Origin of the sequence: Brevundimonas sp., assembly GCF_046293315.1 — a bacterium.
In the GTDB taxonomy this organism is placed as follows: domain Bacteria; phylum Pseudomonadota; class Alphaproteobacteria; order Caulobacterales; family Caulobacteraceae; genus Brevundimonas.
The window spans coordinates 53,266-107,187 of sequence record NZ_JBKBPF010000008.1 but is presented as its reverse complement, the minus strand read 5'-3'; the positions used below and the strand labels follow the sequence as shown (position 1 = coordinate 107,187).

General features: G+C 68.1%; 55 protein-coding genes and 1 tRNA gene (2 of these 56 cut by a window edge). 22 read left to right on the top strand and 34 right to left on the bottom strand.

Features of this window, described 5'->3' with window-relative positions; translation table 11 throughout:
- The 3 genes in view from hisG to ppa are tightly spaced (at most 38 nt apart) and all read right to left on the bottom strand, a layout consistent with a single transcriptional unit that may run on beyond the window.
- A protein-coding gene (hisG, locus tag ACK4SE_RS09245; protein WP_409691541.1) for an ATP phosphoribosyltransferase crosses the window boundary here: on the bottom strand, nucleotides 1-815 show its 5' portion. It extends 67 nt beyond the left edge of the window; only the first 815 of its 882 coding nucleotides appear in the window; its start codon is at nucleotides 813-815; its stop codon lies off the left edge, out of view.
- 11 nt (nucleotides 816-826) lie between these two features.
- Complete coding sequence (locus tag ACK4SE_RS09240; RefSeq protein WP_409691538.1) at nucleotides 827-1,138, bottom strand: YerC/YecD family TrpR-related protein; 312 nt, start codon at nucleotides 1,136-1,138, stop codon at nucleotides 827-829.
- Between the two features lie 38 nt (nucleotides 1,139-1,176).
- Entirely contained in the window at nucleotides 1,177-1,710 is a 534-nt protein-coding gene (ppa, locus tag ACK4SE_RS09235; RefSeq protein WP_409691535.1) for an inorganic diphosphatase, read from the bottom strand.
- Between the two features lie 140 nt (nucleotides 1,711-1,850).
- Between ppa and ACK4SE_RS09230 the strand changes: the two genes are divergently transcribed.
- A complete protein-coding gene (locus ACK4SE_RS09230) occupies nucleotides 1,851-2,552 on the top strand; it encodes a DUF599 domain-containing protein (protein ID WP_409691532.1) in 702 nt (233 codons plus the stop codon).
- Nucleotides 2,553-2,769: 217 nt separating this feature from the next.
- Here the strand turns inward: ACK4SE_RS09230 and ACK4SE_RS09225 are convergent, their stop codons facing one another.
- Complete coding sequence (locus tag ACK4SE_RS09225) at nucleotides 2,770-3,645, bottom strand: N-formylglutamate amidohydrolase (RefSeq protein ID WP_409691529.1); 876 nt, start codon at nucleotides 3,643-3,645, stop codon at nucleotides 2,770-2,772.
- Between the two features lie 107 nt (nucleotides 3,646-3,752).
- Here ACK4SE_RS09225 and cpdR point away from each other — a divergent pair, with 107 nt between their 5' ends.
- The 4 genes from cpdR (at nucleotide 3,753) to ACK4SE_RS09205 (ending at nucleotide 7,714) form a co-directional block, all read left to right on the top strand.
- On the top strand, nucleotides 3,753-4,109 hold the full coding sequence (cpdR, locus tag ACK4SE_RS09220; protein ID WP_409691526.1) for a cell cycle two-component system response regulator CpdR: 357 nt from the start codon (nucleotides 3,753-3,755) through the stop codon (nucleotides 4,107-4,109).
- Between the two features lie 325 nt (nucleotides 4,110-4,434).
- Nucleotides 4,435-5,334 (top strand): manganese catalase family protein, encoded by a 900-nt coding sequence (locus ACK4SE_RS09215; RefSeq protein WP_409691523.1) that lies wholly within the window; start codon nucleotides 4,435-4,437, stop codon nucleotides 5,332-5,334.
- A 60-nt stretch (nucleotides 5,335-5,394) separates the two neighbouring features.
- Nucleotides 5,395-6,552: an alpha/beta fold hydrolase gene (locus tag ACK4SE_RS09210; protein ID WP_409691520.1), complete on the top strand. Its 1,158-nt coding sequence runs from the start codon at nucleotides 5,395-5,397 to the stop codon at nucleotides 6,550-6,552.
- Nucleotides 6,553-6,700: 148 nt separating this feature from the next.
- Nucleotides 6,701-7,714, top strand: a complete 1,014-nt coding sequence (locus ACK4SE_RS09205) for a sensor histidine kinase (protein ID WP_409691517.1) — start codon at nucleotides 6,701-6,703, stop codon at nucleotides 7,712-7,714.
- Between the two features lie 157 nt (nucleotides 7,715-7,871).
- Here ACK4SE_RS09205 and ACK4SE_RS09200 read toward each other — a convergent pair whose 3' ends face one another.
- The 5 genes from ACK4SE_RS09200 to ACK4SE_RS09180 all read right to left on the bottom strand — a co-directional run bounded on the left by ACK4SE_RS09200 (nucleotide 7,872) and on the right by ACK4SE_RS09180 (nucleotide 11,540).
- The gene (locus ACK4SE_RS09200; RefSeq protein WP_409691514.1) at nucleotides 7,872-7,994 is read right to left on the bottom strand and encodes a hypothetical protein; all 123 of its coding nucleotides are present in this window, start codon (nucleotides 7,992-7,994) and stop codon (nucleotides 7,872-7,874) included.
- Nucleotides 7,995-8,070: 76 nt separating this feature from the next.
- Nucleotides 8,071-8,667 (bottom strand): NAD(P)H-dependent oxidoreductase, encoded by a 597-nt coding sequence (locus ACK4SE_RS09195; RefSeq protein ID WP_409691512.1) that lies wholly within the window; start codon nucleotides 8,665-8,667, stop codon nucleotides 8,071-8,073.
- A gap of 70 nt (nucleotides 8,668-8,737) precedes the next feature.
- Nucleotides 8,738-9,346, bottom strand: a complete 609-nt coding sequence (gene fixJ / locus ACK4SE_RS09190; protein WP_409691509.1) for a response regulator FixJ — start codon at nucleotides 9,344-9,346, stop codon at nucleotides 8,738-8,740.
- On the bottom strand, nucleotides 9,343-10,800 hold the full coding sequence (locus ACK4SE_RS09185) for a PAS domain S-box protein (protein WP_409691506.1): 1,458 nt from the start codon (nucleotides 10,798-10,800) through the stop codon (nucleotides 9,343-9,345). The genes fixJ and ACK4SE_RS09185 overlap by 4 nt, the downstream gene beginning before the upstream one ends.
- 104 nt (nucleotides 10,801-10,904) lie before the next feature.
- The gene (locus ACK4SE_RS09180; RefSeq protein WP_409691503.1) at nucleotides 10,905-11,540 is read right to left on the bottom strand and encodes a helix-turn-helix domain-containing protein; all 636 of its coding nucleotides are present in this window, start codon (nucleotides 11,538-11,540) and stop codon (nucleotides 10,905-10,907) included.
- A 243-nt stretch (nucleotides 11,541-11,783) separates the two neighbouring features.
- Between ACK4SE_RS09180 and ACK4SE_RS09175 the strand changes: the two genes are divergently transcribed.
- From ACK4SE_RS09175 to ACK4SE_RS09165, 3 genes are read left to right on the top strand one after another with little or no spacing between them, the layout of a single operon-like run.
- The gene (locus tag ACK4SE_RS09175) at nucleotides 11,784-12,158 is read left to right on the top strand and encodes a c-type cytochrome (protein ID WP_409691500.1); all 375 of its coding nucleotides are present in this window, start codon (nucleotides 11,784-11,786) and stop codon (nucleotides 12,156-12,158) included.
- Nucleotides 12,142-13,098 (top strand): universal stress protein, encoded by a 957-nt coding sequence (locus ACK4SE_RS09170; protein WP_409691497.1) that lies wholly within the window; start codon nucleotides 12,142-12,144, stop codon nucleotides 13,096-13,098. Before ACK4SE_RS09175 ends, ACK4SE_RS09170 begins: the two co-directional genes overlap by 17 nt.
- Nucleotides 13,098-13,730 (top strand): hypothetical protein, encoded by a 633-nt coding sequence (locus ACK4SE_RS09165; protein WP_409691494.1) that lies wholly within the window; start codon nucleotides 13,098-13,100, stop codon nucleotides 13,728-13,730. The genes ACK4SE_RS09170 and ACK4SE_RS09165 overlap by 1 nt, the downstream gene beginning before the upstream one ends.
- 66 nt (nucleotides 13,731-13,796) lie before the next feature.
- On the opposite strand, the gene ACK4SE_RS09160 is transcribed toward ACK4SE_RS09165, so the two are convergent.
- The 5 genes from ACK4SE_RS09160 to ACK4SE_RS09140 all read right to left on the bottom strand — a co-directional run bounded on the left by ACK4SE_RS09160 (nucleotide 13,797) and on the right by ACK4SE_RS09140 (nucleotide 18,948).
- The gene (locus tag ACK4SE_RS09160; RefSeq protein ID WP_409691491.1) at nucleotides 13,797-14,453 is read right to left on the bottom strand and encodes an OmpW/AlkL family protein; all 657 of its coding nucleotides are present in this window, start codon (nucleotides 14,451-14,453) and stop codon (nucleotides 13,797-13,799) included.
- A 118-nt stretch (nucleotides 14,454-14,571) separates the two neighbouring features.
- Complete coding sequence (gene hemN, locus ACK4SE_RS09155) at nucleotides 14,572-15,966, bottom strand: oxygen-independent coproporphyrinogen III oxidase (protein ID WP_409691488.1); 1,395 nt, start codon at nucleotides 15,964-15,966, stop codon at nucleotides 14,572-14,574.
- Between the two features lie 57 nt (nucleotides 15,967-16,023).
- Nucleotides 16,024-16,170, bottom strand: a complete 147-nt coding sequence (gene cydX / locus ACK4SE_RS09150) for a cytochrome bd-I oxidase subunit CydX (RefSeq protein WP_409691485.1) — start codon at nucleotides 16,168-16,170, stop codon at nucleotides 16,024-16,026.
- Nucleotides 16,171-16,189: 19 nt separating this feature from the next.
- Nucleotides 16,190-17,338, bottom strand: coding sequence for a cytochrome d ubiquinol oxidase subunit II (cydB, locus tag ACK4SE_RS09145; RefSeq protein ID WP_409691482.1), 1,149 nt, complete (start codon nucleotides 17,336-17,338; stop codon nucleotides 16,190-16,192).
- Between the two features lie 26 nt (nucleotides 17,339-17,364).
- Nucleotides 17,365-18,948: a cytochrome ubiquinol oxidase subunit I gene (locus ACK4SE_RS09140; protein WP_409691695.1), complete on the bottom strand. Its 1,584-nt coding sequence runs from the start codon at nucleotides 18,946-18,948 to the stop codon at nucleotides 17,365-17,367.
- Between the two features lie 149 nt (nucleotides 18,949-19,097).
- On the opposite strand from ACK4SE_RS09140, the gene cydD reads away from it, so the two are divergent.
- From cydD to ACK4SE_RS09125, 3 genes are all read left to right on the top strand, one after another.
- Complete coding sequence (gene cydD, locus ACK4SE_RS09135; RefSeq protein ID WP_409691479.1) at nucleotides 19,098-20,702, top strand: thiol reductant ABC exporter subunit CydD; 1,605 nt, start codon at nucleotides 19,098-19,100, stop codon at nucleotides 20,700-20,702.
- Nucleotides 20,699-22,363, top strand: a complete 1,665-nt coding sequence (locus ACK4SE_RS09130) for an amino acid ABC transporter ATP-binding/permease protein (protein ID WP_409691476.1) — start codon at nucleotides 20,699-20,701, stop codon at nucleotides 22,361-22,363. Before cydD ends, ACK4SE_RS09130 begins: the two co-directional genes overlap by 4 nt.
- 74 nt (nucleotides 22,364-22,437) lie before the next feature.
- Nucleotides 22,438-22,512, top strand: a tRNA-Val gene (locus ACK4SE_RS09125).
- On the opposite strand, the gene ACK4SE_RS09120 is transcribed toward ACK4SE_RS09125, so the two are convergent.
- The 3 genes from ACK4SE_RS09120 to ACK4SE_RS09110 form a co-directional block, all read right to left on the bottom strand.
- A complete protein-coding gene (locus ACK4SE_RS09120) occupies nucleotides 22,483-22,665 on the bottom strand; it encodes a hypothetical protein (protein ID WP_409691473.1) in 183 nt (60 codons plus the stop codon). The genes ACK4SE_RS09125 and ACK4SE_RS09120 overlap by 30 nt on opposite strands.
- A 168-nt stretch (nucleotides 22,666-22,833) precedes the next feature.
- Complete coding sequence (locus tag ACK4SE_RS09115) at nucleotides 22,834-23,499, bottom strand: trimeric intracellular cation channel family protein (RefSeq protein WP_409691470.1); 666 nt, start codon at nucleotides 23,497-23,499, stop codon at nucleotides 22,834-22,836.
- Nucleotides 23,499-24,149, bottom strand: coding sequence for a DNA-3-methyladenine glycosylase family protein (locus ACK4SE_RS09110; protein WP_409691466.1), 651 nt, complete (start codon nucleotides 24,147-24,149; stop codon nucleotides 23,499-23,501). The genes ACK4SE_RS09115 and ACK4SE_RS09110 overlap by 1 nt, the downstream gene beginning before the upstream one ends.
- 86 nt (nucleotides 24,150-24,235) lie before the next feature.
- Between ACK4SE_RS09110 and gluQRS the strand changes: the two genes are divergently transcribed.
- Entirely contained in the window at nucleotides 24,236-25,084 is an 849-nt protein-coding gene (gluQRS, locus tag ACK4SE_RS09105; RefSeq protein WP_409691692.1) for a tRNA glutamyl-Q(34) synthetase GluQRS, read from the top strand.
- A 217-nt stretch (nucleotides 25,085-25,301) separates the two neighbouring features.
- Nucleotides 25,302-26,267, top strand: a complete 966-nt coding sequence (locus ACK4SE_RS09100) for a DMT family transporter (protein WP_409691463.1) — start codon at nucleotides 25,302-25,304, stop codon at nucleotides 26,265-26,267.
- Here ACK4SE_RS09100 and ACK4SE_RS09095 read toward each other — a convergent pair.
- The 3 genes from ACK4SE_RS09095 to ACK4SE_RS09085 all read right to left on the bottom strand — a co-directional run bounded on the left by ACK4SE_RS09095 (nucleotide 26,264) and on the right by ACK4SE_RS09085 (nucleotide 28,573).
- Nucleotides 26,264-26,467 carry a cold-shock protein gene (locus ACK4SE_RS09095; RefSeq protein ID WP_021697934.1) on the bottom strand — a complete coding sequence of 68 codons (204 nt, stop codon included), beginning with the start codon at nucleotides 26,465-26,467 and terminating at the stop codon, nucleotides 26,264-26,266. The genes ACK4SE_RS09100 and ACK4SE_RS09095 overlap by 4 nt on opposite strands.
- Before the next feature lie 187 nt (nucleotides 26,468-26,654).
- On the bottom strand, nucleotides 26,655-27,416 hold the full coding sequence (locus ACK4SE_RS09090; protein ID WP_409691459.1) for an extensin family protein: 762 nt from the start codon (nucleotides 27,414-27,416) through the stop codon (nucleotides 26,655-26,657).
- Nucleotides 27,417-27,472: 56 nt separating this feature from the next.
- A complete protein-coding gene (locus ACK4SE_RS09085; protein ID WP_409691456.1) occupies nucleotides 27,473-28,573 on the bottom strand; it encodes a serine hydrolase domain-containing protein in 1,101 nt (366 codons plus the stop codon).
- Between the two features lie 100 nt (nucleotides 28,574-28,673).
- Between ACK4SE_RS09085 and ppk2 the strand changes: the two genes are divergently transcribed.
- A complete protein-coding gene (ppk2, locus tag ACK4SE_RS09080; RefSeq protein ID WP_409691453.1) occupies nucleotides 28,674-29,423 on the top strand; it encodes a polyphosphate kinase 2 in 750 nt (249 codons plus the stop codon).
- Between the two features lie 15 nt (nucleotides 29,424-29,438).
- On the opposite strand, the gene ACK4SE_RS09075 is transcribed toward ppk2, so the two are convergent.
- Entirely contained in the window at nucleotides 29,439-31,673 is a 2,235-nt protein-coding gene (locus ACK4SE_RS09075; protein WP_409691451.1) for a TonB-dependent receptor family protein, read from the bottom strand.
- A gap of 171 nt (nucleotides 31,674-31,844) precedes the next feature.
- Between ACK4SE_RS09075 and ubiA the strand changes: the two genes are divergently transcribed.
- Together ubiA and ACK4SE_RS09065 are read left to right on the top strand one after the other, a co-directional pair.
- Complete coding sequence (gene ubiA, locus ACK4SE_RS09070) at nucleotides 31,845-32,774, top strand: 4-hydroxybenzoate octaprenyltransferase (RefSeq protein ID WP_409691448.1); 930 nt, start codon at nucleotides 31,845-31,847, stop codon at nucleotides 32,772-32,774.
- 32 nt (nucleotides 32,775-32,806) lie between these two features.
- On the top strand, nucleotides 32,807-33,649 hold the full coding sequence (locus tag ACK4SE_RS09065; RefSeq protein WP_409691445.1) for a PdaC/SigV domain-containing protein: 843 nt from the start codon (nucleotides 32,807-32,809) through the stop codon (nucleotides 33,647-33,649).
- A gap of 51 nt (nucleotides 33,650-33,700) precedes the next feature.
- Here ACK4SE_RS09065 and ACK4SE_RS09060 read toward each other — a convergent pair whose 3' ends face one another.
- Nucleotides 33,701-34,975 carry an EAL domain-containing protein gene (locus ACK4SE_RS09060; protein ID WP_409691443.1) on the bottom strand — a complete coding sequence of 425 codons (1,275 nt, stop codon included), beginning with the start codon at nucleotides 34,973-34,975 and terminating at the stop codon, nucleotides 33,701-33,703.
- Between the two features lie 97 nt (nucleotides 34,976-35,072).
- On the opposite strand from ACK4SE_RS09060, the gene ACK4SE_RS09055 reads away from it, so the two are divergent.
- Both ACK4SE_RS09055 and ACK4SE_RS09050 read left to right on the top strand, forming a co-directional pair.
- A complete protein-coding gene (locus tag ACK4SE_RS09055) occupies nucleotides 35,073-35,843 on the top strand; it encodes an SDR family NAD(P)-dependent oxidoreductase (protein WP_409691441.1) in 771 nt (256 codons plus the stop codon).
- Entirely contained in the window at nucleotides 35,833-36,819 is a 987-nt protein-coding gene (locus tag ACK4SE_RS09050; RefSeq protein ID WP_409691438.1) for a lysophospholipid acyltransferase family protein, read from the top strand. The genes ACK4SE_RS09055 and ACK4SE_RS09050 overlap by 11 nt, the downstream gene beginning before the upstream one ends.
- Here the strand turns inward: ACK4SE_RS09050 and ACK4SE_RS09045 are convergent.
- The 4 genes from ACK4SE_RS09045 to ACK4SE_RS09030 form a co-directional block, all read right to left on the bottom strand.
- The gene (locus ACK4SE_RS09045; protein WP_409691435.1) at nucleotides 36,762-37,271 is read right to left on the bottom strand and encodes a response regulator; all 510 of its coding nucleotides are present in this window, start codon (nucleotides 37,269-37,271) and stop codon (nucleotides 36,762-36,764) included. The genes ACK4SE_RS09050 and ACK4SE_RS09045 overlap by 58 nt on opposite strands.
- A gap of 128 nt (nucleotides 37,272-37,399) precedes the next feature.
- Nucleotides 37,400-38,242, bottom strand: a complete 843-nt coding sequence (locus ACK4SE_RS09040) for a M23 family metallopeptidase (protein WP_409691432.1) — start codon at nucleotides 38,240-38,242, stop codon at nucleotides 37,400-37,402.
- Nucleotides 38,239-38,445: a DUF2093 domain-containing protein gene (locus ACK4SE_RS09035; protein WP_409691430.1), complete on the bottom strand. Its 207-nt coding sequence runs from the start codon at nucleotides 38,443-38,445 to the stop codon at nucleotides 38,239-38,241. The genes ACK4SE_RS09040 and ACK4SE_RS09035 overlap by 4 nt, the downstream gene beginning before the upstream one ends.
- A gap of 31 nt (nucleotides 38,446-38,476) precedes the next feature.
- Complete coding sequence (locus tag ACK4SE_RS09030) at nucleotides 38,477-39,454, bottom strand: NAD-dependent epimerase/dehydratase family protein (RefSeq protein ID WP_409691428.1); 978 nt, start codon at nucleotides 39,452-39,454, stop codon at nucleotides 38,477-38,479.
- A 118-nt stretch (nucleotides 39,455-39,572) separates the two neighbouring features.
- On the opposite strand from ACK4SE_RS09030, the gene ACK4SE_RS09025 reads away from it, so the two are divergent.
- Nucleotides 39,573-40,802 carry an NAD-dependent epimerase/dehydratase family protein gene (locus tag ACK4SE_RS09025; RefSeq protein ID WP_409691425.1) on the top strand — a complete coding sequence of 410 codons (1,230 nt, stop codon included), beginning with the start codon at nucleotides 39,573-39,575 and terminating at the stop codon, nucleotides 40,800-40,802.
- A 6-nt stretch (nucleotides 40,803-40,808) separates the two neighbouring features.
- Nucleotides 40,809-41,672: an SDR family oxidoreductase gene (locus tag ACK4SE_RS09020; protein ID WP_409691422.1), complete on the top strand. Its 864-nt coding sequence runs from the start codon at nucleotides 40,809-40,811 to the stop codon at nucleotides 41,670-41,672.
- A 40-nt stretch (nucleotides 41,673-41,712) separates the two neighbouring features.
- On the opposite strand, the gene ACK4SE_RS09015 is transcribed toward ACK4SE_RS09020, so the two are convergent.
- Both ACK4SE_RS09015 and ACK4SE_RS09010 read right to left on the bottom strand, forming a co-directional pair.
- A complete protein-coding gene (locus ACK4SE_RS09015) occupies nucleotides 41,713-42,312 on the bottom strand; it encodes an EipA family protein (protein ID WP_409691420.1) in 600 nt (199 codons plus the stop codon).
- A gap of 123 nt (nucleotides 42,313-42,435) precedes the next feature.
- Nucleotides 42,436-43,101: a TetR/AcrR family transcriptional regulator gene (locus tag ACK4SE_RS09010; RefSeq protein ID WP_409691418.1), complete on the bottom strand. Its 666-nt coding sequence runs from the start codon at nucleotides 43,099-43,101 to the stop codon at nucleotides 42,436-42,438.
- A 284-nt stretch (nucleotides 43,102-43,385) separates the two neighbouring features.
- Here ACK4SE_RS09010 and ACK4SE_RS09005 point away from each other — a divergent pair, with 284 nt between their 5' ends.
- Nucleotides 43,386-43,910, top strand: a complete 525-nt coding sequence (locus tag ACK4SE_RS09005; RefSeq protein WP_409691415.1) for a PH domain-containing protein — start codon at nucleotides 43,386-43,388, stop codon at nucleotides 43,908-43,910.
- 3 nt (nucleotides 43,911-43,913) lie between these two features.
- Here the strand turns inward: ACK4SE_RS09005 and ACK4SE_RS09000 are convergent, their stop codons facing one another.
- Nucleotides 43,914-45,737: a cation:proton antiporter gene (locus ACK4SE_RS09000; protein ID WP_409691412.1), complete on the bottom strand. Its 1,824-nt coding sequence runs from the start codon at nucleotides 45,735-45,737 to the stop codon at nucleotides 43,914-43,916.
- 159 nt (nucleotides 45,738-45,896) lie between these two features.
- Here ACK4SE_RS09000 and ACK4SE_RS08995 point away from each other — a divergent pair, with 159 nt between their 5' ends.
- Entirely contained in the window at nucleotides 45,897-48,017 is a 2,121-nt protein-coding gene (locus tag ACK4SE_RS08995) for a M13 family metallopeptidase (RefSeq protein ID WP_409691409.1), read from the top strand.
- Nucleotides 48,018-48,514: 497 nt separating this feature from the next.
- On the opposite strand, the gene hisS is transcribed toward ACK4SE_RS08995, so the two are convergent.
- The 5 genes from hisS to ACK4SE_RS08970 all read right to left on the bottom strand — a co-directional run.
- Nucleotides 48,515-50,005 carry a histidine--tRNA ligase gene (gene hisS, locus ACK4SE_RS08990; protein WP_409691407.1) on the bottom strand — a complete coding sequence of 497 codons (1,491 nt, stop codon included), beginning with the start codon at nucleotides 50,003-50,005 and terminating at the stop codon, nucleotides 48,515-48,517.
- Between the two features lie 189 nt (nucleotides 50,006-50,194).
- Nucleotides 50,195-51,433 carry a DUF418 domain-containing protein gene (locus tag ACK4SE_RS08985; RefSeq protein WP_409691405.1) on the bottom strand — a complete coding sequence of 413 codons (1,239 nt, stop codon included), beginning with the start codon at nucleotides 51,431-51,433 and terminating at the stop codon, nucleotides 50,195-50,197.
- Between the two features lie 102 nt (nucleotides 51,434-51,535).
- Nucleotides 51,536-52,087 (bottom strand): phthalate transporter, encoded by a 552-nt coding sequence (locus ACK4SE_RS08980; RefSeq protein ID WP_409691402.1) that lies wholly within the window; start codon nucleotides 52,085-52,087, stop codon nucleotides 51,536-51,538.
- Nucleotides 52,088-52,113: 26 nt separating this feature from the next.
- Nucleotides 52,114-52,992 carry a 3-hydroxybutyryl-CoA dehydrogenase gene (locus ACK4SE_RS08975; RefSeq protein ID WP_409691400.1) on the bottom strand — a complete coding sequence of 293 codons (879 nt, stop codon included), beginning with the start codon at nucleotides 52,990-52,992 and terminating at the stop codon, nucleotides 52,114-52,116.
- A 281-nt stretch (nucleotides 52,993-53,273) separates the two neighbouring features.
- Nucleotides 53,274-53,922 carry the 3' portion of an electron transfer flavoprotein subunit alpha/FixB family protein gene (locus tag ACK4SE_RS08970; RefSeq protein ID WP_409691397.1) on the bottom strand. Its footprint extends 284 nt past the window's final position, so only the last 649 of its 933 coding nucleotides appear in the window; its start codon lies off the right edge, out of view — the gene reads right to left on this strand; it ends in the stop codon at nucleotides 53,274-53,276.

Sequence of the window (53,922 nt, the reverse complement as noted above, 5' to 3'; positions counted from 1 at the left end):
GTCTCCCAGAACACGGACTCCTGACATACGGCGTGGACGGCCACGGCGTCGTCGCGGCCCGCCAGCGGAGTGACGGTGGGCGAGCCGGCGCCCGGCAGGATGGCGGTGATCTCGGCCAGGGCCGAGCGCGGCGCGTTCAGCATGACGTATTTGGCGCCCTGCGACGCCACCACGCCCGAGACCCGCTCGACGATGCTCTCCAGCAGGCCCGCCAGTTCCGGCTCAGGCGCCTGGGGCGAGCGGATCAGGACGGCTTCGGACTTCAGCACGCTCTCGCGGGCCAGAAGGCCGTTGGCCTCCAGCGTCGCGCCGGTGGACACCAGATCGCAGATGGCGTGGGCCAGCTTGAGTCGCGGCGCCACCTCGACGGCCCCGCGCATGGTGATGATGTCAGCGGTGACGCCCTGCTCGGCCAGAAAGCGGCGCAGGATGTTGGGATAGGAGGTGGCGACCCGCTTGCCCTGCAGCGAAGCGGGCCCCGCGTAGTCCAGCGCCGGCGGCACGGCCAGCTTCAGCTCGCAGCGGCCGAAGCCCAGCGACATGACGATCTCCGCATTGGGGCCGCCGTTCTTCTGCTCCTCGAGCACATTCAACCCCACCACGCCCAAGTCGCAGACTCCGTCCGCCACGAAGGTGGGGATGTCGTCGTCGCGCACGCGCAGCAGATCAATGGGGTGGTTCTCCACCCGGTACAGCAGGTCGTTCGCGCCCTTCATGACGCGCAGACCCGCGTCACGGATCAGCTCGAGAGAACGATCGGCCAGACGGCCGGATTTCTGGACCGCGATGCGCAGTCGCCCGGATGCAGTACTCATGTGACTTTACCTTAGTGTCGGGGGCGCTTGATGCGATCGAGCACCAGCCGGTAGCCCTGATGGGGCATTTCCCTGAGGAAGCGCGCCACCCGCACCACTGTGGTGGGGCTGGCGTGGGCCTGTTCGGCGATCTCGCGATAGGACTTGCCGCCCGCGTCAAGCAGGCGCGCAACCTCCCACCGTTCGGCGAAGGCGCGGATTTCGGAGGGCGTGCAAAGGTCCGCGAGGAAGGCGTCCACCTCCTCGCGCGTGCGCAGGCTCAGGATCGCGTCGAAAAGCGCGGTCCGGGCGTCATTGGTCGTGGGCACGTCCTGATAGGCCATGCCGTTTCACTACGGTGTTACAGTGGAACGCGCAAGGCCTATTTCTTGGCGTTGTGCGCTTCCATGCCCTGGCGGATCAGCTCGGCGGCTTCCGACGCATCGGCCCAGCGGTGGACCGTGACCGTCTTGCCCTTCTCCAGATCCTTGTAGCGGGTGAAGAAGTGCTCGATCTGCTCGATCAGGATGGAGGGCAGCTGGCGATAGCTGGCCACGTCCGAATAGAACGGGTTCAGCTTGTCCACGGGCACGGCCAGGATCTTCTCGTCGCCGCCGGCCTCGTCGGTCATCATCAGGGCGCCGATCGGCCGCGCGCGAATGACGCAGCCGGGCACCACCGGGGTCGGATTGATCACCAGCACGTCGCAGGGATCACCGTCGTCCGACAGGGTGTGGGGCACGAAACCATAGTTGCCGGGATAATACATGGCGGTGTGCAGGAAGCGGTCGACGAACAGGGCGCCGGAGGCCTTGTCCATCTCGTACTTCACCGGGAGGCCGCCCTGCGGAATCTCGATGACGACGTTGATGTCCCAGGGCGGGTTGGGTCCGACGGGAACGGCGTCCAGCTTCATGACGGTCTCTTTCGTGCGGTTCAGGCGAAACTCGGGGAGGGCGGCGTGATAAGCCCGGCCCGTCCCCGCCGCAAGCGCCCTTGCGTAATAAGGGGATTGCATCGCAGCATGGGATGCGTTCACGGGCAAAGGATCCGGCCATGACATACTGGGACTGGGGGGCGCTGGCGCTCTTCTTCGTCTGCTGGCTGGGCTACGGCCCGCTGCTGCACCTGCTGGCCGGCAAGGGCGGGGTGCTGAACGACGACATGCTGACCGTCCGCCAGGGCTGGATGAACCAGATGGCGGTGCGCGAATTGCGCCTGGTGGACAGCCAACTGATGGGCCATTCCATCAACTCCGCCTCCTTCTTCGCTTCGGCCAATCTGCTTTTGATCGCGGCGGTGGCGGGGGTGCTGTTCGGCGGCGAGGCGGCCCTGAGGGGCGTCGCGGCTGTCGGCGCGGATATAGGCGGAGCAGAAGCGGCCTCTCTGGAGATACTGGAGGGCAAACTCGGCCTGATCACCCTGTGCCTGGCCCGGGGGCTGCTGGATTTCATCTGGTCGATCCGGCAGATGAACTACACCCTGGCCCTGATCGGCGCGACGCCGGAGGGCGAGACGACCATGGACCGCACTGCCTACGCCAGGGCCGCCGGATCGCTTCTGAATCCCGCCATGGTCGCCTTCAACAGCGGGGTGCGGGCCTATTACTTCGCCCTCGCCGCGACGGCGTGGCTGTTCGGCCCGTTCTGGCTTGCGCTCGGCGTGATGGTTGCGTTCAGCCTCCTGCTCTGGCGTCAGAAGGGCTCGCCCGCCGCCCGCGCCATCAGGACGGCTCGCCGCATGCTTGGTGAGCAGTGATCTCGCACCCGCGAAATAGGGGATGCTTGATCCCCATGCCGTGAAAACGGTTTCTGTTACGGCATGTGATCGCAAGTGCGAAATGCACGCTTGACGGATTGTGCATCGCAACGTAGCTTGATTTTCGACGCTTTCGAGCGTCTTGCCCTTCCTGGGCGTTTCCTCCCTATAGACTTTCAAACCGCGCCCTCGGGCGCGGTTTTTTTTGCCTGAAATCCTATTCGGCCGCCTGGGTGTGGGACCGCAGCCCCGACCAGTCGTGCGCGGCCAATGCGGCAGTCACCCGTCGGATGACATTCTGCGTCATGGCGAAGTGCGGTCCAGGGGTCAGGGCGTCCTCATCCAGGTACAGCCCCCGGTTCAATTCCACCTGCACGGCGTGAAAGCCCTCGTCGGGCCGCCCCCAAACCTGGGTGGACCAGCCGCCAGCATAGGGGCGGTTCAGGGCCACGCGCCAGCCCGCGCGCTCGAACTGCGCGCGCAACAGCCGCGTCACCTCGGCCGAGCAGGACGAGCCGTGCCGGTCGCCCAGCACCACGTCCGGCCCCCGCACCCCCGCCGGGCGCCCCACCGCCCGCGACGGCATGGAGTGCCAGTCCACCAGAACGGCGTAGCCGAACCGGTCGCGCGCCCTGTACATCAGACGCTCCAGCGCATCGTGATAGGGCCGGTGCGCCGCGGCCAGCCGCGCCAGGGCGTCATCATGGGTCAGGGCGTGATCGCGGATCGTCTGGCCGTCGCCGGTCAGGCGCGGAATTACGCCGAACCCCGCGGCTACGCGAGGAGACGTAACGCCGCCGCCCTCGACCACCTGGGGGTCCAGTTCTTCAGGATCGCGGTTCAGATCCACATAGGCCCGACCCAGCCGCGCGGCGATCAAGGGAACGCCCAGGTCCGGATTGGGGGCGACCAGCCGGTTCACCAGAGCGTCCTCGGCGCTGCGCAACGACAGTTCCGCCAGTTCGGCCCGCGCCCCCAGATCGTCCGGATACACGTCCCCCGAATGGGGTGAGGCGAACACCAGCGGGGACACGATCGGCCGCGGCGCCTCCAGCGCGTCAGCAGGCTCAAGAGTGAACACAGGCGTCGTCATGGCCAAGCCATAACCCATTTCACGCGCCTGTGGATGATCCGCCCGCCTTCATCGGCGGTTTACCGTCCCCGGCCTACCTTGAGCCCAGTCACAACGGGGCGGCATCCATGGCGCGAATCCTTCTTGCGGAAGACGACGGCTCCCTGCGCGGGTTCCTGACCCGCGCCCTTGAGCGAGCGGGGCACGAAGTCACCGCGTGCGAGAATGGCGACGACGCCGTGGACGCGCTGGAAGACGGTCCCTGGGACCTGCTGCTCACCGATATCGTGATGCCGGGCGCCGACGGCATCGAGGTCGCGCGAATCGCCGCCGCTCGCCAGCCGGGCTTGCGCATCATGTTCATCACCGGCTTCGCCGCCGTCGCCCTGACTGCGGCCCAGTCCACGCCGCAGGCCAAGGTGCTGTCCAAGCCTGTTCATCTGCGCGACCTGGTCGCTGAGGTTGAGCGCATGGTTGCGGCCTGAAGCGTGCTCCGTCGTGAGCGCCCCGGTCGCTCACGAGAATCTCACTGGACGTCCAGACCCCATTTCCCGCCATGCGCCTCTAACACGGTCGCATGACGAAGCGCATGGCGCTCTCTGGCGGCCTCGTGGACGAAAACCCGGCCGTGCCTGGGCCCTGCAGCGCTTTGAAAATCCTAGACGAATACTAAAGCGAAGCTGAAAAAAGACGTCCTGTGAAAAGAAATCGCTTCGTCCGAATTCGGACTCACAAGCTTTGCGGCTGGAACAAATTTTTTGACCGCCAAGTTTTCGAGGCAATCATTGAAGTTTTTATGAGAGCCTCATCATGTTCATTCACAACAAAAGACTTATGTATACGGTCAGGGTTGCGGAGCCCAATCCGGGTCTCGCCACGCTTATGCTTGAGCAATTCGGGGGGCCGCAGGGCGAGTTGGCCGCCGCCATGCGCTATTTTACCCAGGCGCTGGGCGAGGAAGACGCGGGCCGCAAGGACATGTTGCTGGACATCGCCACCGAGGAGTTGAGTCACCTGGAGGTCATCGGCTCCATCGTCGCCATGCTGAACCGCGGCGTCAAAGGCGAGCTGGCCGAGGGCGCGATGGAGGAGGCTGACCTCTACATGTCGTTGAACGCCGGCGGCGAGAGCCACACCACCTCCATCCTCTACGGCGGAGCCCCGGCGCTGGTGAACTCGGCCGGCGTGCCGTGGACGGCCGCCTATGTGGACTCCATCGGCGACCCTGCTTGCGATCTTCGGTCCAATATCGCCGCCGAATCCCGCGCCAAGATCGTCTATGAGCGGTTGATCAATGTGACCGACGATGCCGGCATCAAGGACGCCCTCACGTTCCTGATGACGCGCGAGGTCGCCCACCAGAAGTCGTTCGAGAAGGCGCTCTACGCCATCGAGCCCAACTTCCCGCCCGGCAAGATCCCCGGCCACCCGGACTTCGCCGACAAGTACTACAGCCTGTCGCAGGGCGAAGGCGAGGCGCGCGGGCCCTGGAATGAAGGCGAACAGTGGGAGTTTGTCGACGAGCGCGAAGAACAGTCCGCCGTCGATGGCGGCGACGGAACGGCGGCCGTCGGCCTGTCGGCCAAGGAGACCAAGGCCGTCGACGCCTTCGCCACACGCACGGCTTCGAATCCGGACTCCAATCCTGTCACGGGCGCGGATCTCGGCGCCGGCCCCGGAGCCGGCAAGACCACCAAACTCGAGTCCTGATCCACTTCTCTTCCCTCCGACAAGAAAGGCGGCGCGGTGACCGCGCCGCCGAAGGACGTCATGGTTCCGATTATCCTGCTGCTGTTTCTCTTCAACGTCCTGTCGTTGGTCATTCTGGGGGCGTCGGGCTGGCTGGGCTGGTCCTGGTATCAGGGTGAACTGATCGCCGACCCAGACGGGACAGTCACGCGCGTGCGGGAAGACTGGCGGCTGTGGACCGCCCTGGCGCTGCTGGCATGGTCATTCCTGGGTCGCCGGGCGCTGCTGCCCTTGCTGGCGCGCAAGGACCATGTGGCCAGCATGCCGGTGCGGATCGCCGGCGCCCGTGTGCAGGGCGTGGACGGGGCCGAGCTCTATGTGGAGACCCTGGGCCCCGCCGGGGCGCCGACGGTGATCCTGACCCACGGCTGGGGCATGGACAGCACCATCTGGAACTACGCCAAGTCGGACTTGAGCCGGCGGTTCCGGGTCGTCACCTGGGACCTCCCCGGCCTTGGCGAGTCGAAGGCCGGCAAGCCGAATGGCGTCAGCCTGACCGCCTTTGCGGCGAACCTCCGGGCCCTCATCAAGGACACCGGCGGACCGGTCGTGCTGGTCGGACACAGCATCGGCGGCATGACCATCCAGACACTGGCCCGCGACTATCCCGAGATGCTGGGCCGCGAAGTGGTCGGGCTGGTGCTGATCAACACCACTCACATCAATCCTCTGCGAACGATCATCTTGAGCCCCTTTTTCCAGGCGATCCGACTGCCCGTCCTCACCCCGCTGATGATGGCGGCCATCGTGCTTCAGCCTCTCGTCTGGCTCAGCGCCTGGCAGAGCTACCTGAGCGGCATGGCTCATGTGGCCAATCGCTTCGGTTTCGGCCGCTTCGTCACCCGCAGCCAGCTGGACCACACGACCCTGCTGATGACCCGCAACCCGCCCGGGGTACAGGCGCGCGGAAACCTGGCCATGTTCGGGTGGGACGCCACGGCCGCCCTGCCGACCATTCCGGTCCCGGTTCTGGTGATCGGCGGGGACATGGACATCGTGACCAGGCTGGAGGCCAGCCGGACCATCGCGGGGGCCATTCCGCACGCCCACCTGCAGGTCGTCGAAGGCGTCAACCACATGGGCTTTCTGGAGCGAGCCGACGTCTACAACATGGCGGTGGCGAGCTTCATTGACGGTATCCGGGTCCGCGTATCCCCCTACGGACAGGCCGTGGGGTAGGCGCCCTTCAGGCGAGCTTCCCGGTGGCGGGCCGCCAGCCGGCCCCGCCGTTAGAGCCCGAACGCCGCTGCGCGCATGCATTATTATTGCGGGCGCGGACCCTCGATGCGCGTTCACCGTTTGACCTGTGCATCGAAGGAACGACCCCATGTCCCTCAACGACGTCGCGCTCGCACGGCTCATCATCGAGAATGTCCGGAGCCATGGCATTATCGGCCTGGCGCCCGACGGCCACATTACGGCCTGGGCCGCAGGCGCCGAAGCGATCACGGGCTACAGCCGCGAGGACGCGCTGGGCATGAACATCGCCGACCTCTTCACGCCCGCAGATCAGGCGGCCGGCATGCCACAGGCTGAAGTCCAGACCGCCCTGCGGGAGGGCCGCGCCGAGGACAGCCGGTGGCACCAGCGCAAGGACGGCAGCCTGTTCTGGGGCAACGGCGTCACTGTGGACCTGGGCGCCGGCGGGCTGCTGGCGAAAATCTTTCGCGACGAGACCCCCGCCAAGCACGCGGAGGAGCAGCGCGTGCTGTTGCTGAACGAACTGAACCACCGCGTGAAAAACACCCTGGCGACCGTTCAGTCGATCGCCGAACAGGGACTGCGGGCGGCCGGAGTCGAAAAGTCAGTCCGCGAGGGGCTGTCCAACCGCCTCATCGCCCTGTCCCAGGCCCACAATGTGCTGGTCACCGAAAACTGGGCCGGGGCCGATCTCAGGACGCTGATCTGCGAGGTGCTGGCGCCCTACGAGCGGGATCCATCGCCGATCCGGATGGAGGGCCCGCCTGTGCGCCTGCATCCCTCGCAGGCGGTAAGCGTATCCCTGGCCTGTCATGAACTGGCGACGAATGCAGCGAAGTACGGCGCGCTCAGCACGCCGGACGGCCGGGTCGCGGTTGACTGGAATCTGGCTCACAACGGCGAGGGACAGCGTTTTCTGACGCTGTTGTGGAGGGAAAGCGGCGGTCCGGCCGTTGTCCCTCCGACGCGTGAAGGGTTTGGCGCCCGGCTGATCCGTCAGACGTTCGCGGCAGAACACGGCGGGCGGGCCCACATTCAGTTTCCACCTGAAGGGGCTCACTGCAGCCTTCTGCTGGCCCTTATGGATGAGGAGCCGGCCGAGCCCGGACAGCCGGCTGACCCGGCCCCCGTACCCGCCTGAGGGCCTGCACTCAGTTCGGCTTGAACACCACCTTGGTGCATTCGTTGGATTGTCGTGGAAGTTCTTGTAGCCGTCGGCCGCCTGCTCCAGCGGTAACCGGTGACTGATCAGTTCAGTGGTCTCCCGCAGCACGTGCTGGCGGTCCGTGCCTGCGTCTTCACCTGTTTCCGGCGTCGCGCGAACTGCGGTTGGACCAGATGGCGACGCCGCCGACCGACACGATGAAGGCGGAGAAGGCGGCGATCACGGCGCTCACGACAATGAGGGATGACAGGGGCATGCTGATCTCCTTTTTTTCCATTCTGTTTGGGTGGAGCCGCTGCGTCCTTGATCCGGATCAAGGATTTGGGCTGCTTTCACACGCCCAGGCGGCCGAGCCGGGTCATTTCGTCCAGCCAGACACGCCGCTTTTCAGCAGACGCTCCCTCGACCATGCCGAACACTGTGTTTCTGACCGGCCCGATGCCCACAAATTGCAGGACATTACGCCTGAAAATCCGGAGGCTGTGTGCGCTGAACCAGCTGAAGTAAAGCCAGCCCGGCATGCCCATGGTGACGACCAGGCGTGCGGATCGGCCCTTGAGCTGTCCACCTGTGGCCTTCCGCTTCGGATCGAAGGCGAACCCGGGGCGAAACACCTGTTCAATGAAGGCTTTCAGGACCGCAGGCACATCGCCGAGCCACAGGGGATAGATCACCACCACATGTTGGGCCCACAGCAGGTCCTGCTGACAGGCCTCGACGATCTGCGGCGCAGGGCCCTCCCAGGCGGCGCGGCTGTTCAGCAGCGGAATGTCCAGGTCGCCCAGGATCAGGGTGCGCAGGGTGTGGCCGGCCTCACGCGCACCTTCGCGGTACGCCTCCGCCAGGCCGTGGCAAAGGCGCTGCGGCGAAGGGTCGGGATGACCTTCGATGATGAGGATGCGCCGGGGCGGCTTGCGGTGCGTGTCCATGCGACATGATCGTCGCTCGCCTGGCAATCGGCCTTGATCCAGATCAACGGAGAATCGTCACCCGCACGGGTCAGTAGCCTGCCCCCAGGGCCAGCCGCATCAGGTCCGACAGGGTTCGGACGCCGGCCTTTGTCATGAGATTGGCCCGGTAGACCTCGACTGTGCGCGCGCTGATCTCCAGGTCGCGGGCGATCTCCTTGTTGGACTTGCCAGCCGCCACGCCCGCGAGCACGTCGCGCTCCCGGGGGCTGAGACGGCCTAGCCATTCCGGCGCATCGCCTGCAGCGGCGGCGGCGGGCGTCGCGGCCGATGTCGAAACCGCCAGGGCGGCCTCGACGAGGCGCAGGAACACCCTGTCGTCGAAGGGCTTCTCCAAGAAATCCCAGGCGCCTGCCTTCATCGCCTCGACCGCCATCGCCACGTCCGCGTGGCCCGTGATGATGATGACCGGATGGGGCAGCTCAAGGGACCTGATGCGTCGAAGCAGGTCGAGCCCCGACAGACCCGGCATGCGCACGTCCGTGACGATGCAGCCGGGCTCCAGATCCCGTTTCCGATCCAGCAGGGTCCGGGCATCCGGATACGTCCGGTGCGCATGGCCGCCGACGTCGAGCAGAAAGGACAGCGACTCGCGCATGGCCTCGTCGTCGTCCACGATATGAACCAGACGGTCGGTCATCCGGTGTCCTCTCCTGCCAGGGGAACAGTGAAGGCGAATACGGTCCCGCCGCCGTCGTTCGGTTCACACCAGATAGAACCGCCGTGAGCCTCCACAATGGTCCGGCAGATCGAAAGCCCGACGCCCATGCCGTCCGCCTTGGTGGTGACAAAGGGCTGGAACAGCCGGGCCTGAACCTCGGGCGCGAGACCTTTTCCGGTATCGCTGACCCAGATCCGGGCCAGGCCCTTGTCGTGGGCAGCAACGCCGATGACGAGGTCACGCCGGGGCTCGCCCGCCATCGCTTCCACGGCGTTGCGGATGAGATTCAGCGCCACCTGCTGGATCTGGATGGAGTCGGCCAGCACCGGTCCTGCGGCCCGATCGAACTGATAGGAGACCCGCAGATCCAGCGGTCGCGCGCCGATCAGGCCCAGGGCGCTGGCCTCCTCCATGATCTTGACTGCATCTTGCGGCGTCCGCTCCGTGCCGCCCTTGGCGACGAACTCCCTCAGGCGGCTGATCACGTCGCCGGCCCGTAGCGCCTGGTCTCCCGCCTTCCTGAGCGCGTCCCGTACCCGCTCCAGGTCGGGATCGGACTGCTCCAGCAGGGTGGCGGAGCCCTTCATGTAGTTGTTGATGGCGGCCAGGGGCTGGTTGAGTTCGTGCGCCAGGGACGACGCCATCTCGCCCATGATGCTGAGACGCGACACGTGCACCAGCTCGGCCTGCAACTCCTGCAGCCGGCGCTCCTGCTCGCGCCGATCGGTCAGGTCGCGCACAAAGCCGGTGAAGAAGCGGTCGCCGTCGAACTTCGCCTCGCCGACCGCCAGCTCCATTGGGAAGGTGGACCCGTCCCGCCGCTGCGCTACGACGATGCGGCCGATGCCGATGATGCGCCGTTCGCCGGTGGTCCGGTAGCGTTCCATGAAGCCGTCGTGATCCTCGCGGTAGGGCGAGGGCATCAGCACCTTGACGTTGCGGCCCTCCACCTCCGCGGCTCGCCACCCGAACAGGCGCTCGGCGGTCGCGCTGAACGACTGGATCATGCCCTTTTCGTCGATGACGATCATCGCCTCGGGCACGGTATCAAGGATGGACTGAAGCTGGGCCTGCCGCGCGGCGGCCTGTCGACGGCGCGCGAGGTTCATATGCCCCATCTGCGCAACGACGGGCCCGATGATCAGGAACAACACCGCATCAAGGGTGTTGGCGAGATTGGTCCAGAGCGCCTCGCCCAGAAACAGGATCGACAGGATCAGGCAAAGGCCTGTGGCCGCCAGGGCCGGCGTGCGTCCGCCGAGCGCGGCCGACAGCAGCACCACCGGCAGGTAGAGCAGAAAGAAGCTGCGATCGCTGAAGGTCTCATCCAGGCCAAAGCGCAGCGTGAGCACGACGGCGACGCCCGCGATTACCGCCAGGACGCCGCGAATGAGGTCGTCCCTCTTGACCACCGTCAGATTGCTCAGCCGCATGCCCACCGCCGCAAGGAAGAGGCCTCGGGCACTATCACGCGGGGCCCGAACGCCGCCAATTCTTTCCGGCGCGGTGTCGCCGGACCCGGTGGCAGAACGCACCGTCAGGCGTCGGCCCACGCCCGCAGCCGTTCTGGCCGCAGCAGGCGATAGCGGCGCGCGCCGAAGAACTCGACCATACCCTCGGCCTGAAGCTGGGACAGCATGCGCGAGACTGTCTCGATGGTCAGGCCCAGATAGTCGGCCATGTCCTGCCGGCCCATGGCCAGTTCGCCCTGACCCATGCGGCGGCTCAACGACAGCAGGAATACGCCGACCCGCTCCAGCGCCGTATGGCGCCCCAGCAGCATCAGGTGCTCGCGCGACCGCTCCAGCTCCTGGGTGGTGGCCTCCCACAAGGCGGCCTGGATGCGGGCGTCTCCGACCCGCCCGGGCAGGGCGGCCCCGGGCTTGAAGACCAGCACTTCGCAGGTAGTCAGCGCCTCGGCCGCGAACCGGTGCGTCGGTCCGCACTCCAGCCCGAACATGTCGTCGCTGAAATAGAAGTCACCGATCTGGCGGCGGCCGTCGCTCATGATCCGCGTCGTGCGCACCGCGCCCGAGATGACCCGGTACAGCAGATCCGCCTTCTCATCCTGGGCGTAGATGTCCTCGCCCCGCGCGAACACCATCCGGACGCCGAGTCCGTCCAGGGGCTCGTGATGGCGGGGCGCCTGAACAGCGGAATGCAGAAGGGTCATGGGCTTGCTCCTTGAACCCAAGCTAGGCGGGCGGGACAGAGCCGGAAATTCGGGAGCGTCCCCTAAGGGATTCTACGGAGGCCGCCGCACCCTTGATCTGGATCAAGGCGGCGCGCCGCCGGGCGCGATACCTTGCGCCACAAGACTCGATCCCGGCGACGCGTGCAGATTCCCTGCTACGCCCAGCGCGGGCCTCAGGCGCCTTCGCAGCCCAGGCTGTCCCGCGCCTCAAGGAGTGACGCCATGCGTAATCTGTTCATCGCCGGCCTGGCCCTGTCAGCCGCCGCCTGCGCGCCCTCTCCAGAAATCGGCGCGACCGGAGACGCCCGCCTCGATTCCACCGGCATGGAAGCCGCCGCCGCCGAACGCGCGGAGTTGATCGTGCGCTCGACCTGTTCAGGCTGCCATGCGGTGGGACTGACCGGTTCCAGTCCCCTGCCGTCCGCGCCGACGTTCCGCGAGATCGCGGCCAGGCGTGATCTCTTCCTCCTTGAAGAGGACTTCGGCCGCGGCCTGGTGACCTCCCATCCCGACATGCCGCCCTACCGGTACCGGGCCAGCGAGATCGACGACCTGATGGCCTACTTCCGCAGGCTGGAGCGTGAGGGCCGGCTGTAACTCCACAACATCTTCAGCCGGTCACCCGGCCTGCTGCTCACTCACTGACCTGCACCCATCGCTCAGCCGAGGCCCCATGGCGTACAAAGATATTCTGCTGCCGCTCTTCACCTACCCGACGCCGATCCCCGAGTCGGCCATGCGCAATGCGGCGGCTATAGCCATGCGGCTGGGCTGCGGGCCGGACGGCGGCGAACTCGCCGCCATGGTCTTCAAGGTCCAGATGCAACCCGCGCGAAACCGTCTGGCGAATTTCCTGGCCCAGACCGATGACCTGATCCGCGAAGAAAACCGTCGATGCGCCGCCGTGGCCGAAAAGACCGCCGCCGCATGGTCCGGGATTGCCGCCGGGTATGGGCTGAAGAGCCGGACCTTCATCCGCGACGTGGACATGTTCGGCGAAGCCGAAGCGCTCTCCCGTGCCGCGCGGACCTCCGACATCTGTATGGTCTCGATAGGCCCCGAGCAGGAAATCGACAAGGCGGCGGCGGAATCGATGCTGTTTTCGTCAGGTCGACCGCTCCTGATTTTCCCCGAGGCGGCTCCGCTTCGGGACAGCGGAACATTCGAGCGCATCGTCGTGGCCTGGGACGCAAGCCGCTCTGCGGCGCGCGCGCTCGGTGACGCCCTGCCCCTGCTCATCGGCGCCCGCGATGTCCGTATTCTGACGGTGATCGGTGAAAAGCCCTCGGCCAGATCCGGCCAGGGCGATGAGGTCATCCGGCATCTGGCGCTGCACGGCGTACAGGCGACGGTCGATGAGGTCGAGGCCGCCGGGCGGCCCATCGGCCAGGTTCTGGAAGCCCATATGGAGCAGCAGGACGCTGACCTGCTGGTGATGGGCGGCTTCGGCCATTCGCGGGTGCGCGACTTCCTGCTCGGCGGCGCGACCGGCGCGCTCCTGAAGGATCCCAGATTTCCGGTCCTGCTCGCACACTGATGACCCGCTGGCTGAGTCCGCGCCGGAACGGGAGTTCGGCGGCTCTGGCCGGACTCGGCGCGGCCTATGTGGTCGTTCTCGTCATCGGCCTGGTGACGGCGCCCTCAGGCGCGCCCATCACCGATCCGTGGTTCACCCTGATGGAAGGGCTGATCCTGCTGATCGCGCCCCTGATGGTGGCGATGATGGCCGCCATCCACGCGCGGGCGGCGTCCGAGGCGAGGATCGGCGCGCTTCTCGCGGTCGCCTTCATGACCGTGGCGGCGGCGCTGACCGCCACGGTTCATTTCTCGATTCTCACCCTCAGCCGCACGCCACCCTTCACGGACGCGGCGTGGTCCGGAGTCTTCGCGTTCGAGTGGCCATCGCTGGTCTACGCCGTCGACATCCTGGCGTGGGACGGCTTCTTCCCCCTGGCCCTGTTCTGCGCGGCCCCGGCCGTTCGCAGCAAGCGGATCCGCCGTCTGCTGCTGCTGGCGGCGGCCCTCGCCCTGATCGGGCTGCTGGGCCCTGTCCTCCGGCGCATGGACATCCGCAACATCGGCATCCTTGGATACGCCGTAGTCTTTCCGCTCGCCGCAGCCCTGTACGCCTTCCGCACCCCGCGGACACCGGCGCCGGGCGGCGGCTGAAGCGCGCTGCAGAATCAGAAGCGGCCCCGCATCGGGGGCCGCTCCGTTCCGTCGTTCGGCGTCGTGCTAGAACCGGCGCGACACACCCAGCGAGACCACCCAGGGGTCGAGGCTGACGTCGCTGGTCAGGGCGCCGTCGTTGATCTCGGCGCCCGTGTCGAACCAGATCTTTTTCACATCCACATTCAGGCTCCACGGCCCCTGCAGCCCGATGTCGGCCCCGGCTTGCAGCGCCAGGCCGAAGCCGTCGTCCAGGTCCACCGAGTACCCGTTGAGGTCCTCTCCTTCAAAGAAGACCATGTAGTTCACGCCCGCGCCCACATAGGGGCTGAACCGTCCCTCGGTCAGCGGACGGTACTGCAGCGTCACCACCGGCGGCAGCACCCAGGTCTCATGTACCGCCACATCCGTCGCCGGTCCCCGGGCGCGGATTTCGTGCCTGGTGGCGCCAAGGATGGCCTCAACGGCGAAGTGATCGGTCAGGAAGTAGGTGAAGCCCAGCGTCGGCATGGTGCTGTCGCCCACGTCCACGACGAGGCCGCTGTCGGCGCCGGCAGCGGTCAGGATCGCGTCGTCCGCGCCCGACGACACATTGCTGACCCGCGCCGAGATCAGCCAGTCGCCCGCGCGCGGCGCCCGCCAGGCGTCGTAGCTCTGGGCCATAGCCGGCGCAGCGCAGGCCGCCGCGGCCAGGGCGGTGAGGATAAGGGTTTTGGCTTTCATGATGTCATCCCCGACGCCCGGTCGCCTCATGCGGCCTCTTCGGCGTCTTGCCGGAAGGATGATCTCAGGCGGGAATCCGCGCCTTGATTTAGCGCAAGTCCTTGCTGGGAAAGACGTTTCAGATCACCCGCGCATGTCGCCCGACGGGGCGGGCATGGGCGTCGAACACCGCGCAGACGGCGCGCACGAAAGGCCGCCCCAAGGGCGTCACCGTGACCCGCGTCCCTTCGATCCTTATCAGGCCATCCGCCGCGAAGGGCTCCAGACGGCGCCAGACGTCGCGCAGGCCGTGGGGGTCCAGGCCGTGCAGTCGGGTGCACGCTTCCACGTCAACCGTGAAGTCGCACATCAGCCGTTCGATCAGCGCGCCGATGAGGATGTCCTGATCGCTCAGGCCGACGCCGCGTGCCACGGGAAGCTGTCCGTTCTGCACTGCCTGGCGCCACGCGCGCTCCTGGACGATGTTCTGTGCGAACCCCTGCGGCGCACGGCTGATCGCCGAGGCGCCCAGGCCGATCAATGTCGGGGCCGTGTCGGTCGTATAACCCTGGAAATTGCGGCGCAGCCGTCCCGCCTTCTGGGCCGCCGCCAGAGAGTCGTGCGGCAGGGCGAAATGGTCGAGTCCGATGGCCGTCCAGCCCTTGGCCTGAAGGTATCGTGTCGCCGTCTGGCTCTGGAGGAACCGGGCGTGGGCGTCCGGCAGGTCCTCGGTGCGGATCAGCTTCTGATGGGGCTTCATCCAGGGCACGTGGGCATAACCGAACAGCGCGATGCGGTCGGGCTTCAGATCGGTGATCTGGCCCAGGGTGGTCACCACATTGACCTCGGTCTGCAGCGGCAGGCCGTACATCAGGTCCAGGTTCAGCGAGGTCACTCCTTGCGCCCGCAGCCCTTCGACCGCGCGGCGGATGGACTCGAACGACTCCGGCCGGTTGACCGCCGCCTGCACGCGGGGCGAGAGATCCTGAACGCCCAGGCTGGCGCGACTCAGGCCGATCCGGCCGGCGGCCCGCACCCAATCGTCGGTGAGAACCTCGGGATCCAGCTCGGCGGCGATGTCGTAGCAGTCGGACAGGTCGAACCGGGCGGCCAGACCGGCCATGAGCCGTTCCAGCTCCTCCGGCGGCAGCATGTTGGGCGTGCCGCCGCCCAGATGGATCGACCCCACCCGGACGCGCCGCCCGATGTGGGCCAGCACCAGATCCGCTTCGTCCAGCAGCAGGTCCACATAGCTGCTCATCACCGCCACGCGGTTCATCGCCCGGGTGTTGCAGCCGCAGTACCAGCACAGGCGCTTGCAGAACGGGATGTGCAGATACAGCGAGACCGGCGCGTCCACCGGCGTCGTCGCCAGCCACTGGCCCCATCGCGTCCCGTCCACGTCCGCCGTGAACTGGGCGGCGGTGGGATAGGAGGTGTAGCGCGGCGCGTGGGCGTCATAGCGCGCGATAAGATCACGCACGGTCTCCGCAGGCAGGGCCGCGGTTGGGTCAGACAGGCTGGGGGTGAGCATGGAGCGCTTCAAAAAAAGTCGCGGCGCCCCGGATTGAAGCGCCGCGACAGTGGAGGGTCAGTGACCGGGTTCGGCGTCTTCGGGATCGGGCGTCGAGAGCCCGGCGTCCCCTTCGTCGAACAGGCGGAACTCGTGCCACAGGCCGTTCAGGACGCCGAAGGCGACCGCCAGGCCGAGGCCCAGAATCCAGGCGAAATACCACATGGGATGAGAGCTCCTCGGCTCAGTAGAGGTCAGGGTTGGTCTTCAGCGCGCCGGTGGAGCTGCGGCCCCACAGCACCCGGTAGACCCAGGTCGTGTAGATCAGGATCAGCGGCAGGAAGATGATCGTGCACACCAGCATGATGAACAGGGTCAGGTGGCTGGAGGAGGCGTTCCACACGGTCAGGCTGGAGGCCGGATCGATGGAACTGGGCAGGATGAAGGGGAACATCGAAAGACCGACGGTGGCGATGATCCCGACCGTCGAGACGGACGAGCCGCCGAAGGCCAGCACATCCGACCGTCGCCACATCCCGACCAGGGCCGCCAGGGCGCCGGCGAAGCCCAGGAACGGGGCCGCCAGCATCCAGGTGTAGGTCTGATAATTGGTCAACCAGGCCCCCGGAACCGCCTCGGTCAGGGCGCGCAGCGGGTTGGACGGGCCTTGGACGTCCAGTCCCCCGGTCACCGCATAGCCGACGCCGCCGTACGCCACATAGAAGCCGCCGGCCGCGAAAAGGATCAGCGACAGGATGGCGGCGATAGTGCCGTAAGTTCTGGCCCGGTCCAGCACCGGTCCCCGTTCGGCCTTTACGCTCAGCCAGGCGGCGCCGTGCACCACCAGCATGGCGACCGAGAGCAGTCCGGCCAGCAGGCTGAAGGGGGTGAACAGGCCCAGCAGGGTGCCGTCATAGAAGATGCGCAGTTCACTGGTCAGGCGGAACGGCGCGCCCAGCAGCACATTGCCCACCGCCACGCCGAACACCAGGGCAGGCACGAAGCCGCTGATGAACAGGCTCCAGTCCCAGAACGCCCGCCACCGGGGCGAGGTCCGCTTGGACCGGTACTTGAACGCCACGGGTCGCAGGATCAGGGCGGACAACACCAGAAACATGGCCAGGTAGAAGCCCGAGAAGCTGACCGCATAGACGAGGGGCCAGGCGGCGAAGATCGCCCCGCCCCCCAGGATGAACCACACCTGGTTGCCTTCCCACGTCGCCCCCACGGTGTTGATCACCATGCGGCGCTCTTCGTCCGTCCTGGCCACAAAGGGCAGCAGCGAGCCCACGCCCAGGTCGAACCCGTCGGTGAGGGCGAAGGCGATCAGCAGCACCCCCAGTATGCCCCACCACAAGACGCGTAGTGTCGCGAAATCGATCGGCAGATCCATGATCGGATATCCTTTGAAAGACGAGGTCAGGCCACGGTGGGCGCGGGGTCCCGCGCGGCGTCGGCGGGCTGGGGGTCAGGGTCCCCGAACAGGCTGAGTTCGTGGAAAGGCCCCTTCTTGATGGTGTGCAGGATCAGTCCGACCTCGACCACGGCCAGGGCGCCGTAGAACAGCGTGAAGCCGACGATGGTGGTCCACAGCTGCGGAACAGTCAGGCTGGAGGCGCCGAGGAAGGTGGGCAGAACCCCCTCGACCGCCCATGGCTGGCGACCGACTTCCGCGACAACCCATCCCAGTTCGGCGGCGACCCACGGCAGGGGCATGGCCAGCAGGGCTGTCCACAGGAACCAGCGTGTGTCGTGTTTGCGCAGGGTGCACAGGATGAAGGCGGTGGCGAACAGGGCGATCATCAGGAAGCCGATCCCCGCCATGATCCGGAACGTCCAGAACATCAGCGGCACATTGGGCACGGTGTCCCAGGCGGTGATCATGATCTGCGCCGGCGTGGCGTCGCGGGGGTCTTCCACATGCCGCCGCAGCATCAGGCCATAGCCCAGGTCGTTGCGGTGCACCTCGAAGTCCGCGCGGGCCCGCACATCGGTGGTGTCGGCCTTGATCCGCTCCAGGGCGTCATAGGCCAGCACCCCCCGTTCGATGCGGTCCTCGGCGACGGCGACCAGTTCGAAAATGCCGTCGACGGTTCCGTCCAGGCTGCGCGTGGCGATGAGCCCCAGGGCCCATGGAATCTGGATCTCGTAGCGGGTCTCCCGGGCGGCCATGTCGGGCATGCCGACGATGCTCAGCCCGGCGGGGGCTTCGTGGGTGCGCCACATGCCCTCGATGGCCGCGAGTTTCATCTTCTGGTTGTCGGTCAGGGCGTAGCCGCTCTCATCGCCCAGCACGACCACCGACAGGGACGCCGCCAGACCGAAGGCCGCCGCCACGGTCATGGACCGCTTGGCGAAGCCCACGTGGCGTCGGCGCAGCAGGTAGAAGGCCGACACGGCGAGCACGAAGGCCGCGGCGATCACATAGCCGGCGGAGACCGTGTGGACGAACTTGGCCTGGGCCACGGGATTGAACAGCACGGCCATGAAGTCCGTCACCTCCATCCGCATGGTGTCCGGGTTGAAGGTCGAACCCACCGGGTTCTGCATCCAGCCGTTGGCGATCAGGATCCACAGGGCGGACAGGTTGGTGCCCAGCGCCACCAGGAAGGTGACGAACAGGTGCGTCACCGGCTTCAGCTTGTCCCAGCCGAAGAACATGAGGCCCACGAATGTGGCTTCGAGGAAGAAGGCCATGAGCCCCTCGATCGCCAGCGGCGCCCCGAATATGTCGCCGACGTAGTGGCTGTAATAGCTCCAGTTCATGCCGAACTGGAACTCCATGGTGATCCCGGTGGCGACGCCGAGCGCGAAGTTGATGCCGAACAGAACGCCCCAGAACCGGGTGATGGTCCGCCAGATCGGCCGGCGGGTCATCACATAGATCGACTCCATGATGACCAGCATGAACGAGAGCCCCAAAGTCAGGGGCACAAAGAGGAAGTGGTAGAGGGCTGTCAGCGCAAACTGCAGCCGGGAGAGGTCGACGACCGCTAGGTCGATCATGGCTGAACTCCTGGAATCGGCCCCGACGACCGATGTCTCACGGCCCTTAGCCGGGACCGGCCGCCTCCGACTTTGATCCTGATCAAAGTGTGCAAGAGCCGCAGTCCCTAGAGCCATCCGATGAGCTTCCGGGACGACATCTGATCATGACCATGACCGTAGAGCGCGACATCGCGCCCGCCGCCTGGCTGAAGGCCACGGCGCGACCCTGGAAGCGAAAGGTGGCGGCCACGACGCTGCTGACTGTCGCCGACGTGGCGCCGGCCATCGGCTTCGCGGGCGGTCTGGCCATGACCGTCGCCCGCTTCGCTGATGGCTTATCCGCGGCGGCGCCCTGGCTCGCCCTGGCGGTGGTCAGCCTGATCATGCGCGGGCTGGTCAGCCAGGCCATGCTGGCCATGGGCGCGACGGTGGCCCGGGACGTGAAGGCCGATGTGCGCGCCCGTCTACTGGCCGATCTCTTCAGGCGGGGCCGTCGTTCGGCCGATCGTCTGGCCGCGCCGGTCGAGGGCGTGGCGGCGCTGGACGGCTACTACGCCCGCTTTCTGCCGCTGCGCATCGCCGCCGGGGTTTCGCCACTGATCATCATCGCCACGGCCGCCCTGGCCAGCCCGGTCACGGCGGGCCTGCTGGTCTTCACCCTGTTTCCCTTCGTCGTCGGCATGGCCCTGGCCGGATCCGCTGCCGCCTCTGAAAGCCGCCGCCAATTCTCGGCGCTGGAGCGGCTGTCCGGACTGTTCATCGACCGCATCCGCGCCCTGCCAGCCGTCCTGGCGTTCGGCGCCGAGGCGCGCGTCAGCCAGGAGATCGCAGACGCCTCCCGCGAGCTCGAGACTCGCTCGGCCCGGGTGATGCGGGTGGCCTTCCTGTCCTCGGCGGTGCTGGAGTTCTTCTCCGCACTGTCGGTGGCGCTGGTGGCCGTCTATTGCGGCTTCAACCTGCTGGGCCTGCTGCCGTTTCCCGTGCCCGAAGCCCTGACCCTGGCGCAGGCGTTCTTCGTCCTCGCCCTGGCCCCGGAGGTCTATCATCCGCTGCGCCGGCTCGCCGCAGCTTACCATGACCGTCAGGCCGCCGAGGCCGCGGTCCCTTCGCTGGTGGTCGAGGCGGCTGTGCCGGAGCGTCAGGTCGAGCTGCCGATGACCGCGCCCGCTGTCCGTTTCAACGCGGTGCGGATCGCCTATGGTCCCGGCGCGCCGGTGATCGACCGCTTCACCCTGGATGTGCGGCCCGGCCAGATCGTGGCCCTGACCGGCGCCAGCGGGGTGGGCAAGTCCAGCCTTCTGCACCTGCTGCTCGGCCTCGCGCCGCTGTCCGGCGGCCAGGTGGAGGTCGGCGGCGCCCCCCTCGGCGAGGCGGGCCATTTCGCCGGCCAGATCGCCTGGGCGGGCCAGAACCCCGTCATCATTCCCGGAACTTTGGCGGACAACATCCGGGTCGCCGACCAGACCGCCTCGCTGGAACAGGTGTCCGAAGCCGCCCGCGCGGCGGGGCTGGAGCTATCGCTGGATCGTATCCTGGATGAACGGGGCGGCGGTCTGTCCGGCGGCGAACGCCGCAGGCTCGGCATGGCCCGCGCCATGCTCAAGCGCGCGCCCCTCATGCTGCTGGATGAACCCACGGCCAACCTCGATTCTGCGAGCGAGACCGCGATGCTGGATGTGATCCGCAAGGCCGCCAGGGGCCGCACCACCGTGATCGCCACCCACTCCACCGCCGTGGCGGCCATGGCCGACCGCGTGGTGCGGCTGTGAGCCGGGCCATCGAGGGCGCGCGCATCCGCGCCATGAGCGGCGGGCAGCGCCGGCTTGAGCGCGGCCGGCTCAGGCTGGCGGCCGCCGGCGGCGCCGGCGTTTCTGTGGCGGCGGTCTGTCTGCTGGGTCTGTCCGGCTGGTTCATCACCGGCGCGGCTTTGGCGGGCGTGGCCGGCCTGCTGGCCGCCCAGACCTTCAACTATCTGATGCCCAGCGCGATCATCCGCCTGCTGGCCATCATCCGCACCGGCGCGCGCTATGTGGAACGCGTGGCCGGGCATGAAGCCGCCCTGCGGGCGCTGTCCCGTCTGCGGCCCCAGCTGTTCAGCGCGCTGGCCGCCGCCCCGCCGGAACGGGCGCTCGGCCTGTCCTCCGGCGAGGCGTCCGCGCGCCTGATCCAGGACGTGGATGCGATCCAGACCCTGTTCGTGCGTCTCTCGACGCCGTGGGCGCTTGGCGCCGGGGCCATGTCCGCGATCATCCTGACCAGTATGGCGACACTCACAGCCGGGCTGCTGCTGGCCCTGACCCTGGGCGTTGGCGCGCTGGGGTCGGTAATTCTGGCGCGGCGGCTGGCGGATCCGGCCGGGCGCGAGCTGCAGGTCGCCGTCGGCGCGCTCAAGGACCACATCGGTGCGCTGGAGGCCGCCGCGCCCGAGATGAAGGCCTACGGGCTGCAGGACTGGGCCGCTGACAGCATCGCCTCGATCGCCGCCCGGCACGACGCGATCCAGACCCGCCTGACCCTGGCGGCGGGGTGGATCGCGCTGTGGCAGTCTGGTGTGACCGCTCTGGCGGTGGTGCTGGTGGCGCCCGCCACCGTCGGCGCCTCCCTGCCCATGACCGCCCTGGCGGTGCTGGCGGCGGTTATGGGCGTGGAGGCCGCCTCCGGGCTCGCCGGAGCGCTCCATCAGAACGGCGCCGCCACCAAGGCCATGACCCGTCTTGAAGACCTGACAACCGAGCCGTCCGCTGACCTGCGCGCCGCGGCCACCTCCCACGGCCTGAGATTGGCGGCCCGCAACATCGACCTGTCGCCGGGCACGCGGCTGGCCTTCACCGGCCCCTCGGGCGCGGGCAAGACCAGCCTGATCGAGCGGCTGGCCGGTCTGCGTCCCGCCCGGCCCGGCGAGTGGCTCGTCGGCGAAACCGACGCCGCGCAGATTCGTCCGGAGGGGCGCCGCGCGCTGTTCGCCTACGCCGCCCAGGACGTGCGTCTGATCGACGGCACGGTGCGCCAGAACCTGCTGCTGGCCGGCCCGGCCGATGACGCCGCCCTGTGGCGCGCTCTGGAGGACGCGGCGTTGACGGATCGTATCCAGACCGACCCGCGCGGCCTCGATGCTCCTGTCGGGGCGGGCGGCGAATTCCTTTCCGGCGGCGAACGCCGCAGGCTCGGGCTGGCCCGAGCCTATCTCCGGGACACGCCGTGGCTGCTGCTGGACGAGCCCACGGAAGGTCTCGACGCCGCCACCCAGGCCCGCGTGCTGGACGCGCTGGAGCACAGGCTGGTCCGCACGGGGCAGGGCCTCCTCCTCGTCAGTCACCATCCCGCGCCGGTCCGCCTTTGTCCTTTGACCGTCGACGTCGGCGCGCAACGCCGCCCGTGCCCTGCGACTGACGCGCGATCCCTGCTGCCGGCCGAGACGCAGCGGTTTTGAGGCTTGCAGTCGGCCTCGGTCACAGGTTATAGACCGCGCCTTCCCGCCCGGGGGCTCGCCCTCAGGCTTACGGCGGACGCGTAGCTCAGCGGGAGAGCACCTCGTTGACATCGAGGGGGTCACAGGTTCAATCCCTGTCGCGTCCACCATTTTCCCCATGACATCGTCATTGCCGATGAACCGTCCTCAAGCGGTCCGGGGATTTGCGGGACGATTGCGCCGCCGCTGAACCATGATGGCCGGTCGAGCGTTTCCCCGCCTATGGCTGAAGAAAATCCGATCACCCGGCGATCCTTGGTCATCGCCGCAATCGTCGGGCTGGCTCTCTTTGTCGGCCTCTTCTCCGGGTATCAGTTGGGAGCCGACGCCGCGCGTCGCGACAACGCGGCCGGGGCGACTTCGTCTTCCGCAACGCCATGACGCCTGGCCGAGCTGCAACATTCGCGGACAGTTGCTTCCGCGACGCCGCCTCAGGGCCTTAGCGACGCCTGCGGAAACGCGGGCAGACTCCAACCCCAACGCAGGGCCCCGGCGCGCAGGGCGAAGCCGAGCGTTGTGGCGATGGCGGCGGCGGGCCAGTTCCCGACCTCCAGCGCCTTGAGCGCCACATAGGCGGTAGCTGCGGCGATGGCGGCCGAGACCACGATCTCGCGACGCAACAGCACCGAAGGTTGCCCTGCCAGAAGGTCGCGCACCACCCCGCCGAAACAGGCGGTGAGAGCGCCCATGACGATGCAGATCAGGGGCGTGGCGCCCCACGCCTCGGCCTTGGCGGCGCCGATCACGCCATAGGCCGCCAGCCCGAACGCATCCAGCCAAAGCAACAGGCGGAACCGCCAGGGCCGCGCGCCCAGAAGCCACACCGCCACGCTGGCGGCGATGCACATGGCGATGTAGCGCCAGTCCACCACCCAGAAGACCGGCGCTCCGATCAGCAGGTCGCGGAGGGTCCCGCCGCCCACTCCGGTGACGGCGGCGAAGAAGGTCATGGTCACCAGATCATGCCGGTCGCGCGCGGCCGCCAGCGCGCCGGTGGCGGCGAACACGGCCACGCCGATCAGGTCCAGCGCCGCCAGGGGCGCGATCTCGGCGATGGGCAGGTCGGGCGGGGTCAGGCCCAGGATCGAGCGGGTCATCAGGAGGTCTCATCCAGCACGATCTCGCCGCGCTTGACCCCGCCGTACCACGCCCAGAGCAGATGCGCCGCCACGCCGCGGTGGGGCCGCCAGATTTCGGCGCGCACATAGGCGGCCTTCTCGTTGGGCCGGTCCTCAGCCATGTCGGCCCAGCGCATGGCTTCCTGCAGCGCTACGTCGCCGCCGGGAAACACGTCCAGCCGCCCTTCGCAGAACATCAGATAGGTCTCCGCCGTCCACTTGCCGACGCCCTTGATGGCCGTCAGGGCGGCGATCGCCTCGTCGTCGCCCAGGGTCTGCATGTGCTCCAGATCGATGCGGCCGTCGGCCTGGGCGCGGGCGATCTCCTGACCGTATTTCGCCTTCTGGCCCGACAGGCCGAACGCGCGCAGGGACTCGATGTCCCGGGCCAGCACCGCTTCCGGCGTGATCTCGCCCAGCCCTTCGCCCACGCGCCTCCAGATGGAGGCGGCGGCGGCCACCGACACCTGTTGCTCGACGATCATGCGGAACAGTCCCTCGAATCCGCCGGGCCGCAGACGCCATTCGAACGTTGGCGTCGTCCGGTGCGCCCGCGCCAGCGCCGGGTCGGCGTCGGCCAGGGCGGCGCGCGCGGTGGCGACGGCTTCAGGCTCAGGGGCGCGGATCATGTGCGTCACTATGCCAGTCCTGTCCTCCGGGGGAAGCCGCCGTGTTTGACCGGGTCCGCAAACCGCGAGTCGGCTATGGTCGGCCCATGAGCTTCGTCACCCGCTTCGCCCCATCGCCCACTGGCCTGCTGCACCGGGGCCACGCCTTTTCGGCCCTGACCGCGCATCGCGCCGCGCGAGAAGCGGGCGGGCGGTTCATCCTGCGCATCGAGGACATCGACCAGACCCGGTGCCGACCAGACTACGAGGCCGCACTTCTTGAGGACCTGGCCTGGCTAGGGCTGGACTGGGAGACGCCGGTGCGGCGCCAGTCCGATCATCTGGCCGACTATGCCGCCGTCATCGACGACATGAACGCGCGCGGGCTGCTGTACCGCTGCTTCCGCACCCGGCGCGAGATCATGGAGGGGATTGGGCAGGCCCCCCACGGCCCTGCCGACCCGGTGCGCCCTGGGCCCCACGCGCCGGACCAAGAGGCTCGGTTGCTAGACGAGGGACGGGCATTCGCCTGGCGTCTGTCGCTGGACCGGGCGCGCGAGGCGCTGGGCGAAGGGTGGGACGACCTCGCGTTCGTTGAGGAGGGCGCCGGCCCGGACGGCGAGACTGGCGTCATCCACGCCCGGCCCGAGACGGCGGGCGACGTGGTGCTGGCGCGCAAGGATGCCGGCGTGGCCTATCATCTGGCGGCGACCCACGACGACGCGCTTCAGGGCGTCACCCATGTAATCCGGGGCCATGACCTGTTCGAGGCGGCCCATATCCAGCGCCTGATCCAGGCCCTGATGGGCTGGCCCGCGCCGGTCTATCGCCACCACCGCCTGCTGACCGGACCGGACGGCAAGCGCTACGCCAAGCGCGACCGGTCCCGGACACTGGCCGAGCTGCGCGCCGCCGGGATGACGGTGGAGCAGTTGAGGGGGGAGTTGGGCGTCTAGTTTTTCCTTTTCCCCTTGAGGGAGAAGGTGGCCCGCGAAGCGGGTCGGATGAGGGGTATGGTCCCGCGTCCCGGTGTGCGGATCATTGCTGAACCGCTTCCCCCCTCACCCTGCGCGCGAAGAACGGATGCTGGCGCATCCGTGCGCGCAGCCCTCTCCCAAAAGGGGAGAGGGAATCGCTCTCCTCAATCCTCGGGCGCGGCGCTATGAGCCATCCATGATCTCGCCCCGGCTCTCGGCCCTTCTCCCGCTCATCGTCCTGATCTGCTCGGCCGTGGTGCTCAGTCTGGCCCCGATTCTGGTGCGCCTGACCGAGACGGGGCCGGCGGCGGCGGGGTTATGGCGGTTCATCTTCGCCCTGCCGTTGCTGTTGCTGCTGTCCCACCGGCCGGGCGGCGAGGGGGTGGGGCGGCCCTCGAAATGGATGGCGCTGGCGGGGCTGTTCTTCTTTCTGGACCTGTCGTTCTGGCACTACGGGATCGTGATGACGTCTGTGGCCAACGCCACGGTGTTGTGCAATCTCACCCCCGTCGTCGTCACCCTGTTCGCCTGGCTCGTCCTGAAGCAGCGGCCCCGCGCGGTCTTCGTGCTGGCCCTCGTCTTCGCCATGACCGGCGCCTTCGCCATGGCGGCGGGTGCCGACGGCGGGCAGGGAACCGATCCCCTGCTGGGCGACCTGCTCTCCCTGTCGGTGGCGCTCTGGTACGCGGGCTATTTCCTGGCGGTGAAGGCGGCCCGGTCCACTGCGGGGGCGGTGCGGGTCATGCTGTGGAGCACCGCCATCCCCATTCCCCTGATGCTAGCCGCCTGTCTGGTGCTGGGCGAGTCCATCATTCCCGCCACCCTCGCCGGATGGGCCGCCTGCGTGGGCCTGGGCGTCATGCATGTGGCGGGGCAGGGCGGGGTCGCCTGGGCCCTGGGCCGGGTCTCGGCGGGCATGACCGCCGTGGTCATCCTGATCCAGCCGGTAGTGGCCGCCATCCTGGGATGGCTGATCTTCGGCGAGACCATGACCGCGATCCAGATGGCCGGCGGAGCCCTGGTGCTGTCGGCGGTGCTGTTGGCCCAGTGGTCGGGGCGGGGCCGTCCGCCCGCCGCCCTGGAACGGCAAACGGGCGCGGAACCCTTGGATTCCGCGCCCGTCATGTCTTCAAATCCGGGGCCTTCCGGCCGGAAGGATTAGAGAAGCTTGAGGTTCACCGCGGCGGTCTTGCCGCGCTGCTCCTCCAGTTCGTACTCGATGCGGGCGTTTTCATCGAGACCCTGCAACCCCGCCTTCTGCACGGCGGTGACGTGAACGAACACGTCGTTGCCCCCGTTCTCAGGTTGAATGAAGCCGAAGCCCTTCGTGGGGTTGAACCACTTGACCGTGCCGGTCGCCATGTTGCGCACTCCGTAATGGCGCTTCTTCCAGTCATACGCCCCGACGGAGCGTACGGCGGTCCAATCATTCAGAACCCGCTCGACAGAGACGGACGACCGCAGGCGGAAATCCGCGCGCAGTCTCGGACCACGCCAACTTTCTCACCCGTCTGTCCAAAACGGTCAACCGGGAAACGACTCGGGGATTTCAGCTGCAAAGGCCCCGCGGGGCGCCGTCGAAATGCAGGTGGTCCTCGTGGGCGGCGTTGTACTCCGGCCCCAGCACGGTCGAGAACACCTGGCAGGCGCCCCGGCTGAGCCGGCGCAGGAACACCGACCCCTCGCGCCCGGCCGGACCGTCGCCGTCCCAGTCCGCCGCCAGGCTGACCCGCCGGCCGTCCTCCAGCGTCACCCCCGCGACGTCCAGGGCATTGGCCCTCGCATGCTCGCTGGGCCGGTCGTTGACCTGCTCCGACCCGTAGATGCGGCGGCAGGAATAGGACCCGTAGTTGTCCACCCTCGCGACCTCGGACCCGAAGGTCTCGCGCGCGGCGGGCTGCAGCACCTGCCGGTCCCAGATCACATAGCGCATGGCCAGAGGGCACTGCATGACCAGCCCGCCGGGCGCCAGCGGCGTCACGTCCCCGCCGGTGATGCGCACCGCCCCGCGCACAATACAGAAGCCGCCGTCGTCGCGATCCTCGGCCCGCTCGACCTCAACGCCCGCCTGTCGCAACATCGCCATACAGGCATCGGTGACGGCGGTGACCTCCTCGGCCGCCGATGTGCGGGCCAGTTCGAAGTCCGACACCTTGGCCGCCGTGGCCCGGCCGATGGGGGCTTCAAGATCCAGCGGCTTCCACGGCAGATCCTGGGGCGGGGCGAAGGCGTTCAGGAGGAAAAACCCCGCCATCACGCCCAGGGCCAACTCCCACAGCAGATTCCAGAAGTCGGCCAGATCGCGATCCATCACCCCTGTCTAGCCCAAGGGCGTGACGAGGCCAAAACGGTTCGCGCACGGCGGGTTCAGCTTTCCGGGCGGATCAGCCGGGCGGCCAGCCCCTGTGTCGCGGCTCCGCCCCGGCCGTGGTCGTTGGAGGCGGCGACTGCGGCCAGACCCCGCGCGGGCGCGATGATCGTCGTGACGTGCCACAGGGTGTTGGAGCCTTCGTGGGCCAGCATCGGTCCGCCGGTCAGGGGGCTGTTCGCCGCCACGGCCCAGCCCAGGGCGTAGTCCGCGCCCTCTGGCGGCGTAGTCAGGCGTGAGATTGTCTCCGGCGTCACGAATCCGCCGCCGTCGGTCAGGAACAGCACCAGGAACCGGCTATAGTCCGCCAGCGTCATATGGGCCGTGCCTGCGGGGCCCAGGAACGGCGGATTGTCCGCCCCGGCCTGATCCGGCGCCACCGGCACGGGCGCGCCCAGATTCATGTGGCCGCGCGGCTGATCGCCAACGGGCGGCCCGAATCCCCCGCTGGTGATCCCCAGAGGCTGGAACAGCCGATCCTGCATGGCCTCTTCCCAGGTGGTCCCGGTCAGTCGCTCGATGGCGGCTCCCGCCAGCACATAGTTCAGATTGCCATAGGCGAAGGCGCCCGGTTCGCCCGTGGGCGGCCGGGTCAGGGCGCGGCGGACCAGGTCGGTGCGTTGCTCGTCCAGCGGACGCGGGTCGCTCATCCCGGCCACGCGGGTCGGCATGTCCAGCACCGCCGCGTCCAGCAGGCCAGCCCGGTGAGCCATCAGGTCCTCGAGCGTGGTCTCCGCCCAGGCCGCATCCACCGCCAGATCCGGGAACAGCGCAGGCAGGGTCGCGCTCCAGCGGGCCGACCCGTCCTCCACCAGCCGTCCGTACAGCATGGCCGTCATGGCCTTGGTGTTGGAGCCCAGGTGCCACAGGTCGTCGCTGGTGACCGCGTCCTCGCCCCCGGCGATCCGCACCCCCGCCGCCCCTCTCCAGATCAGGCCCTCGCGGCCGATGACGGCCCCCGCCAGGGCCGGCGCGCCCGATCGCTCCAGCGCCTGCGCCAGCGCCGCGTCGCGCGGCGAGGGCGTGGCCCGCACAGTCCCGGCGGTTCCGGCTGCCGTCAGGGCGGCGGCGCTCAGCATCAGGCTGCGGCGGTCGAGCATGGCTTGTTCTCCTGGTGTGAGAACAGTCTAGCCCCGTCGCTAACCCTGTCACCTTGTGCGCCGCGCTTGCGCCGCCGGGCCGCCGGCCGCACTGTGGGGGATGACAAAAAAAGATGGTTACAAGGCGACCCTGAAGCGGCTCCAGATCGAGATGGTCCAGACCCAGGCCTGGCTGATGGCCGAGGGCCGCCGGGTGCTGGTGGTGCTGGAGGGGCGCGACACCGCCGGCAAGGACGGCGCCATCCGCCGCATGACCGCCCACATGGCCCCGCGGAACACCCGCGTCGTGGCCCTGCCCAAGCCCACCGAGCGCCAGACCACCCAGTGGTACTTCCAGCGCTACACCCCCCATTTCCCGGCGGCGGGCGAGTTTCTCGTGTTCAACCGCTCCTGGTACAATCGCGGCGGCGTGGAGCCGGTGATGGGCTTCTGTACTCCGGCCCAGCACGCCGCCTTCCTCCAGGATGCGCCCGAGTTCGAGGACATGCTGACCCGCGACGGCATCGCCCTGATCAAGTTGTGGCTGGACATCAGCCGCGAGGAGCAGGCCGACCGGCTCGAGTCGCGCCGCGAGGACCCGCTCAAGAAGTTCAAGGTTTCGGCCCTGGACGGTGTGGCCCAGGCCCGCTGGGACGACTACTCCACTGCGCGGGACCAGATGCTGTGGGCCACCCACACCGGCCATGCCCCCTGGACCATCGTGGGCACCGACCGCAAGGAGGACGCCAGGATCGGCATCATGAGGCACGTCCTGTCCCGGCTGGAACGGCCGGATCGGGAGACCCCGATCGTCCCCGACCCCGACATCGTCTTCCCCTTCCACGAAGCCCAGGGCCGCCTGGCGCCCTGAGGACTCCGCTCCGGATCAGAAGCTCAGGCGCAGGCCGCCCATGGCCATGCGCGGCGCGCCCGGCCGGGCGCCGGCGGGCGAGAAGGCCACGTTATAGACCTCGTCGGTCAGGTTCTGGACGCTGGCGAACAGGGCGACATTGTCCGTCATTTCGAACGATCCGGCCACGTCCATAAGGGTCCGCGCATCGATGCGGTCCTCGGCGGCGATGGCGCCCGATCCGGCCACGGCGCGGGCCTCGCTGACCCGGTTCAGCCGGACGTCGGCGCGCCAGCGGTCGAACCGGACCCCGGCGTTCAGGGTCAGCTGATGCTGCGGCAGGTACGGCGCCTCGTCCCCCGCCTGCACATTGCCCCAGGGCTCGTAGCTGGACGAGAAGCTGGTGCGGAACTCGGTGTCGGTGAAGGTGTAGACCAGCGACACCGGCAGGCCGAAGCTGGCGCCCACGGCCGGGCCCAGATCATAGGCCGCCGTGGCCTCCACGCCGCGCGCCACGAACGCCCCGCCCGAGAACTGGTCGCCGATGACGCAGCCGCCGCCTGTGGAGGCCGTGCAGGCGCCCAGCAGATTGTCGTAGTCGTTGACGTAGGCGATGACCTCAAGGTCCAGACCGCCGGACCGATGCCGCACCCCAGCCTCATAGTTCCACGAGGTCTCCGGATCGACCGACGAGCCCGGGCCGGGATTGGAGAAGCCACGGTGCGCCCCCGCCACCAGCCGCAGGGAAGGGGTCAGGTCATAGGTCACGCCCACGCCCGGAATCCACACGTCGACACTGGACTCGATCACGGACAGGGGCGCGCCGCGCGGCCCGCCCGTCAGGGCGTAGTTGGTGCGGGTCAGGTCGATGGTCTCATAGCGCACGCCGGGGGTCAGGGTCAGGGCCCCCGTCCGGATCACGTCCCGCACGAAGAAGGCCCAGGCCTCGGCCTCGCCGACCCGGTTGTCCTGCGCGCCGTCCACGCCCCGGGTGGTCAGAACCATGGTCCCGTCGTCCATGCGGTAGAGGTCGTCCCGCTGGAACCGGTCCTCGGAGTCCCGGTGATAACGGGCCGAAACCTCCAGCTGGTGGGACAGGGCGCCGGTGTCGAAGCGCGCGGTCAGGACCGTCTGGACGCCCTCTGACTCATAGGCGCGGTTGTTGTTGCGCACCCGCAGGGCCCCATCGGCGCTGGTGAAGCCGTCCGCCCCGACCAGCACAGCCATCTGGTCCGCATAGGCGGCAGGGTCGGCCAGCACCGTTCCTATCCCGACCCAGCCGTTTCCGGCCGAGTTGCGCACGTCGTTCAGCTTGTACCAGGCGCGGGTGGTGTCGGTGCGATAGGCGATGGTGGTCAGGTCCAGGGCGCTGGACAGGGCGATGCGGTGGGTCAGCTGCCAGGTGTCGTGGGCCACGTCCATGCGGTCGACCTGGCTGCCGTTGTAGCGCCGGAACGGATCGTCGCCGAAGTCCGCCAGGGTCAGGCCCAGATAGGTCTCGTGCGAGGTCTCGTCATAGGTCTGGTGCTTCAGCTCCAGCGACTGGGGCAGGGCTGCGCCAGGCCTCGTGCGCACGGCCAGCTTGAACACCAGGTCGTCGATGCCGAAGCCGGTGGGGCCGCCGTTATCCAGCGTCTTGAAGCCGTCGTTCTCCTCGCGCAGGCCCTCGATCAGGCCGCCGATCTCCAGACCCTGGCCCAGCGGCGCCCAGCCACCGGCCCAGCCGTGGGCGCGCAGGGCGCCGTCGGTCCCGCCCAGCAGCTCCAGCTCGCTGGCCCTCGCCTCGGGGATGGGGGTGGAGAACAGGTTGATGGCGCCGCCTGTGGTCAGGGGGCCGTACTTGATGGCGCCGGGACCCTTGGTCACCTCCACGCCCGTCATGCGCGTCAGGCGGGGGAAGTAGTAGGCGGCCGGAGCCGCATAGGGGGCGGGAGCGATCAGCACCCCGTCCTCCATCACCGCCACCCGGCCCGAGCGGTCGGTGCCCGAGCCCCGGATGCCGATATTGGGGCGCAGGCCGAACCCGTCTTCCTCTTGCAGGAACACGCCCGGCACCTGACGCAGCACCTGGTTGACGTCGGCGTGGCCGAACACCTCCAGCGCTGCATTGTCCAGGAAGGTCGCCGATCCGCCCACCGTGCGGGCGTCCTCGGCGGACGCGGTGACGATGACCGCCTCCAGCACCGTGGGATCGCTGTCTGCGGCCCAGGCGGCCGGAGCGGCGAGGGCGGCGGTGAGGGCGAGGATCGAGGCGGTGACGCGTTGGGTCATGAAGGCGGGGGTCCAGGCGCGCGCGCTTGATTGCGACGCATTCTTAAGGTTGGGCGCTCTTAGGCGGGACCCGGGGAATTGGCAATGCGACCCGCTCGCATTCCATATTCTGTGGCGCTGAAGCGACATCGCCCTATCGCCGGGGGCGCAAAGCGGCGCTATGGCTCGGCCATGATCACCTCGCCGCTTCCCGATGCCACGCGCGCCAACTGGGTGGACCGTTTCGCGCCGGAAGGCCTGAAGCCATGGCTGAAGCTGGGCCGGTTCGACCGGCCCATCGGCATCTGGCTGCTGCTGCTGCCCGGCTGGCAGGGCATCGCCCTTGCGCTGGCCCAGAGCTGCACCGCGCCGGACGGCTATGGCTGGTGGCTGGCAGCCGCCTTCGCCGTCGGCGCCTGTCTGATGCGGGCGGCGGGCTGCGCCTTCAACGACGTCGTCGACCGCGACATCGACCGGCAGGTGGCCCGCACCGCCGCCCGGCCCGTCGCCTCGGGCCGCATCAGCGTCAATGGCGCCTGGGCCTTCGTCATCTGCTGCTCCCTGATCAGCCTCCTGATCCTGCTGACCTTCAACCTCACCGCCATCCTGCTGGGCGTGGGGTCGCTGGCGCTGGTGGCGGCCTATCCCTTCATGAAGCGCATCACCTGGTGGCCCCAGGCCTGGCTGGGCCTGACCTTCAACTGGGGCGCTCTGATGGGCTACGCGGCGCTGGGCGGGCAGGTGCCCCCGGCGGTGCTGCTGCTCTATCTGGGCGGTGTGTTCTGGACCCTCGGCTACGACACCCTCTACGCCCTTCAGGACCTTGAGGACGACGCCATGGTCGGCGTGAAGTCCTCCGCCCGGCGGCTGGGCGGGCGGGTGAAGACCGGCGTGGCGGTCTTCTACGGTCTGGCGGTGCTGTGTGCGGCGGGGGCCGGGGTGCTGGCCGGGCTCGGCCCGCTGTTCGCTCTGGGCCTGCTGGCCTATGCCGGTCATCTGGCCCTTCAGGTCATGCGTGTGAAGCCCGACGACGGTGCGCTGGCCCTGCGCCTCTTCAGGTCCAACCGCGAGGCCGGCCTGATCCTGCTGGCTGCGGTCGCGCTGGGCGCGATCCCGTTGTAGGCTTGACCATTCCTTCCCGAGGAGACCCCAAGATGAGCCTGCCTTCCCGCGCCCTGATCGTGACCGCCGCCGTGGCCCTGACGCTGGCCGCCTGTGACCGCCGCGAGCGCGAGACCGCCCCTGAGGCTGCGGCGCCTGCCGATCAGGGCCAGGTCACCCCCGCCGACGGTGCGGCCCCCATGACCTATGAGAGCGAGAACCGCTTCGCCGAGGTCAGCCTGAATCTGCCCGACGCGGTGCGGGCGCAGCCTGACCTTCACGCGCGCCTTTACGCCGAAGGGGTGCGCGAGCTGCGCACCTTCACCGAGGGCGCCCAGGCGGACCGCACCGAATATGAGGGCGACATGGATCTGCCGCCCTACGCCAAGGACATCACGTTCGTGGCGGCGGGGGAAACCGGCAAGCTGATCAGTCTGCAACGCAACAGTTACGAGAACACCGGCGGCGCTCACCCGAATCCGGCCTATGGCGCGGTGATCTGGGACAAGGCCCTGAAGCAGTTCGTCCAGCCGGCCCAGCTGTTCCGGCGCGGCGCGGACCTGTCATCGCTGGACAACGCCCTGTGCGAGGCGATCAACGCTGCACGCCGTGAGCGCAATCCCGACGCCGAGACCATCGGCCTGAACCCGACCCGGAGCGGCTGGTCCTGCCCCCGCGCGGGCTCGACCCCGTTCGTGCTGGCGGCGTCGAGCACGCCGGGCAAGGCGGGCGGTCTGATCTTCCTGATCGGACCGTATCAGGTGGGGCCCTACGCCGAGGGCGGCTACGAGATCGCCGTGCCCCAGTCCGCTTTCCGATCCCTGCTGGCCCCCGCCTACGCCGACGAGTTCGCCGGCCAGCCCCCGCGCACCGGCGACATCACCGATCTGGGGTGAAAGCGCGCCGGGTGTGCACGGTGCAATCAGTGCAATTGGTGCAATTCGCAGTCAGGCGAAGCGGCGGCGGCGTTCGGCGCTCTGCAGGGTGTCGCGCACGAAGTCCGATGGCGTGTCCGCCTCGGCCAGCACCGCTTCCTTGATGGCGCGGGGTTCGCCGAACAGGTGGCCCTGGCCCATGGCGATGTCCAGCTCCAGCACATCGACCACCTGGCGCTCGGTCTCCACCTTCTCGGCGATGACCTCCATGCCGTAGCGGCGCACCAGCCCGGCAAAGTCGGCGGCCTGAATGTCGCGCAGGGACGGCAGGGCTACGCCTGCGTCCTGGTCCAGCAGTTGTTCGATCAGCAGGTCGGCGGCGATCTTGATGAACTTCACGTCCGACCGTTGCAGGTCGGTGAAGTCCAGATCCAGCGTCTGGACCTTGTCGATGGAGAAGCGGAAGCCCAGGTCGGCCAGTTTGGCCATGTTGCGCGCCTCGACCGCGCCGCGGGCGTCGAACACCGCCTGTCCCAGCTCGAAGATCAGGGCGTCCTTCAGGTCGCGGTTCTCGCTGAGGAACTCGAGGAATTTGGGGAAGAAGGTCTCGTCCCCCAGCGAGGTCAGGGAGACGTTGCAGAACACCCCCACTTTCCGATCTTGCGTCGCCAGCCGCCGCACGATCTGGGCGCAGCGGAACAGCAGCAGGTTGTCGATGGCGGGCACCAGCCCCTCGCCCTCGGCCACCGACAGGTATTCGGCGGGCATCAGCACCCGGCCGGTGCCGTCGCGCAGGCGGGTGAAGCTCTCGTAGAAGGTGGTGCGACGCTGGGGCAGGGTGACCACCGGCTGCAGGTACAGGTCGACGCGGTTGTCGGCCAGGGCGTCCTGGACGGTGCGCAGCAGGGCGTTGGACTGCTGGTAGATGCGGGCTTCTAGGCTCCCGGGCGGGTAGGTCGGCGTGGCGGCCAGCTTGGCCTCGAGGCCTTCGCTGATCTGGGTGACCAGGCTCTCCAGCATGCGGACTTCGGTGGTCAGCTCCTCGGTGCGCGACAGGGCGCCGGTCTCGATGGCCTGGGCCAGTTCGCTGAGGGCGTTCTGGGTGTTCTCCATGGCGTCGGCCAGCAGACGGTGAGCCTGACGCACGGCCTCGACCTCGCGGCGGATGGCGCGGCGGTCCAGCGAACCGGTCACCAGGGCGTGCAGGGCCATGCCGACGCCCAGCGCCCCGAAGAACGCCGCCCCGGCATTGCCCAGCCCGAAGCCCGCGCGCCAGATGAGCGCCGAGACCGTCAGGGCCAGGAACAGGTAGGATGCAAAAAGCAGCCCGGATGTGATCTTGCGCATGGGAATGGATCGCCGCCTTCCCGGATGGAATCGCCCGAGTATCGGGGTATCAGGGGTCCGCGGCTAGTGCCGTATAGGGGAACAAGAAGGTTAACGCATGAAACTGTTCGATTTGTCGGGGAAAACCGCCGTCATCACCGGTTCGTCCAAGGGCATCGGCAAGGCCATCGCCGAGCAGATGGCCGACCACGGCGCGAATGTGGTGATCTCGTCTCGCAAGGCCGGGCCTTGCGATGAGGTCGCCCAGACGATCAACGCGAAGCACGGCGACAGCCGCGCCATCGCCGTTCCGGCCAACATCGCGTCGAAGGAGGACCTGCAGCGTCTGGTGGACGAGACCAACGCCGCCTTCGGCCAGATCGACATTCTGGTGTGCAATGCCGCCACCAATCCCTACGCCGGGCCCATGGCCGGGATCACCGACGAGCAGTTCGGGAAGATCCTCCAGAATAACGTCATCTCCAACCACTGGCTGATCCAGATGGTCGCGCCCCAGATGCTCGAGCGGAAGGACGGCTCGATCATCCTGCTGTCGTCCATCGGCGGCCTGCGCGGCAACGCCCTGATCGGCGCCTACAACGTCTCCAAGGCCGCCGACATGCAGATGGCGCGCAATCTGGCGGTGGAGTGGGGGCCGTCCAACGTGCGGGTCAACTGCATCGCCCCGGGCCTGGTCCAGACCGATTTCGCCAAATACCTGTGGGAGAACCCGGACCTGCTGAAGACCGTCACCGAGCCCGCGCCCCTGCGCCGCATCGGCCAGCCCGACGAGATCGCCGGCGCGGCGGTCTATCTGGCGGCGCCGGCCTCCGCCTACATGACCGGTCAGACCCTGGTGATCGACGGCGGGGTCACCATTGCCTGGTAGGCGCGCGGTTCACGGCCGGGACGACAATCCGTCGCCCGGAAAGCGCCTGGGCTGGCTGGCCCAGGCGGCGGCCTTCGCCGCCTATTCCGGCCTGATGCGGGCCTTGCCACTGGAGACGGCGTCCAATTTCGGCGCCTGGCTGGTGGCGCGGATCGGCCCCATGACAAGCACCGAGAAGACGGTTCAGCGAAACCTGCGTCTGGCCTTTCCGGATATGGACGAGGCCGCGCGCCGCGCCCTTTCCCGCGCCCAGTGGGAAAGCACCGGCCGCACCTTCGCCGAGTTTCCGCTCATGGACCGCATCACCCCGGCGACCGGGCGGGTGGAGGTGGTGGGAGCCGAGCGCCTGCACGCCATCCGCGACAGAGGTCGGGCGGCGGTGCTGGTGTCGGGCCATTTCTCGAACTGGGAGGCCATGGCCGCGGCCATCGTCTCCACCGGGCTGAAGACCCAGATCACCTACCGCGCGGGCAACAATCCCTATGTGGACCGCATGATCATCGACGGCCGCGCCCGCTATGGCGTGGAGTTGATGGCGGCCAAGGGCGGGGACGGCGCCCGCGAACTGCTGGACGGCATGAAGCGCGGGGAGTCTGTGGCCCTGCTGAACGACCAGAAGTTCCGCGAGGGGCCCGAGGTGGTCTTCTTCGGCCATCCCGTGAACACCGCCACCGGCCCCAGCCGCCTGGCCCAGCGGTTTGACGCGCCGATCATTCCGGTGACGGTGGAGCGGTCAGGTCCGGCCCGCCTCAAGGTGACCTTCCATCCCGAAATGCGGGTGCGGCCCGCCACATCGCCGGCCGACAAGGCTCGCGCCGTGGAAGAGGCGACCCAGGCCATCACCCGCTTCATTGAGGACCAGGTGCGCGCCCGGCCCGACGAATGGTTCTGGACCCACAAGCGCTGGCCAGAGGATGTCTATGCGACGTTGGACGCCGAACCCGCGTCGGTGGAGCGGCGGAACGGCCCGGCGTAGCCGACGGGCGTCTTCCTGCGGCGGCAGGGACCGAAATAGTCATCGGCCTTCACAAACGGGCGGGGATGGAAGATCACCGCGTGAATCCGGTCCAGCATAGCCTTGGGCGTGACCGGCTTGACCACGAACTCGGTGACACCGGCATCCCGCGCCTCCTGCACCTTTGACCGCTCGGAATGGCCCGTCATCATGATGATGGGCAGATAGGGATTGGCGCTGTCGGGGCTGTTGCGCACCATGCGGGTGAACGCCACGCCATCCAGCGGGAACATGTTGAAGTCGACGATGGCGAGGTCGACGGGCAGGTGCTTCATCGCCTTCAACGCCTCGGCTCCGTCGTCCACCTCATGGATGCGCCGGATACCCGCCGATTTCAGAATGGCGCTGGCGATGGCGCGCATATGCTGGTTGTCGTCCACCAGCAAGACCTCGAGCGCTTCCATGGCCGCCATCGCGCCGTTCCCTCTCCAAAACGGCCCCCGCCGATTCGGCGCACGTTAGGGACAAAGATCGGGCGTGCAAGCCCCCAGACAGGGGCTGCTGATCATGTAATCGGTATCGTGGCGCCGCGTGGCCTCGATCAGTCCAGCGGGGGCGCCGCAGCGTCCACCAGCAGGCTGGGGTCCAGATTGCGGTCGCGCCATTTCAGGCGCCAGCACAGGTGCGGACCCGTGGCCCGGCCGCTGGCGCCGACCCGCCCGATGGGCTGGCCCTGAACCACCTGTTCACCCGGACGCACATCCAGCCGCGACTGGTGCAGATAGGCCGAGATCAGCCCCTGCCCATGGTCGATCAGGGTCAGGCCGCCCTCGAAATGCAGGTCCGGCTCCGCCAGGGTGACAAGGCCGTCGGCGGGCGCGCGGATCACGGTTCCGGTCGGCGCGCCCAGATCGATGCCGTAGTGGGGCCGTGCAGGGGTGCCGTTCAGGACGCGCTGGGCGCCCCAGCGGCTTGTGACCCGCCAGATCTCCAGCGGGCGGATGAAACCGCCGTTGAAGTGATCGGAATCGGCGCGGCTGGCGAACCCCTCGGTCTTGAGCGCCGCCTCCCGCTGGATTCGGGCAAGAATCTCCGGCGCAGTGGGAGTCACCGTCTGCGGCGGCAGGCCGTCGACGCGGGTGATCGCGAAGTCGCCCGGCGCGATGGGCAGGTTGCGTCCTTCTCGATGGACGCCCGACAGCACCTCGATTCGGGTCGAAGCGGCGGCGTCCCGGTCGAAGCCGACGACGAACAGCCCCGCCGCCGAGGCGGTGGTCAGGGCCTCGCCGTCTACGAAGACGATGGCGCGGGGCCAGGTGCGGCCCATGGCGAAGCCGCCCTGGACGAACCGCCCATTCAGCACCAGGCCCTCGTTCGACCAGGCGGGTCCGGCCAGACCGAGGGCGCCGACGCCCATCAGGAAGGATCGGCGGGCGGCGATCATGCCGTCGCAGCCCGTTCCATCAGCTCGCCCGGCCCCACATAGGGCTCCTGCAGATCGATGCTCCAGTAGCGCAGGGCGTCCAGCGGGATCTGGCGGCCAGTCACGGCGCAAACGACGAAGCGCCCGGGCTTGAGCACCACATAGTCGCCGTCGCCGTAGTGAAGCTGGGCCAGGCCGTCGAGATTGGGGTCATGGGCGTTCATGGTCCTTCTCTAACGCTGCAAGGGCGCCATGTCAGTCGCGGCGCGCCTCAAAATCCTGATACCAGTCCACGAAGCGCGCCAACCCGGCCTCCAGCATCACCCTGGGCCGATAGCCGGTCAGGGCGTTCAGACGGGATATGTCGGCATGGGTGGCGGTGACGTCGCCGGGCTGCATGGGCTTCATCACCTTGACCGCCTCGCGCCCCAGCAGCCGCTCCAGCGTGGCGATCATGTCCATCAGGCCCACGGGCCGGTCATCGCCGATGTTGAGGATGCGGTTCTCGCCGGGGGCGGGGGGCCGATCCAGAGCGCCGATCACCCCGTCGACGATGTCGTCCACATAGGTGAAGTCGCGCGCCATCTGGCCCTGCCCGTACACCTGGATCGGCTCGCCCCTCAGGATGGCCCGGGTGAAACCGTAATAGGCCATGTCCGGCCGGCCCCACGGTCCGTAAACGGTGAAGAAGCGCAGGCCGGTCAGGGGAAGATCATAGAGCCCGGCGTAGGCGTGGCTCATTAGTTCGGCCGACCGCTTGGTGGCGGCGTAGAGCGAGACCGGGGCCATGGCTGCGTCGTCCTCCCCGAGCCCCCCGCTGCCCACAGGCCGGTCCCCGTAAACCGAGCTCGAGGACGCATAGACCAGATGCCTCAGCCCGGGCGCATGGCGCACGGCCTCCAGCACCGACAGCTGGCCCGCCAGATTTGACCGCTCATAGGCGAACGGGTTCTCAAGGCTGTAGCGGACCCCCGCCTGGGCGGCCAGGTGGACGACGCGGTCCGCACCGCTGTCCCGGACCAGGGCGGCGAAGGCCTCATGATCCGCCACATCGGCGTGCACCATGCGAAAGCCCGGATGCGCCTCCAGCCGGGCGGCGCGGGCGGCCTTGAGCGCCGGGTCGTAGTAGTCAGTGAAGCTGTCCACCCCGATCACGGCCTCGCCGCGCGCCAGCAGCCGTTCGGCCACGTGCATGCCGATGAAGCCCGCCGCTCCGGTTACGATGATCGTCAAAATGCGCTCCTGACCCGTTGTGGCCACATGACGGCCTATGATGGGCGTTCGCCTCGGCGCTTCCTAGAGGGCGGCGCATGGGCTAGGCAGGGTCTGAAACCGCAAGGAAATTTCTGTAATGCGCGTTCTTGTTCTTGGCGGCGACGGCTTCTGCGGCTGGCCCACCGCCCTGCATCTGTCGGCGCGGGGCTGGGACGTGACGGTTGTGGACAATCTGTCCCGCCGCAACATCGACAACGAGCTGGAAGTGTCCTCCCTGACGCCGATCCGGCCCATCGGCGAGCGCATCGCCGCGTGGAAGAACATCTCGGGGCGCGAAATCGGCTTTCACAACCTGACCCTGGGCAAGGAGTTCGACCGCTTCGTCGCTCTGCTGAGGGACGAAAAACCCGACGCAATTGTCCACTTCGCCGAACAGAGGGCCGCGCCCTATTCCATGAAGTCGGCGCGGCACAAGCTCTACACCGTCGACAACAACCTGAACGCCACCAACCATGTCCTGGCGGCCATGGTGGAGAGCGGGCTGGACATCCATCTGGCGCACCTGGGCACCATGGGCGTCTATGGCTACGCCACCGCGGGCCTGACCATCCCCGAGGGATATCTGACCGTGACGGTCGAGACCGACCGCGGCCCGGTCGAGCAGGAGATCCTGTTCCCGCCGAACCCGGGCTCGATCTATCACATGACCAAGACCCAGGACGCGCTGCTGTTCCAGTTCTACGCCAAGAACGACGGCGTCCGGATCACTGACCTGCACCAGGGCATCGTCTGGGGCACCCAGACCGAAGAGACTCGCCAGGACGAGCGCCTCATCAACCGCTTCGACTATGACGGCGACTATGGCACGGTGCTGAACCGCTTCCTGATGCAGGCGGCCGTGGGACATCCCCTGACCGTGCACGGTTCGGGCGGCCAGACGCGGGCCTTCATCCACATCCAGGACACGGTGCGCTGCATCGAACTGGCCCTGAGCAACGCCCCCCGCACCGGCGATCGGGTCAAGATTCTCAACCAGATGACCGAGAGCCACCGGGTGCGCGACCTGGCCCGGATGATCGCCGACATGACCGGCGCCGAGATCGCCAATCTGCCCAATCCGCGACACGAGGCGGACGAGAACGATCTGGTTGTCGCCAATGACAAGTTCCGCGATCTGGGGCTCAAGCCCATCACCCTGGCCCAGGGCCTGCTGGACGAGGTGACCGATATCGCCCGCCGCTACGCCGACCGGGCCGACCTGTCCAAGGTGCCGTGCGTATCCCACTGGAACGCCGCGCGCGAACAGGCGGCCCGGGCTCCTGCAGGCGCCACCGTCACCCGTCTCGAGACGCGCCAGGCGAGCTGATCCGATTTGTCACGCACAATCCTGGTCTTCGGCGGCGGCTATCTGGGCGAGGCCATTGCGCGGCGTGCTGAAGCCGAAGGCGCCCGGGCGATCCTGACGTCCCGCTCGCCCGAGCGGCGACAGGCGCTGGAGGCGAGGGGCGTTGCGGCGCTTGACCCGGAGGACACCGAGGCCCTCGCCCGAGCGGCGGCGGACGCCCACGCCATCGTCGTCGCCGCCCCGCCCGACGCGCGCGGATGCCCCGGGGCGCGGGTGCTGCTGCCGGCCCTGGCGGCGGCGGGCGCCTATCCCGACTGGATCGGCTATGTGTCGTCCACCGCCGTCTACGGCGACCGGGCGGGCGGCTGGGTGTTCGAGGACGATCCCTTGAACGCCGCCAGCATCCAGGGCGCCCGGCGGGTGCGGGCGGAGCGGGAGTGGCTGGAAGCCGGGCCCGGCCTTGGGCTGACGATCCAGATTTTCCGCCTGCCCGGCATCTATGGTCCCGGCCGTTCTCCGGTAGATCGGCTGAGGGCAGGGACCGCGCAGCTGGTGCGCAAGCCGGGCCAGATTTTCAATCGCATCCATGTGGACGACGCGGCTGCGGGCCTGTTCGCCTCCATGGCGCAGCCCCGCCCGGGCGGGCTCTACAATCTGGCTGACGACGAGCCCGCGCCCGCCGACGTGGTGACCGAATGGGCCGCGCGCCGGCTGGGCGTGGCGCTCCCGCCCGAGACCGACTGGACCGATCCGTCGGTCAGCGAGACCATGCGGCGGTTCTATCTGGACTCCAAACGTGTCTCCAACGCCCGCGCCAAGGCCGAACTCGGCTGGCGACCTGCTTTCTCCAGCTACCGAGAGGGGATCGAGGCGATGCTGGCGGCAGGGTGATCCTTCTCCTCCCCACGGCGTGTGAAGGAGAAGCGTTTCCTCAGAAAGGCAGCAGATTGCGCTGGCGGCTGTAGGACATGGTGCCGACATTGGCGCCAAGGCGCAGGCCGACGCCCGTGCGGATCGGCGCCAGGGTGATGTTTTCGGCGCGTTGGTAGTTCACGCCGAGACCCGCGATCAGGTAGGCCGTGCCTTCGACGCCCGGGTAGCGGCGGTAGATCATGTCGGGGTGATACAGGCCATAGACAAGGGTGAAGACCCGGCTGGCGTTGCCGCCCAGGTCCCAGCCTATGGACGCGCCCTGCCAGAACACCTCCTGCGAGGCGGTCAGGTCTTTCATATGCAGGGCGCCGCGGCCGTAGCGCGCGCCGATGACGGCCGCGCCCGCGCCTTCCTCGCCCGCGATATAGGCGGTGGGGCGATCGCCCTGGTCAGCGAAGACGCGCTCGATGGCCGCGCCGATGGCCTCGGCGGCGATGCCCAGCTCCCGCGATCCCGCCGAAACCAGCTCATCGAAGGTGTAGGCGGGGGCCGTGGCGTCGGAACTGATCGGATAGTTCGGGTCGGCCGGCTGGCGCGTGGCGCAGGCGCCGACGGTGCCGGCGGCGAGACCGGAAAGGATCAGTTGGCGGCGTTGCATATGCAGGCTCCGTGGCAGGCGGGATCAGGGATAATCCTGACCTTCAACCCGTTTTACGGCGCATGTGCGGCCGCAGGGTTAACGGCGCCGTAAGGATCCGCCCCGTGTACCGGTGTCTCGACGTCAGCCTTTGGCGGCGGCGCCGGCCAGGATCACGTCCAGCTGTCGCGAAAGGCGCTCGGACAGGGCCTTCTGGTCCCAGCCGTCATAGGCTGCGCCACGATAGTTGGTCAGCCAGGTGTCCCAGACCATATCGCCCACCAGGCGGGTGTCCGCGTCCTGCTTGAGCTCGCCGGAGCGCACGCCGTCGCGAAGCACTTCGCCGATCACGGACAGGAGGCCCTTGGTGAAGCCGCGAGCGCGTTGTTCCGCCTGCTGGGGCTGGAACCACGACCGCGCCACGATGGCCTGCATCAGCGGCAGGTGGTCCAGGGTGTGATGGTAGCCGGCGTCCAGAGCCGTGGTCAGGCGTTCCTTGACCGAACCGGCCGGGGCGGCGGCGGCCCGAACGACCTCGGTCAGCCGCTCCATGTTCTCGGCCAGAACAGCCTCGAACAACTCGGCCTTGTCCTGGAAATTGGCGAAAACCGCGCCGGTGGACATGCCTGCGCCCTTGGCGATGTCGCGGATGGTGGCCGGGTCATAGCCGCGCTCCGAGAACAGATCCCGTGCGGCGTCCAGCACCTTCTGGCGGGTCCGGACCTTGGCGGCCTGGCGTCGGTTCAGCCGGGGACCGTCCGAGGGCTGGTCGACGGGCTCGAAGGGGGCGTTCAGGGAAGACTCTCGCATACTCACTGTCACTCTACGCTGGGGCGCTACGGCCCGAACCGGTAACCCCCCCCGGTCACGTTCGAAAAGAGATCTCTATTGAGTTCTCGGTGTTTTGTTATTGGTTAGTCTAATGCGTTCAAAGGCTTACTGCCTTGAACCTGACTTGAATGGTGGTTTGATCACGCAAGGGTGACCAAAATGCGTTCCACAGGTTAATGAAACCGTTTTCTCGTGGACAAGACGGCTGGCGGCAAGCCCCCTTAAACCGCATAGTTGCGGGACATTCGGCGAGGGAGCGGACCATGGCCTACCGGGCGACGGGCTATCTGAAAAAGGTGCTCAGCGACGATGAGGTGATCCTCCGCATCACCCGCCGGCACTGGCTGGTTCGGGTGTTCAAGACCATGTGGTGGGCCCTGGCGTTCTGGGCCATGGCCGCGGGCGCGGTCTGGCTCTACCAGACCAACCCCGCGGGCGACGACCGCTGGATGTGGCTGGCCGGCCTGGCGCTGATCCCCCTGGCCGGGTGGATCTGGGAGCATCTGGTCTGGCGCAACCAGATGAACGTGATGACCAGCCGCCGTATCATCCAGATGGAAGGGGTGCTGAACAAGAAGGTGTCCGACAGCCTGCTCGAGAAGCTCAATGACGTGAAGACCGAGCAGACCTTCATCGGCCGCATCTTCGGGTTCGGCGACATTCTGATCCTGACCGCCAGCGAGCAGGGCGCAAACCATCTCAGGACCATCGCCGACCCGCTGGGCTTCAAGCGCGCCATGCTGGACGCCAAGGACGCCCTGGACGACGATCACGCCCGGGCCGACTGAGGGCTACCCGGCCGGACGCTCGGGCAGTCGCGCGCGCAGGGCCCGGGCCGGGCGGCGGCTGGTCTCGGGCATGGCGGCCTGGAAGGTCTTGCGGAAGACGTCGCGGCGCTCGTGCACCGAGGCCAGCACCAGACCCATGGGCACGCCGAGGTCCACCAGGGTATTCTCGGCCAGCTGCAGGCTGGCCTCGATGGTCTCCGGCACCGCGTCGGTGACGCCCAGCGCGTAGAGCCGCTCCGCATGGCGGTCGTCGCGGGCGCGGGCGATGAGGATCAGGTCGTCACGAAGCCCTCGTGCGGCCTTGACCACGTCGTCCACCTTGCCCGGCGCGTCCATGGTGACCACCAGGGCGCGGATGCTGTCGACGCCGCACAGCTTCAGCATCTCGGGATTGGCCGCGTCGCCATAATAGACGGGCTCGCCGTCGCGCCGGGCGGCGGTCACGGTTCGTGAGTCCGCGTCCACGGCCACATAGGACTGGCCGTGGGTCTTGAGCATCTCACCCACCAGTCGGCCCACCCGACCGAAGCCGACGATCAGCACCACGCTCTCGGGCGGGGACAGGCCGGGCGAGGTCTGAACATCCTCGGCGGGATCCCTGGCGGCGGCCCGACCGGTGATGCGCGCGCCCAGCCCCGCCAGCAGCGGAATGGCGAACATGGTCAGGGTGGCGGACACCAGCACTGACTGGATGAAGGCCGGCGAGGCCACGCCCTCGGCCACCCCGGCGCTGAGGATGACGAAGGCGAACTCGCCCGCCGGGCCCAGCACCAGCGCGGTCTCCAGGGCCTGGCGCGACTTCAGTCCCGCCACGCGCGCCAGGGTGAAGATCACCGCCGCCTTGATGACCACCAGACCCAGCGCCAGCGACAGGATGCGGACGGGCTCGGCGAACACCGCGTCCAGATCCAGGCCGATGCCGACGCTGACGAAGAAGACGCCCAGCAACAGGCCCTTGAAGGGTTCGATGGCCAGCTCGACCTCACGCCGGTACTCGGTCTCGGCCAGCATGAGGCCGGCGATCAGGGCGCCCAGGCCCATGGACAGGCCCGCCGCCTGGGCCGCCACGCCGCCCCCCACCACGATCAGCAGGGCCGCGGCCAGGAACAGCTCGCGGCCCGGGGCCCGCGCCACCGAGCGGAACAGGGGCCGCAGGACCAGCCGGCCCAGAATGACGATCAGCGCGACCCCGAGGGCGGCGGGCCCGAGGGTCAGCAGTGCCGTTCCGATGGCCGCCGGATGCAACCCGCCATCGGCTGTGGCGGCCAGCGCCGCCAGCACGGTGACGGTGATCAGCAGCGGCGCCACCGCCAGATCCTGGGCCAGAAGGATGGCGAAGGTGGCCCGGCCGGAGCCCGCTCCCACCCGGTTCCGCTCGGCCAGCACCGGTAGAACGATGGCCGTGGAGGACAGCGCCAGCGCCATGCCCGCCACCAGCGCCGTGTCCAGGGTCTGGCCCAGAAGCAGGAACAGCCCGGACAGGGCGGCGGTGCAGGCCAGGACCTGGGCCAGCCCGAGGCCGAACACCATCCGTCGCATGGTCTTCAGCCGTCCCCAGGACAGCTCCAGCCCAATCATGAACAGCAGGAAAGCCACGCCCAGTTCTGCCAGGACGGCCATGTCTGCGCGGTCCGTGATGGTCAGCCATTCGACCCACGGGGCCACCTCGGCGAACCGGCCCAGCCCGTCCGGGCCCAGCAGTACGCCCGCCGCAAGAAATCCAAGCACGGGGCTGACCTTGAACCGGCTGAAGATGGGCACGAGCACGCCGGCCGCGGCCAGAAAGACCACCAGATCCTTGTACTCGCCCGCGTGTTCCGCCGCCATTCAACCCCGCCTTGTCAGACAACCATCTAAAGGGCATCGCGCCGCCTGATGCGAGAGCGTCTGACCGTCCAATGAACTATTTTTTAGGTTCGGCGGGGGGGCTGCACCCCTATGGTGCCCCCGATCTCGTCCCGGCTCAGGGACCCTGTAGGAAGTACCATGAGAAAATTGATGATCGGCGCCGCCGTCGCCGCCCTTCTGCTGCCAGCGTCCGCCATGGCCGGGGACGGCCACGATCACGAGTGCCTGAACCAGTCGTGCAGCGTCGTGTCCCTGTTCCAGGCGCCGCAACTGGGCGCCACAGGCTATGAAGGCATCGAGACCCCGCGCTACGGGACATGGGGCTTCGACCTGGCGGGCCGCGACACCAGCGTGCGCCCCGGCGACGACTTCTTCCGCTACGCCAACGGGTCCTATGTGGACGCCCTGGAGATTCCGGCCGACCGCACCCGCTACGGTTCGTTCGACCTGCTGAGCCAACTGTCCGAAAACCGCATGACGGCGCTGATCGCCGAGATTTCGGCATCGTCGGACCTCGCCGCCGGCAGCGATGAAGCCAAGGTCCGCGACGCCTACAACAGCTTCATGGATCTGGAGGCGATCAACACCCTGGACGCCCAGCCGATCCAGCCGATGATGAGCGCCATCCGCGCCCTCGACACCCACGACGCCATGGCCGCCTACATGGGCGGGACCCAGGGCGTCCCCGGCGGCTCGCTGTGGGGCATGGGCGTCAGCGACGACGCTCGCGATCCCGAGGCCTATGCGGTCTATCTGAGCCAGGGCGGCATCGGCCTGCCTAACCGCGACTATTATCTGGCCGAGAATTTCGCCGACAAGCTGGCCGCCTATCAGCTCTATGTAGCGCAGATGCTGGACATGGCCGGCTGGGACAACGCCCAGCAGGCCGCCGCCGACGTGGTGCAGATGGAAACCGCCATCGCCACCGCCCACTGGACCCGCGTCCAGAGCCGAGACCGCGACCTGACCTACAACCCCATGTCCACCGCCGAGTTGGCCGCCTATGCGCCGGGCTTCGACTGGGCCGGCTACTTCGGGGCGGCGGGTCTGGGCGAGCAGGATCGCTTCGTGATCAGCCAGAACACGGCCTTCCCGGAAATGGCGCGAATCTTCGCCGAGGCCCCGATCGAAACCCTGCGCGCCTGGCAGGCCTTCCACACCGTGGATCAGGCCGCGCCCTATCTGTCCGAGCGCTTCAGTGACGCCCAGTGGGAGTTCCGCTCCCGCGAGCTGACCGGGGCCCAGGCCCAGCGGCCCCGTGACAAGCGCGGCGTCAGCTTCGCGCAGGGTCGCCTGGGCGAGGCGCTTGGGCGCCTCTACGTGGCCCGCTGGTTCCCGCCTGAGCACCGCGCCCAGATGGAAGAGCTGGTCGCCAACCTGAAGACCGCCATGGGCGAGCGCATCCGCAATCTGGACTGGATGAGCGAAGAGACCCGCGTCCGCGCCCTCGACAAGCTGGACAAGTTCGGCGTCAAGATCGGCTATCCGGATGAGTGGCGCGACTATTCCGACCTGGATATCCAGGCCGGCGACCTGTTCGGCAACTACCTGCGCTCGGGTGAGTGGCGCTGGAACTATGACCTGAACCGCCTGGGCCAGCCGGTGGACGACGCCGAATGGTTCATGACCCCCCAGACGGTGAACGCCTACTACTCCCCCACCAAGAACGAGATCGTCTTCCCGGCCGCGATCCTGCAGCCGCCGTTCTTCGATCCCGACGGCGACCCGGCGGTCAACTACGGCGCCATCGGCGGCGTCATCGGCCACGAGATCGGCCACGGCTTCGACGATCAGGGCCGCAAGTCTGACGGCGACGGCCGCCTGGAGGACTGGTGGACGGAAGAAGACGCTGGCCGCTTTGTCGCACAGACAGACATCCTGGGCGCCCAGTACAGCTCTTATGAGCCGATCCCCGGGCACTTCATCCAGGGCGGTCTGGCCATGGGCGAGAACATCGGCGACCTGGCCGGCGTGACCCTGGGCCTGGAGGCCTACCGGGTGTCGCTGAACGGGCAGGAAGCGCCGGTTCTGGACGGCTACACCGGCGACCAGCGGGTGTTCCTGGGCTGGGCCCAGGTGTGGCGGGGTCTGTACCGCGACGACGCCCTGCGCCAGCAATTGGCCCAGGGACCGCACTCGCCGGCCGAGTTCCGCGTGATCGGGCCGGTGCGCAATGTGGACGCCTGGTACGAGGCCTTCGACGTGCAGCCCGGCGACGAGTACTACGTCGTTCCGGAAGACCGCGTGCGCCTCTGGTAGGCCGCGTCGGCACCAATTGAGGAAGGGCCGGAGCGGCGACGCCCCGGCCCTTTTTCTTGGGAGCCGTTGTCCTCCCGCTCATCCCGCCGAAGGCCGGGATCCAGATCGTAGGGCTTGATTTCAGGATGATTGCACGACGGTCTGATCTGACGGCGTGCAGCCAGTGATTTCGCATCTGGATCCCGGCCTTCGCCGGGATGAGCGGAGATGTGCGCTCAAGCAGCGAGGCTCCGCGAGCCGAGCGTTAGCGCACTAAACATGAACACCAGACAGAAAAAACCCGCCGCGGGGGATACATCGCGGCGGGTCTTCTCGCTCTCTGTCGGAGCAGGCGCTTCCTCCCCGAAACGCCGGAGAAACATCAGCTCGCCCGAAGGCGCGCCGTGCTTCACACAAGTGCAACAAAACGCCATAATTGCCGGCGCGTCAAGCCGCCGCATCCCCAAAAAAGCGGGCAAAAGCAAAGTGATCGCTGATAACCCACGCAATGGTGAAGGTTATTTGCCGTGGTCCAGAATCGCGCGAACGGTGGTCGTCAGATCGGCGCGATCCACCAGCGCCTGTCCCGGCCGTTCGCTGCGCCAGGCGTCGTTGTCGGCGACCTTGCGAGCCAGCTCGCGGCCCAGGTCCAGATCCTTGATGGTGACCTTGCCCGCCGCGATCTCGTCGCCGCCCATGATGACGGCGGCGGGGGCGCCGCGCCGGTCGGCATATTTCATCTGTGCCTTCATGCCCGCCTTGCCGAGATAGACCTCGGCGGCGATCCCGGCGGCGCGCAGCTCGGACGCGGCTGCGAAATAGTGGGCCATGTCGTCTTCGGAGAAGGCGATGATCACCACCGGCCCGCGCGCGTCCCCGGCCGGATCCCGTCCCGCCGCGCGCAGGGCCGAGACCAGGCGCGACACCCCGAACGAAAAGCCCGTGGCCGGCGTACGCTCGCCGGTGAAGCGGGCCACCAGATCGTCATAGCGTCCGCCGCCGCCGATGGAGCCGAAGCGCACCGGACGGCCCTTGTCATCGGTGGTGTCCAGCAGCAGCTCGGCCTCGAACACCGCGCCGGTGTAGTACTCCAGCCCGCGCACCACCGAGGGGTCGATGCTGGCGGCTTCGTCGGCCACGCCCATGGCCTTCAGCGCCGCGCTGATGCGGCCCAGCTCGTTCAGCCCCTCGGCGCCCGCCTCGGTGCCGCCGACCACGGCGTCCAGGGCGTTCAGCACGCTGTCGCGCGGTCCCGCCTGAACCGCCAGGAAGGCCAGCACCGCGTCGATGCCCTTTACGTTCAGCCCGGCGCCCTTGGTGAAGTCGCCGGACTCGTCCAGCCGGCCTTCGCCCAGCAGCAGCTTGACCCCGTCAGGGCCAAGCCGGTCCAGCTTGTCCACCGCGCGCAGCACCGCCAGGGTCTGACCCTGTTCAGTCACGCCCGCGGCCTGAAGCACGCCGTTGACCAGCTTGCGGCTGGCGATCTTGATGGTGGCCTGACCCGGCGCGAGACCCGCGGCCTGCAGGCCCTCGACGGCCATGGCGATGATCTCGGCGTCCGCCTCGGGCCGGTCCGAGCCCACGGTGTCCGCGTCGCACTGGACGAACTCGCGGAAGCGGCCGGGGCCGGGCTTCTCGTTGCGCCAGACGGGCCCGAAGGCGTAGCGGCGGAACGGCTTGGGCAGGGTCTCCCAGGTCTGGGCCGCGAACCGGGCCAGGGGCGCGGTCAGGTCATAGCGCAGGGCCATCCACTGATCGTCGTCGTCCTGCAGGGCGAACACGCCTTCGTTCGGGCGGTCGGCGTCGGGCAGGAATTTGCCCAGGGCGTCGGCGTATTCGAAGGCCGAGGTTTCCAGCGGTTCGAAACCCCAGCGTTCATAGACTTCGGACACCGCCTGGACGATGCGGCGCTCGGCCACCAGGTCATGGCCTCGGCGGTCCTGAAATCCGCGCGGCGCGCGGGCTTCGGGACGGACGGGTTCGGGGGTGGTGTCAGCGGGGGATGTCATGGCGCGCGATTACGCCATCACGCCCCCCGCGACAACATCGGGCGCGCCGCGCTCAAGGAGCGAGCGTTCGCGACGCGAGCGTTAGCGTGCCCAAAATGCGCTCAGGCAGCGAGCGTCCGCGACGCGAGCGTTAGCGTGCCCAAAATGCGCTCAGGCAGCGAGCGACCGCGTCGTGAGCGTTAGCGCGCTTTATGCCCGCTTCAGCGCTACGCCTTTTCCATAGGTCAGGCGGCGCCACACCCATTCCAGCGGGCCCATGCTGAAGCGCGACAGCCACAGGGGCGACCAGATCAGCTGCACCACCCAGATGCCGATGATGAACAGCCACAGATCGGGCCAACCGACCTGACCGAAATAGCCCAGGCCGCGACCGCCGTAGAAGAGGGTGGTCATGATCAGGGTCTGGGTCAGGTAGTTGGTGAAGGCCATCTGCCCGGCCCTGGCCAGCGGCGTCAGGATCAGCTTCAGCCCGAACCGCGCCAGCAGGATCAGGGCGCTGGCGTAGGCCAGCGACACCAGCGGCGCCAGGAAGGTGTTGGCCGGGCGCATCATGGTCTCGACCAGCGGAAAGCCGGAAGCGATCAGGGCCGAGGCCTCGACATTGATCAGCCACAGCGACCCGGCGCCCAGGGCGATGAACAGGCCATAAACCCACGCCGGCGCGCGTCCGGCCAGGAAGCCGGCCTTGAACAGTCCCATGCCGATCATCATCAGCGCCGCTGTGGCGGGAATGAGAAAGATCGCCATGAACGGGACCACTGCTACCCAGGCGCTCATAACCGTCAGGGTCGTCTCGAGGGCGCTGCCCTGATAGGCCGCGATCATCACGCTGAGCTGCTCGGGGGTCGTATCCCAGCCGATGCCGTCCATGGCCTCCGGCGGCGCCATCCGCATCATGGCGATGATGCCGACATAGAGCGCGGAAAGAACCAGATTGAGCGTCACGCCCACGATCAGCAGCCGCTTCGCGCTCCAGGACCGCACCAGCAACACCACGAGCCCGGTCAGGGCGTACAGCAGCAGAATGTCGCCGAACCAGAAGAACAGGCCGTGAGCGAGGCCGAACAGCCCCAGCCAGAACAGCCGCTTCCGGAGCAGCTTGCCGCGCGTCAGGTCGCTGCGGTCGCCGCCGATCAGGAAGATCGACGCCCCGAACAGCATCGAAAACAGGGTCCGCATCTTGTCCTGGAAGAACACATGCATGGCCTGCCAGGCCGCCGCCGCCTCGCCTTCCAGCCCGCCGGGCTGCAGCGAGGGGTTCATCATCACCGGCTCGGGCATGGAGAAGGTGATGGCGTTCACCGCCAGGATGCCCAGTACGGCGAAGCCGCGCACCACATCCAGGCTGAACAGTCGGTCGGATGTCCGCACGGGCGTCGGCTCCGCAATGGGATCCCGCTCGGATGTGTTGACGGCTGCTTCGGTCATGTCGCCCCTCCCTGACATGGACAGGCGCCGACCTTCGCGCGACAGACCCCGGGCCGCAAGCCGCCGATCATGAAAGGACGGTAATGATTCCGCGCCGGCGGTTCAGGCGCCTTCGGAGCCGAGCAGGCCGGCGCGCGGGCGAACCGGCGGCGGCTTGGGCGTGAAGGCGATCAGGGCCACGCACAGCCCGGCCCAAAGGGCGTAGCTGAGGCCGATCAGCATGGCCAGCGGCAGGCCTGCCACACCGTAGATCAGCAGGGTAGTTTCCGCCGCGCCAAGGCTCTGGGCCACGGCGCCCGCCTCGGCCCAGCGAACACCCAGCATCACCAGGGCGGTCAGAATCTGCAGGGCGGCCGCGAGCAGACCGCCGTACAGCAGGAAGCGCCAGATCACGCCGAGGCGGGTGGAGGGCGACCCTGACCGGTCACGCTCGCGCACCAGCATGTAGACGCCCATCGGTACGGCGATCACGCCGGCCGCCAGCACCTGCAGCCGCCAGTCCATGTCCAGCCCGGGCATCATCTGCGACGGCGGCATCAGGGGCAGGGTCAGGATCAGCGGCGGCCAGGCGATGGCGGCGATGGCTGCGATCAGGGCCCACAGACCGGGCGAGCCGCGCCATTTGATCGGCGCCTGGCCCGGCAGGTCGCTCACGTCGCGGAGGTCCTTCAGGTCACGTTTCATCGGGTCGGAACCGGGGTCGGGCCGGAGTAGTCATAGAAGCCGCGCCCGGTCTTGCGACCCAGCCATCCGGCCTCGACATATTTCACCAGCAGCGGGCAGGGTCGGTACTTGCTGTCGCCCAGGCCCTCATACAGCACGTTCATGATGGCCAGCACCACGTCCAGACCCATGAAGTCCGCCAGCTCCAGCGGTCCCATGGGGTGGTTGGCGCCGAGCTTCAGGGCCGTGTCGATGGCGGTGACGTTCCCCACGCCTTCGTACAGCGTATAGACCGCCTCGTTCATCATCGGCGCCAGGATGCGGTTGACGATGAAGGCGGGGAAGTCCTCGGACTCGGTGGTGGTCTTGCCCAGGGCCTCGGCGAAGGCGACAGCGGTGTCGTAGGTCTGGCCCGAGGTGGCGATGCCGCGGATCAGCTCAACCAGCTTCATGGCCGGCGCCGGCTTCATGAAATGCAGGCCGATGAACCGCTCGGGCCGGTCGGTGACCGAGGCCAGGCGCGTGATGGAGATGGAGGAGGTGTTGGACGCCAGCAGGGTGTCGGCGCCGAGGTGGGGGGTCAGGTCGCGGAAGACCGCCTTCTTGATAGCCTCGTCCTCGGTCGCGGCCTCGATCACCAGATCGGCGCTGCCGGCCTCGGCCAGGGTCTCGATGGGGCGGATGCGGGCGAGGGCCGCGTCGGCGTCGGCCGCCGTGGTGGTTCCGCGCGCGACCTGACGGGCCATGCTGGCGCCGATGGCGCCGATGGCGGCGGGCAGCTTGTCTGCGCCCACGTCGTAGAGCCTGACGTCATATCCGCCGAGAGCCACCACATGGGCGATGCCCATGCCCATCTGGCCTGCGCCGATGACGGCCACCGTCCTGATTTCAACCATGCGGTCGAACGCCTCTTGAACCGATCGCGCGGAAACGCGCGGACGGCTGTCTTACGCCAAGGAAGGGGCGGCGGGGAAGGGCGACTTCCGAGGAATCCCTCTCCCCGTGGGAGAGGGATGCGCGCAGCGGGATGTGTAGCAGACCGCTTCATTGGCGCGCAGGGTGAGGGTCGGTCACGCGTTTCAGAACCACCGAACCCTCATCCCCCGCGCCAGAACCTTCGCGCTGCGCGCTCCGGTGCGCGGGGCCCCTTCTCCCGTCGGGAGAAGGGGGTTTTGACTTACCCCAGCGCCGTCATCAGTTCGGGGACCACCGTCTTGTAGTCGCCCACGATGCCGTAGTCCGCCACCTGGAAGATGGGGGCGTCGGCGTCCTTGTTGATGGCCACGATGATCTTGGAGTCCTTCATGCCGGCCAGATGCTGGATGGCGCCCGAGATGCCGATGGCGATGTAGAGCGCCGGCGCAACGACCTTGCCGGTCTGGCCCACCTGATAGTCGTTGGGGGCGTAGCCCGCGTCCACGGCGGCGCGGCTGGCGCCCACGGCGGCGCCCAGCTTGTCGGCCAGGGGGTCCATGACCGCGTGGAACTCGTCCGCCGAGCCCAGGGCCCGGCCGCCGGAGACCACGATCTTGGCCGCGCCCAGCTCGGGCCGGTCGGACTTGACCATTTCCTCGCCCACGAAGTCGGTCTTGGCCGCGTCGGCGCCCTTGATTGTCTCGACCTTGGCCGAGCCGCCTTCCTCGGCCGCCGTGAAGGCGGTGGGACGCACGGTGATGACCTTGATCTTGTCCGAGCTCTGGATCGTCTCCAGCGCATTGCCCGCATAGATGGGCCGCGTGAAGGTGTCGCCGGAGACCACCTCGATGATGTCCGAGATGGGGGCCACGTCCAGCTTGGCGGCGATGCGTGGGGCGAAATTCTTGCCG

Excerpts from the sequence above, each read along its gene's own strand:
- ACK4SE_RS09240 (WP_409691538.1), bottom strand. The coding sequence starts at position 1,138 with ATGGCCTATCAGGACGTGCCCACGACCAATGACGCCCGGACCGCGCTT.
- fixJ (WP_409691509.1), bottom strand. The coding sequence starts at position 9,346 with ATGACCGACCGTCTGGTTCATATCGTGGACGACGACGAGGCCATGCGC.
- ACK4SE_RS09200 (WP_409691514.1), bottom strand. The coding sequence starts at position 7,994 with ATGCCCCTGTCATCCCTCATTGTCGTGAGCGCCGTGATCGCCGCCTTC.
- ACK4SE_RS09210 (WP_409691520.1), top strand. The coding sequence starts at position 5,395 with ATGGTTCCGATTATCCTGCTGCTGTTTCTCTTCAACGTCCTGTCGTTG.
- ACK4SE_RS09185 (WP_409691506.1), bottom strand. The coding sequence starts at position 10,800 with ATGCGGCTGAGCAATCTGACGGTGGTCAAGAGGGACGACCTCATTCGC.
- cydB (WP_409691482.1), bottom strand. The coding sequence starts at position 17,338 with ATGGATCTGCCGATCGATTTCGCGACACTACGCGTCTTGTGGTGGGGC.
- hisS (WP_409691407.1), bottom strand. The coding sequence starts at position 50,005 with ATGACATCCCCCGCTGACACCACCCCCGAACCCGTCCGTCCCGAAGCC.
- ACK4SE_RS09120 (WP_409691473.1), bottom strand. The coding sequence starts at position 22,665 with ATGACCAAGGATCGCCGGGTGATCGGATTTTCTTCAGCCATAGGCGGG.
- ACK4SE_RS09205 (WP_409691517.1), top strand. The coding sequence starts at position 6,701 with ATGTCCCTCAACGACGTCGCGCTCGCACGGCTCATCATCGAGAATGTC.
- cydD (WP_409691479.1), top strand. The coding sequence starts at position 19,098 with ATGACCATGACCGTAGAGCGCGACATCGCGCCCGCCGCCTGGCTGAAG.
- ACK4SE_RS09035 (WP_409691430.1), bottom strand. The coding sequence starts at position 38,445 with ATGAACGCCCATGACCCCAATCTCGACGGCCTGGCCCAGCTTCACTAC.
- ACK4SE_RS09095 (WP_021697934.1), bottom strand. The coding sequence starts at position 26,467 with ATGGCGACCGGCACGGTCAAGTGGTTCAACCCCACGAAGGGCTTCGGC.
- ACK4SE_RS09000 (WP_409691412.1), bottom strand. The coding sequence starts at position 45,737 with ATGGCGGCGGAACACGCGGGCGAGTACAAGGATCTGGTGGTCTTTCTG.
- ACK4SE_RS09025 (WP_409691425.1), top strand. The coding sequence starts at position 39,573 with ATGCGCGTTCTTGTTCTTGGCGGCGACGGCTTCTGCGGCTGGCCCACC.
- ACK4SE_RS08995 (WP_409691409.1), top strand. The coding sequence starts at position 45,897 with ATGAGAAAATTGATGATCGGCGCCGCCGTCGCCGCCCTTCTGCTGCCA.
- ACK4SE_RS09085 (WP_409691456.1), bottom strand. The coding sequence starts at position 28,573 with ATGCTCGACCGCCGCAGCCTGATGCTGAGCGCCGCCGCCCTGACGGCA.
- cpdR (WP_409691526.1), top strand. The coding sequence starts at position 3,753 with ATGGCGCGAATCCTTCTTGCGGAAGACGACGGCTCCCTGCGCGGGTTC.
- ACK4SE_RS08975 (WP_409691400.1), bottom strand. The coding sequence starts at position 52,992 with ATGGTTGAAATCAGGACGGTGGCCGTCATCGGCGCAGGCCAGATGGGC.
- ppa (WP_409691535.1), bottom strand. The coding sequence starts at position 1,710 with ATGAAGCTGGACGCCGTTCCCGTCGGACCCAACCCGCCCTGGGACATC.
- ACK4SE_RS09215 (WP_409691523.1), top strand. The coding sequence starts at position 4,435 with ATGTTCATTCACAACAAAAGACTTATGTATACGGTCAGGGTTGCGGAG.
- ACK4SE_RS09225 (WP_409691529.1), bottom strand. The coding sequence starts at position 3,645 with ATGACGACGCCTGTGTTCACTCTTGAGCCTGCTGACGCGCTGGAGGCG.
- ACK4SE_RS09005 (WP_409691415.1), top strand. The coding sequence starts at position 43,386 with ATGGCCTACCGGGCGACGGGCTATCTGAAAAAGGTGCTCAGCGACGAT.
- ACK4SE_RS09195 (WP_409691512.1), bottom strand. The coding sequence starts at position 8,667 with ATGGACACGCACCGCAAGCCGCCCCGGCGCATCCTCATCATCGAAGGT.
- hemN (WP_409691488.1), bottom strand. The coding sequence starts at position 15,966 with ATGCTCACCCCCAGCCTGTCTGACCCAACCGCGGCCCTGCCTGCGGAG.
- ACK4SE_RS09230 (WP_409691532.1), top strand. The coding sequence starts at position 1,851 with ATGACATACTGGGACTGGGGGGCGCTGGCGCTCTTCTTCGTCTGCTGG.
- ACK4SE_RS09160 (WP_409691491.1), bottom strand. The coding sequence starts at position 14,453 with ATGAAAGCCAAAACCCTTATCCTCACCGCCCTGGCCGCGGCGGCCTGC.
- ACK4SE_RS09165 (WP_409691494.1), top strand. The coding sequence starts at position 13,098 with ATGACCCGCTGGCTGAGTCCGCGCCGGAACGGGAGTTCGGCGGCTCTG.
- ACK4SE_RS09100 (WP_409691463.1), top strand. The coding sequence starts at position 25,302 with ATGATCTCGCCCCGGCTCTCGGCCCTTCTCCCGCTCATCGTCCTGATC.
- ACK4SE_RS09115 (WP_409691470.1), bottom strand. The coding sequence starts at position 23,499 with ATGACCCGCTCGATCCTGGGCCTGACCCCGCCCGACCTGCCCATCGCC.
- ppk2 (WP_409691453.1), top strand. The coding sequence starts at position 28,674 with ATGACAAAAAAAGATGGTTACAAGGCGACCCTGAAGCGGCTCCAGATC.
- ACK4SE_RS09090 (WP_409691459.1), bottom strand. The coding sequence starts at position 27,416 with ATGGATCGCGATCTGGCCGACTTCTGGAATCTGCTGTGGGAGTTGGCC.
- cydX (WP_409691485.1), bottom strand. The coding sequence starts at position 16,170 with ATGTGGTATTTCGCCTGGATTCTGGGCCTCGGCCTGGCGGTCGCCTTC.
- ACK4SE_RS09055 (WP_409691441.1), top strand. The coding sequence starts at position 35,073 with ATGAAACTGTTCGATTTGTCGGGGAAAACCGCCGTCATCACCGGTTCG.
- ACK4SE_RS09060 (WP_409691443.1), bottom strand. The coding sequence starts at position 34,975 with ATGCGCAAGATCACATCCGGGCTGCTTTTTGCATCCTACCTGTTCCTG.
- ACK4SE_RS09015 (WP_409691420.1), bottom strand. The coding sequence starts at position 42,312 with ATGCAACGCCGCCAACTGATCCTTTCCGGTCTCGCCGCCGGCACCGTC.
- ACK4SE_RS09010 (WP_409691418.1), bottom strand. The coding sequence starts at position 43,101 with ATGCGAGAGTCTTCCCTGAACGCCCCCTTCGAGCCCGTCGACCAGCCC.
- ACK4SE_RS08985 (WP_409691405.1), bottom strand. The coding sequence starts at position 51,433 with ATGACCGAAGCAGCCGTCAACACATCCGAGCGGGATCCCATTGCGGAG.
- gluQRS (WP_409691692.1), top strand. The coding sequence starts at position 24,236 with ATGAGCTTCGTCACCCGCTTCGCCCCATCGCCCACTGGCCTGCTGCAC.
- ACK4SE_RS09075 (WP_409691451.1), bottom strand. The coding sequence starts at position 31,673 with ATGACCCAACGCGTCACCGCCTCGATCCTCGCCCTCACCGCCGCCCTC.
- ACK4SE_RS09040 (WP_409691432.1), bottom strand. The coding sequence starts at position 38,242 with ATGATCGCCGCCCGCCGATCCTTCCTGATGGGCGTCGGCGCCCTCGGT.
- ACK4SE_RS09175 (WP_409691500.1), top strand. The coding sequence starts at position 11,784 with ATGCGTAATCTGTTCATCGCCGGCCTGGCCCTGTCAGCCGCCGCCTGC.
- ACK4SE_RS09180 (WP_409691503.1), bottom strand. The coding sequence starts at position 11,540 with ATGACCCTTCTGCATTCCGCTGTTCAGGCGCCCCGCCATCACGAGCCC.
- ACK4SE_RS09065 (WP_409691445.1), top strand. The coding sequence starts at position 32,807 with ATGAGCCTGCCTTCCCGCGCCCTGATCGTGACCGCCGCCGTGGCCCTG.
- ACK4SE_RS09110 (WP_409691466.1), bottom strand. The coding sequence starts at position 24,149 with ATGATCCGCGCCCCTGAGCCTGAAGCCGTCGCCACCGCGCGCGCCGCC.
- ACK4SE_RS09045 (WP_409691435.1), bottom strand. The coding sequence starts at position 37,271 with ATGGCGGCCATGGAAGCGCTCGAGGTCTTGCTGGTGGACGACAACCAG.
- ubiA (WP_409691448.1), top strand. The coding sequence starts at position 31,845 with ATGATCACCTCGCCGCTTCCCGATGCCACGCGCGCCAACTGGGTGGAC.